We start from the raw sequence: 56878 nt of genomic DNA, 5'->3' as shown, positions 1-56878 counted from the left end.
AGCAGGCGCCCCACGCAATGAGGATTCCCGGCATGAAGAAGTTTCGCAGCAACTGGTTCCGCGTCGCTGTCGAGGGCGCAACCTCGGACAAGCGCACCATCAAGCGCAACTGGCTGGAACAGGCCACGACGAACTTCAACCCGTCCACCTACGGCGCCCGCATCTGGCTGGAGCACTACCGCAGCGTGCTACCCGATGGCCCGGTCAAGGCCTATGGCGACGTGCTGGCGGTGAAGACCGAAGAAGTGGGCATCGGTGGCCAGAAGAAACTGGCCCTGTTCGCCCAGGTCGAGCCGGCCGCCGAACTGATCGCCCTGAACAAGGCCAAGCAGAAGGTCTACACCTCCATAGAGATCGACGACAGCTTCGCCGACACCGGCGAGGCCTACATCGTCGGCCTTGGCATCACCGATTCCCCGGCCAGCCTCGGCACCGACGTGCTGTCGTTCTCAGCCCAGAAACCTGACGCCAGCCCGTTCAAGGATCGCCACTACTCCGCGACCTCGATGTTCACTGAGGCACTGGAGACCGTGCTGACATTCGAGGCAATCGAAGACAAGCCCAGCCTCGGCGCCCAACTGTTCAGCAAGGTGCAAACCCTGCTCAAGGGCAAACAAGCCAAGGACGACAACGAATTCACCCAGATCAGCCAAGCCGTCGAAACCGTCGCCGAGCACGTCAAAGACCTGCCCGAACAACTGGTTGCCGGGAAGAAGTTTTCCGCTGGGCTAAAGACGCAAATCGAACAGGTCAGCACCGACCTGAAAGAGCTGAAAAACAGGCTCTCCACCACCCAGGACCACAACCAAACGAAGCGCCCTCCGGTCACCGGTGGCGACAACCAGGTCATGACCGACTGCTGACAGCCGGCCCACCCACAGCCCCGAATACCGAAGGACGACACCATGCGCAACGATACCCGCACCCACTTCAACGCCTACCTCGGTCAGTTGGCCAAGCTGCACGGCGTGCCGAACGTGGCCACCAAATTCGCAACCGCGCCAAGCGTCACCCAGACCCTGGAAACCCGCATGCAGGAACCCAGTCAATTCCTCAGCGCGATCAACATCTACGGCGTGACCGAACAGATGGGCGAAAAGATCGGCATGGGCATCGGCGGCCCGAACGCCGGCACCACTGACACCACCCTGAAAGACCGCGAAACCACCGACATCACCACCCTCGACCGGATGCGTAAGGGGATGAAAGTTACGCCTACGAAGTGATCAGCGGCAACGAGTTGCGGAGCAGAGGCTGGTTTTTGCGGAGCAAAGAAATAAGGGCCTGCATGAGGTATCTCACGCAAGCCCTTGATATATATGGTCGGAGTCGGAATCGAACCTTTCTCTTTGTTATTGAAAATAAAGGGAATTTTTGAGTTAAAAAATTTTCTACCTCTATGTGTACCCTCAGTCTGCGAGTAGCCTAGGTATTGAGCGTTGCTACCGGTTTCCACCGACAAGTAAAAACAACGAAGGTGCAAACGCTGACCGTCCAAGATCTGGCCAAGGCGTGGCTGTTGGATGGCGTGGCGCGCAAAGACGGTAATGCTGAATTGCAGCGCCGTTTTACCAAGGATCTCTTTCCGGCACTCGGCAAGACAGCGGTGAGCAATGTGTCCGAACACGATGTTCGGGCGCTGATCCGGGCCGTGGTCAACCGCGGCGCTCACCGGCAAGCCATCAGCTTCTTCGCCGACCTCACTCAGATGTTCAGCTGGGCCAGAAAGCGCCAACCTTGGCGGGCGTTACTGGTTGAGGGTGATCCGACTGAACTGGTTGACATCTCCCCCCTAACCCCTGGCGACTACGAGGCCCTCCCTGCCGGGCAAAAGTACGAGGGCATTCGACCACTGAAGAAGGAGACCCAACTCGCGCTCTGGATCAGCCTCGGCACCTTGTGCCGGATTGGCAAGTTACTGCAGGCCGAATGGAAGAACGTCGATCTGGACCAGCAGACCTGGTTACTTCCCTGTGAAAATGTCAAAGGCACTCGCGGCAAAAAACAGGACCACCATGTCTTCCTCTCCCCTTTCGCCCTGCATTTTTTCAGGAACTCAAGACCCTGACGGGACATTCCCAGTGGTGTTTCCCCAACAAGCAGGATGATGGGCATGTGGATGTGAAAGTGGTGAGTAAACAGGTCGGCGATCGTCAGGCCCGGTTCAAAAACCGCAAGGTCCTCTCACGACGGCGCCACGACGACACCCTGGTCCTGGCCGACGGCCAAAACGGCGACTGGACGCCGCATGACCTGCGCCGCACGACAGCGACCATGATGCAGGCGTCGGGGGTCGGCCTGGACGTTATCGACCGCTGTCAGAACCATGTGCTGGCCGGCTCCCAGGTGAGACGCCACTACCTGCATCACGATTATGCCGAAGAGAAGAAGAGTGCCTGGAACCTGCTAGGCGATCGGCTCGGTACGGTGTTGTCCTCAACTTGTGAGCATTCACCGGCCGAGTCGATGATGTTTTTTCCAGCGTACGCCGCGACAGGATCCCTACCGCTGTTGGCGCCGACGCCGAATTAACCCCATTGCCGAGATGTCACTTACACAGTCTAATCCTCGCGAACCGTTGCCTGTGCTGGATTTTTTCCGTTTTGGAGGTAGGTCAGTCTTGCGTCGGCACGTGGGTCAATTCGGCATCGGCGTCAACAAGCCTGGACGTCATCGATCGCTGTCAGAACCATGTGCTGGCCGGCTCCCAGGTGAGACGTCACTACCTGCATTACGACTATGCCGAAGAGAAGAAGAGTCCCTGGAACCTGCTAGGCCGATCGGCTCGGTGCGGTGTTGTCCTCAACTTATGAGCATTCACCGGCCGAGTCGATGATGTTTTTTCCAGCGTACGCCGCGACAGGATCCCTACCGCCTTCATAAGTCGGCGTCTTTAGTGCTGCGTCCTCATAGTTTCGCGGACATCGTCGAGCGCTTTCTTCAGATCGATTCCGGCCTGTTGACGCCGATGCCAAATTGACCCACGTGCCGACGCAAGACTAACCCATCTCAAAATCGGAACTAATCTAGAACAGGCATTGGTGCGAGGAATCAGGCTGGGTCTATATCGGCGTTGATTGAAAACCAACTCCCTTCTCACGAACCGCTCCCATACCGCCCCGCCAGCCTTCCGACAGAAACAGCAAAGATACTAACTTCAGAATAACCCACACGAGCAGTTAGCTTGCTATAACGAGCAAAACGCTCTATGCAACAAGCTATTTGCCAACTGGCACCTGTGTATTGGCAGTGTAGCATTGAGTGAACAACACGACACCAACTACCGCTACAAAAAATAACTCAAAGGATGAAATAATGAAAATAATATCCTCTCACTTTGTTGCTGTTGGCTTATTGACACTCGGCACTCAGGCTGTCGCTGCACCGCTGTTACAGGAATACAACTTCAAGCAGGATGTAAATGCAACAATAGCCCAAACAAACGCCTGGTTAGAGATCAGTAAATCTGCTTTCAAGCAAAATATAGAATTCGTAAAAAGCGGATTATCGAAAGGCAGTAGCTTGTGCGCCGTGATGAAAGCAGATGCTTATGGCCACGGTATCGCATTATTGATTCCGACGATCATGGAATCGGGCATTAATTGCATCGGCATTGCGAGTAATGAAGAAGCGCGAATTGCCAGAAAAGAGGGCTACACAGGAAAAATTATTCGCGTTCGGCAAGCCACGGAGGGAGAAATCGTCAGCGCATTGCCTTATGACATTGAAGAGCTTATCGGCAATGCACAGGTAGCCCGAGCCATCAGCACGCTGGCAGAACACCATGGCAAGCCGATCAAAATTCATCTCGTTACCAATGCGGGCGCCATGAGTAGGAATGGCTTGGAGCTTGCCACCGAGCAGGGCAAAAAAGACGTACTGGAAATCACCTCAATGAAGGGACTGAAGGTCACCGGGATCATGACGCACTTCGCCGTCGAGGATAAGGCCTTCGTCATGGAGGCCTATGACAAGTTCATGTCGGAGCAGGACTGGATCATCAAGACGGCCCACTTGAACCGTGACGAAATCACCGTTCATTGTGCCAACTCGTTCGCAACGCTTGACGTCCCGGCAACCCACTTGGACATGGTGCGCGTAGGCGGAGCACTTTACGGCGATTTGATCGGCCGCGCCGAGCTGAAACGCGTCATGTCACTCAAAAGCAAGGTTGCTGCAGTCAACACTTATCCTGCCGGAAACACGGTGGGATATGACCGCACCCTCACTCTGACTCGAGACTCCAGGCTCGCCAACATCCCAGTAGGTTACTCAGATGGCTACCGCCGAGTGTTTACCAACAAGTCTTTTGTCGTCATCAATGGCGTGAAAGTGCCCACAGTCGGAAAAATTTCGATGAACACAGTTATGGTAGATGTGACCGACGTAAAAAACGTCAAGCCCGGCGATACCGTAACGCTCTATGGCAAACAAGGCGATGCCGAGATTACACAGACTGAATTGGAAGACATCAATAACGGTGCACTGCTCGCCGATGTTTACACCATGTGGGGCACCTCAAACATTCGAATACTGGTCGACTAAAGCAAGAGGCCCGTAGCATGTGATGAAAAGCCACCTCATCCAGGGTGGCTTTTCATTGCGCAGTTGCACTGATCCGCCAGTTGGCTAAAAACCGCACCAGAGTTCAGTTGGCAACGGAGCTTCGGCCTGGGCAGCGGTCATGGTTTTTTCAGGACGTATGTTCCGTCTTTCTGCTGGCGGCATTTTTATCCGATGCACGCTGCCGCGTTACGGCATAAGCACCATCGCCACACAGCGCGATAGCAATCAGCACCGCCGTCCAGAATGCCGGGTACTCCCAGCCCCCGCCGGTACTGCTGAACAGCCACCCATTACCCGAGTGCGCCCAAGTGGCACCCAACAAAACAGGAATGGCCGCCAAGGCCGCATACCGAGTTTTAAAGCCCAGCACCAGCATTGCACCCGTGGTGACCTCAACTCCGAGAACCAGCCACGCCAACATACCCGGCAAGCCAATCGACTCAAAAAAACTTGAAGTACCTGACATTGTAAAAACGAAAACCTTTAAATACAGAGAGTGCGCCAGCAACGCAATACCAGCTGTCAGGCGAAGGAATAAAACACCATAGGAGACACCTTTATAATCGTCCATACAACTTCCAAAATAACACTGACAGCGCACAGTGCGCTGCCTTCCGAATATATTGTTGCGAGTAATCAGCAACCCTACAATCTGCAATTTAGCTATTACGGACTGCATATATGCACACTTGGGACTGGGACGATCTGCGCCTGATACTTGCCGTTGCCGAACACAAGTCTTTTGCCGCTGCCGGACGCGCACTTCATCTTAATCACACCACCGTGCTGCGGCGTATCAATGCGTTCGAAAAACTTCATGCATTTCGACTATTTGATCGCCTCTCGACCGGCTACACAATGACTGACGCAGGAGAAGAATTACTGCAGACAGCACAAACCATGAATATCGCCGTCAGCGAACTGTCCCGCAAACTCGAAGGCAAGGATCTGCGATTGGAGGGCATACTCCGCATTACCACCTGCGATACCTTAATGGCATCCATTTTACCGGGGGCACTTGGAGGATTCAGTGAACTCCATCCCGAGATATCACTTGAAGTCACCACCGGGAATTTCATCAGCGATCTGGCCCAACGTCATGCAGATGTAGCAATACGAACCAGTGACAGTCCTCCCGACGCATTGATCGGTAGGCGAATCGCCGATGTCGGGTTTGCCGTTTACGCTGCCAGGGGATTTTCTGAGCGTCATGGGAGCGTTGATCCAGCGCATTTCAATCGATGGCTGGCCCCGGATCTCGCGCTTGGTCAAATGGATATTGCAAAATGGCTGCGTGCCAGCGTTCCTGCAACGTCCATTGTTTTCAAGGCCGACTCTTTGGTCACCCTTAGGCAAGCAGCGCTGGGGGGCTTGGGAATAGCCGCACTTCCCTGCTATTTGGGAGATTCAACCCCCGGGCTAGAGCGGGTCCCGTTCGTAGGACTCGACGCCCTCAAAACGGGACTTTGGGTCCTCACTCATCAGGACCTGAGACATACCGCTCGGGTGCAGGCCTTCACCCGCTTTTTGAATGAAGCACTTCAACGTTCCTGGCCTGGACCGACAACCACATGACCTGAGCAGAGTGACGTACTTCAGATGGAACGTAACCTTGCGTACCATTCAATTGAGATTTTTTCCGGACAGTTACTTTCTTTTTTCATGGGGGTCTTGCCGGGGAGGCAATCCCTGGTTTTCACCAGTGCCGCAATCATTGCGCTGGTGACTGTGCTGCTCCTGTCTCTCACTCACAAATGGTACTGGATCGGGTAAGTACTGCACCTGATCTCAACCAGCTCAAACCAGAAACTGTTCAACTAACCGAACCCAGTAACTAGCCCCCGTCCCCAGGCAGTCATCGTTGAAGTCGTACCCAGGGTTATGCACCATGCACCCCCCCTCCCCATCACCATTACCGATAAAGAGATAGCTGCCAGGACAATGCTCAAGCATCACTGCAAAATCTTCACTGGCAGCAATAGGTGCCATGTCTTGAATCACCCCCTCTTCACCCAACCAATCAACAGCGACCTGTCGGGCAAACGCAGTAAGCTGAGGATCATTGATCAAGGGTGGCAATGATTCTTCCCTATCAACCTCCACACTGACACTGGCGCCGAAGCTAAGCGCCTGAGCTTGGGCGACCTGGACAATCCGCTTGAGAAGGTCGGCACGAACGTTAGGCTTCAAGGCGCGAACACATAGTTGGAGTACTGCATGCCCCGGAATGACATTGGGCGCCTCACCAGAATGAAAGGAGCCCACAGTGATCACCGCCGTCTCCAGAGGATCCGTATTACGCGACACAATACTCTGCAGCGCCATGACAATTGCCCCTCCAGTAAGTATGGGGTCAATGGCTTTATGTGGCATTCCGCCATGCCCGCCCGTACCATCAATTCGAATTTCAACAGTATCGGTGGAGGCCATGAACGGCCCGGCCCGAAAACCCAACTTCCCTACTGGCAACCCAGGCATGTTGTGCATACCGAACAACGCATTACAGGGAAATCGCTCCAGGAGACCATCATCCAGCATTTTCTGCGCCCCCCCATCGCTTTCTTCGGCAGGCTGAAAGATGACCACCAGCGTACCGTCGAACTGCCGGCTGTTGGCTAGGTGCTGCGCGGCAGCCAGCAGCATTGCAGTATGGCCGTCATGACCACAGGCATGCATGGCGCCTGGATGCTGGCTCGCATACGGCAATCCGGTCTGCTCCTGAATCGGCAGCGCATCCATATCTGCCCGAATACCAATGACCTTACTTCCACAACCCTGCTGCAAACGCCCTACAACACCAGTCCCCCCAAAGCCACGATGCACCTCAAATCCCCACGACTCGAGCTTGGCAGCAACCAGATCTGAGGTTTTGAACTCCTTAAGGCTGAGCTCCGGGTAAGCATGAAGCTGGCGGCGCAACTCAATCATTTCAGCTTCAATGGCACGGATACCCGGCAGCATGGGTCGAACGGTCATGGACTTCACCTGTTTCATGTAAGGGAGGCTCGCCTGCAAAGTGCGAGGATATAAAGCTCATCAACGCTAAGTGCTGCAAGCTCTGCTCAATCACAGGCAGGCAGCTGTATTGTCTAGGGAGTCGTGAACGCATCATGACGCGCCCACCTCGAGCGAGTTTGTAGCGCGCAATGGCAAATACCCACGCCGTCGCTGGTTGATCTGGGAGGTACGTTTCGCGCCTGCTATACACGGCCAACAATATTTCTTGCAGCAAGTCCTCGATTTCACTTGGTTGACGCCGAAGTCTATTACGCAGAAATCCACGCGCATGAACACTTAGCTCCGACAATAACGTGAGATAGGCTTTTACGTTTCCGCCCAGGCCTGCCAACGACAGGCGTTCAGGCCTTCACCGGCTCATCTCAGGCATAGCCTGCATCTTTTGATACTCTGCACCGCTAGTCGCAGTGTGTGGATGAATGCTTAACTACCGCCAGCTCAGGATAGGCAACCAGTTTGTCGATATACAGCTCCTCATTCTCCAACCAAACTTCCGTAAGTGCACGATAGTGCTTCATGTCTTTGCAGCGCATGCGTAGGCTATAGTCGAACGGGTCACCAATAAGCCGGCACTCCAGGACCTGAGGACAGTTTTCTACACATGCTTCGAAGGCTTTCTGCGCAGTGCGCCGGTTCTGGTTGGATATAGCGACCAATACCTGTAGGGACAATCCCGGTGAGACCTTTTGCACATCAATGAACGCACCATAACCGCGAATCACCCCCAGTCTCTCCAACTTTCGTACGCGTTGCTGGCAAGGGCTTGCGGTCAGGTGCACAAGCGTTGCTAGTTTTTGGTACGTGATGCGCCCGTTATGGCGCAATACGTCAATGATTGCCTCATCAATACGCCCCAATGTTCGTGAAGAATCGGGTGTTTTTTCCTTCCTGTTCATTGTGAGTTCTATTCACTTCAGCCCATTAGACAGAAACTGTTGAAGGCGCTCGCTGCGCGGATTATCCAGAATCTCTGCCCCACCCTGCTCCTCGACTCGGCCTTGATGCAGAAACAGTAACTGGCTCGACACCTTGCGGGCAAAGCTCATTTCGTGGGTCACCATGATCATGGTCCGGCCTTCTTCGGCCAGGCCCTGAATCACCTTTAGTACTTCGCCCACCAGTTCCGGATCCAGCGCCGACGTCGGTTCGTCGAACAGCAGAACCTCCGGCTCCATCGCTAATGCTCGTGCAATCGCCACTCGCTGTTGCTGACCGCCAGAGAGAAATGCTGGAAACTGCTCCGCAACACGCGCTGGCAGCCCCACCTTGTCCAGATAACGTCGGGCACGATCTTCAGCATCTTTTTTGCTGACACCCAGCACCCGGCGCGGGGCCATCGTGATGTTTTCCAGAACGGTCATGTGACCCCACAGATTGAAGTGCTGGAAGACCATGGCTAGACGGGTGCGCAGCCTTTGCAACTCAGCGGCATCGGCCACCTGCATGCCATGATGGTTTTTGACCATGCGAATCTGCTTGCCGTCCAGGCTCATGGCTCCGTCATTGGGTGTTTCGAGAAAGTTGATGCAGCGCAGGAAGGTACTTTTGCCTGACCCACTGGCGCCGATCAAACTGATCACATCACCAGTTTTGGCTTTCAGAGATACGCCCTTGAGTACTTCGTGGTTACCATAACTCTTGTGCAGCTCTTCAACAGTCAATTTGTACATGTGCGCAATCATCCTCTAAGGGAAAATGTGGCGTCGCTTTGCAGCTGTGACAGCCGGCGACAAAGCCCGAGGCCTAATGAGCGGCCATATGGAGTACCAAGCCCTAATGAGCCGGACCAAGGAAAGCCAACCAACGGCGCTCGGCGATGCGGAATAGTCCGACAAGCGCGAAGGTAACCATCAGGTAAATCAGCGCAGTAATACCGAACGATTGAAAGGTCAGAAAGGTCGCCGAGTTGGCATCGCGAGCAACTTTCAGAATGTCCGGGACGGTTGCAGTGAAGGCCACGGTGGTCGAATGCAGCATCAGAATTACTTCGTTGCTGTAGTACGGCAACGAGCGGCGTAGCGCCGATGGCATGATCACGTAGGCATAGAGCTTCCAACCCGTCAGGCCATAGGCCTTCGCAGCTTCGACTTCGCCATGGGCCATGTTGCGAATTGCTCCGGCGAAAATCTCCGTGGTGTAAGCGCAGGTGTTCAGCGCAAACGCAAGGATGGTGCAGTTCATCGCGTCGCGAAAGAATGCATCGAGCACCGGTTGTGCACGAACTGCAGCCAGGCTGTAGATCCCGGTGTAGCAGATCAGCAACTGGATATAGAGCGGCGTTCCCCGAAACAGGTAGGTGTAGAACTGTACGGGCCAGCGTAGGTAACACTTGGATGAAACCCGGGCAATGGACAACGGGATCGACACCAAAAAGCCGATGAAGATTGAGGCACTGAGCAACCACAAGGTCATGGCCAGCCCCGTGATCTGGTGGCCGTCACTATAGAGAAAAGGCTTCCAGTAATCTTGCAAGAGTTCGATCATCGTACAGCCTCCCGGGAACCTGCCGCATAACGCCGTTCCAACCAACGCAGGACATAGTTTGAAGTACTGGTAATCACCAAATAAATAAGCGCTGCCAAGACCAGAAAATAGAACAATTGATAGGTGCTTTTACCAGCGTCCTGGGCTGCCTTTACCAAGTCAGCAAGGCCTATGATCGACACCAGGGCAGTGGCTTTGAGGATGACCATCCAGTTATTGCCAATACCCGGTAAAGCAAAACGCATCATTTGCGGGAAGACCACAAAGCGAAAGCGCTGAGTGCGACTTAAGCCATAGGCGGTGGCCGCTTCCACCTGTCCACGGGGCACAGCTAGCATCGCCCCGCGAAAGGTCTCAGTGAAATAGGCCCCGTAGATAAACCCCAGCGTGATGATCCCGGCAACAAACGGATTGAGCTCTATGTATTCCCAATCCAGTGCCTGCGTGATCCCGGTCAACCAGGTTTGCAGGCTGTAAAAGATCAGTAGCATCAGCACTAGGTCCGGCACCCCGCGAATCAGGGTAGTGTAGAGCTGTGCTGGGATTCGCAGGAGTTTGACACTGGAAAGTTTGGCACTGGCCCCGATAAGACCAAGCAGTACGCTCAACAGCAGCGAGAGAATTGACAACTTGACGGTCATCCAGGCGCCCTCCAGCAACAGAGGACCGAACCCTTTCATGCTGTATGTGGAGAGCCCGAGGGCCTGCAACAGTATTTCGAACATAATTCAGGAACCTATCGCGATAATAAAGCGCCCGCCCCGGGGACGGGCACCGGGGCCTTACTTGCCGCTATAGAGATTCAGATCACCGAAGTGTTTTTTCTGGATTAAGTCATAGGTACCGTCATCGTGTAACGCTTGGATGCCCTTATCCAAAAAAGCCTTGAGGTCTTTGTTACCTTTAGAGATACCAATAGCTGTTTTGGCTGGCAGTAACTCGCTGTCAACGGGTTTGCTGACTTCATAACCAGTGCCTTGAGGGGAATTCAAAAAACCCAGCTGTGCTTGCAGCATGTCCTGGATCGCCGCATCGAGGCGACCGGAAACCAGGTCGTAATAAACCTGATCCTGGTTCTGATAGGCCTGAGTTTTGACACCAGCCTTATCCAGAACCGCTTTCGCATATGCTTCCTGGATACTTCCTTGCAAATAACCTACGGTCTTGCCCTTAAGGGAAGTAACCTCTTCGCTCAGACCAGAATTGTTCTTGAACACGTAAGAGGTTGCGCCGGAGAACAGCTCATTTGAGAAGTCGATGACTTTCTCGCGGGCTGGGGTCACCGTCATGGAAGAGAGAATGCCATCGAACTTGTTGGCCTTTAGGCCTGGAATCGTGCCGTCGAAATCGCTCTCGACCCATGTACACTTGACCTTCAATTTGGCACAGATTGCATTACCCAGATCGATATCAAACCCCGTAAGACTACCATCTGCGGCTTTAGACTCGAATGGTGCGTAAGAAGCATCCACGCCAAAACGCAGTTCTTTGTATTCCTTGGCCAGCGCGACATTCGCGCAAAGTGGGAAAAGTGCTAACACGAAAAGCTTACGAAGCGAAATCATATGAGAATCCCTAGATGTTGTAGTTTGATTAAGGGCAGTTAACGATTTGACGACTTTAACAATTTTTCTTTTGGCAACTACATTTCGGATATAAGCCCCGTAATAGTTGCATTGCTGCACGCCCATTTAAGAGCTGTGACAAGCGTTACTCAAACAACGGAAATAGAAATTTAGCTATACACCTCCATTTCTTAAAAAATCAAGCGAAGCAATTTTATACTCAGTCATAATCAAGACCTCATGTCCTTGTACTGGACACTGATAGTACGCCGATGGCTCGTTCATCCAAATATGGCAAACAGATCAATATTATGAGCAAACCGCTCGCAACAGAGAGCAATCTGCTTGACTGACAACCTGTTTTGCAAAGGTAAACAAAAAAGCAGCGCATGAAATTCCTCAGGAAATGCTGAGGCGTCACTCAAACTCTTATAATTTATTTTCTAACCGAAACAGAAAAAATCAAGCTGAAGCCAGCTTCATCATTACAAGACCGCTGACAATTAAGACAGCTGCGACAACTCGCATAAGGCTCGCAGGTTCGCCTAGAAGGATGATACCCACTGCAAACGCGCCAACAGCACCAATGCCAGTCCAAATTGTATAGGCAGTACCAAGTGGTAGACTTTTCATGGAAAATGATAGGAGAGCAAAACTTGCCATTACCATTACCAAGGTAACAACAGTCGGCCCAAGCTTGGTCATACCTTCAGATTGTTTCATGGAGAAAGCCCAAACAACTTCAAGTATCCCTGCAAAAATTAAACATATCCAAGCCATGATTCGCCTCCATTGAAAGATCCGTCACAACTCCGACGGACAAAACCTAATATGATTGGGAGATTTGGCCCTTGTAAAACTGGAACCATTGATAGGACCCAGTAAAAAAGCCCCCGCTGGTACGAGGGCAAAGGAGGGTTACCAACCAAACCATATATTTAGCAATATCGTACATCCAAAGCTAAAGTTGGCACGAGCCTTTAAGTTCTCAAATCACTTGAATGTCTCGTCCAACGCAGAGGAAATATCTTTGATCAAATCGTCGGGATCTTCGAGTCCAACCGAAAGACGGAGATGACCGTATGTACGGAACTCTTCAGGATACTTGTCAAAACCACCCCGGCCTTCTGCACCCACGTGAACAATAAGGGTCTCATCGTGACCTAGGGAAACTGCAGAAGTGATGATGCGCAGATTCGAAACAAACCGATTTTGAGTGTCCGGATTCCCTTTTACTGCAAAAGCCATCATCGCCCCATAGCCGCGCCCTGCGAACTGCCGACGAGCGAGTTCATGTTGTGGGTGGGATGGAAGCCCTGGGTAGTAGATGAAAGCTACACGATCATCTGCTTCGAGAAATGCAGCCAATTTTTCAGCAGATCTAAGATGCTGTTGCAGACGCAGAGGCAACGTTACAGAACCACGCATTATCAGCCAGGCATTGAACGGAGAGATGGTCGCGCCGAGATCAACAAGAGCATCGTGCTTGATTGTAGTGATCATCTGAGTGGAACCCAGAACCACCCCACCCATCGAATCGCCATGGCCATTGATGTACTTGGTCAGGGAGTGGACAACAAGGTCCACCCCATGTTGGCTGGCATGGAAGAACGGAGGTGGGGTGAAGGTTGCATCAACAGAAATCAGTGCCCCGTGCGCATGAGCAATCTCGGCCAACGCTGCAATATCCGCAACTTTGGTAGTTGGGTTGGCAATTGTCTCAGTATGAAAAAGTTTGGTATTAGGGCGGATTGCGCTCCGAACAGCCTCCAAATCGCCCATATCCACAAACGAGGCTTCAATGCCATAGCGCTCCGGCAGAAGCTCCGCGAACAGTCGCCATACGGCCTCGTAGGTGACGTCACTGACAATGACATGGTCGCCACTTTTCAAGAAGGCGAAAAATATCGAATGCAAAGCGGCTACACCGGTAGCAAATACAGCTGCTGCCTCACAACCTTCAAGCGCAGCAAGTTTCTTCTCCAGGCATACCTGGTTATGACCCTGGTTTCGTGTGTACACGAGGCCATCAGGGCTGGACCAGTCCATCGTCGACGGATCATCTGGCAGCAGATAAGAGTTGGCCATCACCAGCGGCGTGCGAATAGCACCAGTAGTGGTGTCGATGACATTCCCACCATGAACTGCCAGCGTAGCCGCCGAAAGTGTGGACAGATTCTTTTTGTCAGGACGCATGTCTATTTCCTCCAAAGTTTCTTTTTTCGTTTGGTGTCATTGATTCTGAAGGTGAATGAAAGAAGGATGATTGGTCTGATCTGCTCGGACCAATTCTTGATTTTCGTCAAAGACTAATTCACCAGTCTCAATTGCACGAACACGGCCACGAACCATGTACCAACCAACAACAAGAGCGGCGGCATAAAACGGCAGCGAAGCAATCGAGTACGTACCTACGGGATAATCGAATGCGATAAGAACCAGAACCAAACCGAAGAACACCAAAGTCGCGTAACCACTGTAAGGCGCAAACGGCATTCGAAACCCCGGGCGCTCCAGATCACCTTGCTGGGAGTATTTGAAGAGTTTGATCTGACACAGAACGATTGTTGACCACGAACCGATTAACATAACGGCAGTGAGTGTCAGCGCGATTTCAAAGGCTTCACCCGGAACAATTGCGTTAAGTACGACACCAATTAGTGAAGCAACGGTCGTCAGCATGATGCCAGCGAACGGGACACCTTGACGGTTCATCTTGGCCAGGAAGCTAGGGGCTGATCCGTTGATTGCCAGCGAGCGAAGCACCCGGCCAGTGGAGTAAATGCCAGCGTTCAGAGAAGACACGGCCGCGGTAATCAAGACCATGTTCATAATCGCGTCTGCACCCTTGATCCCCAGCGAGCCGAAGAAAGTCACAAACGGGCTTACCCCCGCCGAGTACGCGGTGTGGGGGAGCAGCATTGCCAACAGCAATACAGAACCAACGTAAAAAACAATAATGCGGAAAACAACTGCCCGAATTGCTTTCGGCATGACTGTAGCGACGTCTTGGGCTTCGCCAGCTGCAGTACCAACCAACTCCACACTGCCATACGCAAATATCACCCCCTGGATCATGATTACGGCGGGCAAAAGGCCTGATGGGAACCAACCGCCATTGTCAGAAATCAGTTTGAATCCGATCTCATGGCCTGGCAGCGGAGTGCCGAACAACACCATGTAAATGCCGATCCCAAGGAAAGTAGTTAATGCAGCCACCTTGATCAGGGCAAACCAGAATTCAAGCTCACCAAAAATCTTTACCGAGACAAGGTTAATCGCAGTAACAAAACCCAATGCTCCCAGTGCCAACGACCATTGAGGGATGTCACCCATGAACGGGACATAGGCTTTGAAGAAATTCAGGTAGAGCGCTGTAGCTGTGAGATCTGCAATGGCAACCATTACCCAATCAGTCCAGTACATCCATCCCACGGCAAAAGCCCATTTCTCACCGTAGAACTCTCGAGCATAGGAGACGAACGAGCCCGAGGATGGGCGATACATCACCAGTTCGCCCATAGCCCGAATGATGAACCACGCAAAAAAGCCACAGATTGCATAGACAAACACAAGCGAGGGTCCGGCTTCAGCGAGTCGTGCCCCTGCGCCCATGAATAGACCACTTCCGATTGCCCCCCCTATAGCAATCATCTGAACCTGGCGAGGCTTGAGCACCTTTTGATAGCCTGCATCTTCTGCGCTGAAGTCTCTTTTTCGAGTTGCACCAGACGATGGCACGCGTGTGGGATTAAGATCATTCACACTCATTTTGTTACCTTTTATTGTTGTATTGGGCAAGGCTCTACCGACCAGAAGAGCCTTGCCGAGGACCCGATTTAATCCTAGGGATTCACATCGACCCTTTAATCAACTTCCGCCAACATCGTTTAAGCAAATCACTTTTGGTTGCGTCATATCTTCATACGCAAAACGCACACCTTCACGCCCCATGCTGCCGTATTTGGAACCACCAAATGGCATTGCATCAAAACGATAGTCAGATGAGTCATTAATCATGACGCCGCCGGCTTCGAGTCGTTTAGCTGCTTTCATGGCGACATTCAAATTGCTAGTAAAAATACCCGCATGCAAACTGTACTCTGGCTCATTAGCCAGCGTCAGCGCCTCATCAAGCGAGGCCACGCTTTGAAGAATGACAACCGGACTGAATACTTCCTCACACCAAACTTTACAGCTTTGGCTAACATTCTCCAGGACCGTCGGTGAGTAAAGCGAACCTTGGCGTACATTACCAAATAACAGGTTAGCCCCTTTATCGACTGCCTCGACGACTACTTCTTCAGTGCGTTTTGCAGCAGCTTCGGTAATCATTGGCCCAACATCCGTGCTTTCGTCAGCAGGATTTCCCACGACTAAAGCACTTGTCTTCACAACGAATTTCTTTTTGAACTCTTCATATATTGTCGCTTCAACAAGAATTCGTTGGGTACCGATACAATTTTGCCCGGCAGCCCAAAAAGCGCCTGATACACAGGACTCAACGGCTTCATTCAGATCACAATCGCCCATGACGATAACCGGGGCATTGCCCCCCAAATCCATCGCCAGTTTTTTAAGGCCTGCATTGCGAGAGATCTGCTCACCGGTAACAAAACCACCCGTGAAGGAAACCATACGTACCGCTCGATGAGCGACCAGTGCCTTGCCCAGCGCGGCCCCTCCAGTTGCAATGGACACGACCGCAGGAGGGAGACCCGCAGCGTTCAGGCAGGCCACCAGCTTAATGGCAGATAACGGAGAGAGCTCAGAAGGTTTGAGTACAACAGCATTACCGCCAGCGATCGCAGGCCCCAACTTGTGAGCGACCAAGTTGAGTGGATCGTTGTATGGGGTAATTGCAACAATTACACCCAAAGGCTCCCGAGTAAACCATCCCTGACGAGACTCGGATCCGACATAGGAGTCAAACGGGATGACTTCACCTGCATTACGCTTGGCCTCCTCGGCGGACAGCTTCAACGTATTGACGCAGCGTAAAACCTCCTTCCTCGCCTGCTTGATCGTTTTTCCCGACTCGGCAACAATCAGACTGGCAAACGCCTCCTTGTCGCTCTCGACCAAAGCAGCGGTTTTTTCCAGTATGCGAGCACGCTCGTGTCGTGGGAGCTCTTTGGCGATCTGCGCACCAAGCTTCGCCGTATCAATGATTGCAGTAGCAAATGAAGCAGGTACGTCCGCCACCTCTCCAACTGAAGCGCCATCATACGGGCTCAAAACTGTTATGGTTTTATAATCAACAGCGAGCGAAAGACTCAAGCTATTCATGATCATTTACCTATCTTAGTTTTGTTCTTGTGAATGCTGACGATATCCGAGAGCAAGGCGAATGCTGTTTCAAACCGACCTGCACCCGCTCCGACAACCGTTACCGGACCAAGAATTTTTGTATTAAAGGTAATTGCATTTGTTGCGCCACTGACACCAGCCAGTGCGTCACCCAGAGGCAACAATTGAGGACTAACAGAGGCGGCGATGGAGCCATTGCTCAATTTTTCCGCGCTTCCAATCAGTTTCCACCGAGCATTGGCCTTCGTTGCTTTGGTGATGTCTTTTGACGTGATCTCCGAGATGCCTTTGCAAAGGACATCGCTCGGAGTCAACTTCGCCCCCAGAAGCTCATTCGCCAAAATGACTACTTTAAGACGAACATCATGCCCTTCCACATCCGTGGTGGGGTCAGCTTCTGCGTAACCGAGTTCCTGAGCCTTGGCGACTGCATCAGAGAAGTCGAGACCTTCTTCCATACTAGAAAGTACGAAATTGGACGTACCATTCAAGATGCCCTTAAACCCGCTGATTTCCGAGCCGGCCAGCGACTCTTTAGCCAGACGAATGACGGGGGTGCCGCTCATTACCGAGCCTTCAAACTCGAATTGGGCACCGGTGCTTCTGGCCAATGCTTTCAGGCTTTCAGCGTGCAACGCCACCGGCCCTTTGTTGGTGGTGACCACACTGATACCTTTTTCCAGAGCCCAGCGACAGAAAGTCGTAGCTGGCTCTCCATCTACAGGGTTGGTGAACGTCGCCTCGGCGATAAGATCGGCCCCCGAGAAACGGATAACCGTCTCATTGGCAGGCTCAGCACTGCCCGCTGGCAATGTTCTAAACCCCCCTTTTACAGCAGGAACTGCGGCCAATTCCTGGGCATCCAACCCGTTCTTGTTGATAATGGAGCCAAAGTAAAGATCACTGACACCAACAATTTTTAGCTTAAAACCAAATTCATTAGCCCAGTGCTCGTTCTTATCTGCAATGAGCTGCGTCAACGCACGGTTTACACCACCAAAACCAAGCAAAGCAATTTTATATTCAGTCACGACATGGGCCTCATTGTTATGTTTTCGGTACTGAAATATTAAACTGCAGCAGTGCTCATACGAATATGGCAAACCGATCATTGTTGCGAGCAAAATGCTCGCAGGAGAGAGCATTTTGATTTCCTAGCAACCTACTTCGTGCAAGACAATACAAATGACGTAACTGTATTCAGAACTCCTGGCAACGTGGATATCTCGCTCCAGACCCTATGAATACAATCCGAACTTGTCGCTTCAACTGTCACTACAATATCCAGGTCACCACTCATCACATTGCAGGACACGACCTCAGGCATTGAGACAATTGAACGCACCACATCAGCACCGCGCATTCGGTCTTTTCGATACACAAAAATAAGGGCATTAATTGGCGCAACCTCGGAAGGCGGCCCACCTTTGATGATGGTATAACCCCTGATATATCCGTCCCGCTCCAACCGTTCAATCCTGAGCCTGACAGCATTCCTAGATAAATTAACTTTCATGGCAATGTCGTTATGCGCAAGTCGAGCATTACGAGTAAGCTCTTCCAGTATTTTTTCATCCGTCTTATCTAAAACGCGTTTCATCTCTAACTCCAGGATTATAGCGAGCGAGACTTCGTGTCTTGGGATATCGCCTTGATGAGTTCCGTAAGGATGCCAACATCATTGGAAATTGAAATGCATTCGTCATTAGAGAAGGGGTGAGCACTCACCACACTCATTGGAGATTGAACATCGGCTTCAGCCAGAACTGAGGCAGAGCTTGAAGGATGCGTCGTGGCCAAGCAGATCATTGGTGTCAGTAAGCTACGCCTGTTAATTCGCGCAGCTCGTAATCCAATCGCGGTATTAGGACTGATCAAGTAACCACTTTTAACAAAGACTTCATGAATACAGGAAAATGCCTCTGCATCCTCTACCGCCAAAGAATCAAATAGCTTTCGCGCCTCTAACCACTCATCCTGTTCCAGTTGAATTTGGCCATCCGTCTCTAGTAGCTCCATATTTCTAGCCACTTTATCACTGCACCTATTGAGAATACTCCATTGCAGCCGCTCGAAATTAGAGGCTAACGACACATTCATGCAAGGCGTGTTGGTAGTACGAATCTCATTACGCCTATAGAGGTTAGACTGAAGAAAGTTATGCAACCCCGCGTTGGTATTCGTTGCTACAATTAGCTGCCTGATGGGCAACCCCATTTCCCTTGCAATATAGCCTGCATAGAGAGCACCAAAATTTCCGGTAGGCACACTGAACGCCACATCTCTTTTAGGCGCACCTAATTGAAGCGACGAGTAGAAGTAGAAGGACAGATGCGCGAGCACCCTCACCCAATTCACCGAATTGAAAGATATTAATTGTTGACCTGTTTCGTTAATGCCTCTGTGAAAGTTTTCGCACAGCTGATGACAATCGGCGTAATCACCCTCAACCAAAATATTTACAACATTTTCTTCGGCAGCGCCTAATAAGCGACGCCGATGCTCATCTGTTATTCCTCTGGAAGGATGCAGAACAATCACCGTCACACCTTCCATGCCATTGAAGGCTTTGATAGCCGCGACACCGGTGTCTCCACCAGTGCAGCCAACGACAAGCGCTTTCTTTCCGGACTTTAGTAAGGAGCACTCAACCAAACGAGACATCAATTGGAGACCGAAGTCTTGATAGACCCCTGCCGGACCATGGAATAGTTCTAATACCCACTCATTGGTAGCCGTCTGGTAGAGCGGCGCAACAGCGTTACTTTTAAAACGGTCAAATGTCTCCTCAAGAATTCGAGACAGTTCATCTTGAGGGATATAGCCACCTAGGAACGGCTCGATTACATGACGTGCCAGTTCGTGAAATGGTAGCCATTCAAGCTTCAGGAGATCTTCGCTTTTGAAGCGAGGAACGTTGCGAGGAACGAAAAGCCCACCATCCGGTGCGTACGCCCCCATGAGGACCTCGCTGAACTCGAATTCTTTACCAGGCGTCCGTGTGCTGACGTACTTCATGATTTGAGACACCCTCTCGCCATCTCTGAGCCTGCCACCCGTAAGGCGGCGCCCTGCTGAAATTCAGTGCTGCAGTGACCCTTTCCTGTGCAATGCAGGCCTTCTTCTGAGGCGTTGAGCGAGATCATCGTCATCTGCAAACGCAGATGGTGAGGGATCGCAAATCGCCCGCACCAGGCCAATCACCCTTCACTCGGCTACCACATGGCCACTTTCGTCGCTTGCCATTCAAACTATCAGCTATTGACTAAAAAAGTCAATATACTGACCATTCCACCTATCCGACCATGCATGGCTATCCCCCTGCGGGAAGGAGCCCTATCCGCACTCCCATCAGAAGGTCCAGGGCAGCCAGAAAATTAGAAAACCAGGAGAACACCATGAGTGCCACGAACCTTCTTCATTCGCTTTACAAATACAAGGCATGGTCTGAGGAGGAGCTGTTCAAGTGCTTGAAAGCCCCCGCGGCAAAAAAATTTCCAACGGAAATGGAGGAAGCACTCTACTGGCTCGCCCATATCAATATTGTTGACCAGCTGTTCATTGCCAGACTGCAGGGAAAACCGGATGAATTTGACTCCATCCTGACCGAACAGAAACAAGACCTAGGTCGACTGGAAGAGTACTTTTCTTCAGCGAATCAATGGTTTGTGAACTACACCCAGTCGATAACAGCAATCGAACTGTCTGATCCGGTTGCGTTTATTTTCAAGGATGGAAAACCAGGTAACATGACGAAAGAGCAAGTTCTTGCACACGTGCTATCACACGGATTGCAGCATCGAGGAAGTGTGGCGACTCTCTTGCCTCGTGAGATCCTGCTGGATCACAAGGACCATTTCACAACGTTTTTGAAGCTCTAGGCACTGATTGGCGGGCCCATGTATGGCGCGCGCTGGATGCACAAAAGGAACGTGAGAGAATTCTGCTCAGATGTCGTGCGAGGCTTCGGTGTGATTCAAACTGAGTAAGCCGAGCCCGCCGGCCCGAAGCAGCGATCTCAAAAAACGCCTCAGCAAACCACCTTCTGCTGAGGCGTCCTCACTGCAAAGACAATTCATAAGTGCCGATGATTTTTATGAGGCACTAATAGAGGCGCTCCTTTATTTCGGGAGGCACCTTTTTGTACGTGGGAAGGAAGATGCTAAATGTCTTTATTATCAGCGCACTCAAGCATGGCTAATCCAATTCCTCGCTCATTACGTGAGACCAAAGCATCGCCAGCACCTCGGATATCACGGGCTTCCTCATCCTGACCGAGCTTGAATTTCCCCACTAGCCTCGTGATTTCGATCTCGACCCCTACAATTTTTCTCAGCATGGCATCTATGTACTCCTTGGGACTATCGGCCATTTTCCAAGGTGCTGGCTGAGATGCTTCATTAGACTTGGTCAGCTTTGCCACGACACGACGCACATACTGAGCATCATCGTGAAACGTCACACGACCAAATGCGTGCACGACCCGGTAGTTCCAAGTGGGGACTTGCTGATGGAAATCCTGTTTGCTCGGATACCATTGCGGCGATATATACGCATCTTGAGCTCGAAATATCACCAACACCTCGCTGCCTTGGGCGACTTCATGCCATAGGGGATTATTGCGCGCCACATGCGCCTGCAGCACCCCAAGCGCCCCGTTGCGGAGCACAAGTTCAAAAGGGAGGTGATTGGCGTCAATCCCATCATCCGAACAAGTGACAAGTGACCCAAGCGGATTTCGCATTATGACTTCTTGCAAAACGCCAACACGAGACTCTTCAAACTGAGGGGGGATGTACATTCACTTTGCTCCTATAACTGATCTGCTCGCTCAACATTAGGGCCACAGCGCCGGTCAAAGCCGACTAAACATCGGCCCTACCGCGCCTGCTGAGCTGTATCATTGTAAAGATGCAGCTTGGCGTTTCGGATGCGTTCGCAGCACTTACTGCTCAGCTCAGTTCGAGTTCGTCGATCACCGCAGCAATTTGCTGACGCCCTGCTCCACTTATGGTTCTGAGTGGCAATGGCAAGCTCGGAGAGTGGGTGAATCCACGAAGCTCGGCCGCCGTTGCAACAACGCGGAAGCTTCCCCCAAATTGTGTGAAGAGGGCCCATAGGGGCTTCAAAGATTCGGAAAGGCGAGTCGCTTCTTCGGCGTTACCCGACAACGCAGCACGCGTGATTGCCAGGGCTGTTTTCGGGAACAAGCCCCCAATGACGGAGTACCAGACCTCACAGCCTGCGTTCAATCCAGTAACAGCAAATACATCCCCGCTTACCCCAATCGTTACGTGCTCCGGAATCAGTGCCCGAAGGCGATCGACTCGTGCCCTGGCCTGATCTGGTGCTTCGGGAACGCCAGGGATCTTGATCGAGTGCACATTCGGCAGGCGGGCAATTCGCCCGTGAAGCTCATCAGTAAATTCGAAATGGGTGGTGCCGGGGTTGTCATAGACGCATAGCGGGACGGAGATATTGGCGGTGACCGTTTCGTACAGCGAAAAAACATCTTCAGCTGATAGCTTCTGATAGGAAACGGGCGGCAGCAACAATGCTTTGACTCCCGCCTTTTGCGCATCTTCTGCCAACAACAGCACATCACGTGTACGCAGCGATCCTATGCTTACCATGACGGGAACATTCCCGGCTGCCTCTACTGCCAACTGCGTAACTCGTGAGCGTTCAGTCCGAGAAAGGTACGCATAGCTTCCTGTAGACCCGAGCGCACCGATAGAATCTACTTTCGCAGCCACCAGTTGCTCCACAAGGCGAGTAAATGCTCCTTCATCCACACCCTGCTCATTCATTGGCGTCAAAGGAAATGCGCTAAGACCGGTAAACATAGTTCATGACTCCATTGTGTGATTCTGCAATTAGATCACCACAGGACGGACTGACTCCGAAGCATACATCGCTCAATAATCGACACCATGCGCTATGGAGATTTCTTCGATTCAGCTGCAGGCTTTTCCAACGTGATGTGGTTGGGCATGATTGCCACCGATCAAAAAGGCTGCGTGCGAGGCAAGATTGGACATAACCCCGTATGCATCCCCACAAGCAGCCCGTGCCGTCTCGCTTATTTACTAATTGGCACCTGGACCGATAAGTACACTCTCAATCTGAGCGCCTGGCATCATCAGTTGCAGGCCTTCTATCAGCTTGTCACCCGCTTCAGTCAATGCCTCGAGCGGCATTGTCGGCAGACTTTCCAGAATGAACCACATGTGCTTCGCATCTGCACTGAGCCGTGTTCTGACGCCCTGGCGCCAATTCCAACGACGGCAAGTCACCCCCTTATCGTCCCGCCAAACAACCTCGCCAGAATCAGGATATTCGTGGGCTGGAGCACCTTCTTTCATGGTGTCGAAAGGTTCCGACCCATCAGCTACAGCGAGTCGCGGCGAGCCCACATAGGCTTCGACGTTCTCACCGCCGACAGGAACTGCGTACTCAATGCTGATGGCGTTATAGAGATCAACCACTGGATCGATACTCGGCAGACTACCGTCACGCAGGACTCGTTTGCGAAGAGCTTCAGCTGAGCAAGGGGTGCGCTGCGGCTTGGCACCGAATTTTCGGAAGAGATCCGCCCAAGCGGTCAGGTGAGCTTCCGCCCATAGAGCACCACCCGCCGTGACTGATTGACAGGCTCGAGACAAAGCGTCCTTGCCAATATCTGGATTGGCGATTGGTGCAGCTTCGACCACAATGCTGAGCGCTCTGAACTCAGGTGCCAAATTGATTACGTCTTGGTCGATTGACGGCAGTACGGACAGCATCAGAGAATCCCTTTAATCCTAAAATTCATTTCATACTAGCGACCAATGACCAAAATAGTCAATATACCGACCAACACCGGGGCCGACGTTCAAACCGTTAGCGAGGCAGTTTCCCGTAGGCTCAAAGAGGAACGAAAGAAGCGGAAAATCACTCTCGACGAGCTTTCCCGTCGCTCCGGTGTCAGCAAGGGCATGGTGGTCGAGATAGAGAAATGCACGGCTAACCCAAGCATCGCGATCCTTTGCAAAATCGCTGCTGCTTTGGGTCTTTCAGTTGCTGATGTCGTGAACGTGTCCGACGCCCCATCTGCCCACCTCATCGAAAGTAAGGATATCCCCACACTCTGGACAGGAAACTTGGGGGGGACGGCTCGGCTCCTGGCTGGAACCAGTGGTCCGAACATGATTGAGCTTTGGCGCTGGGAAATGTTTCCCGGCGAAACTTTTGCCTCCTCAGGGCATCCTCACGGCACTACTGAGCTATTTCACGTGGAGAAAGGGACACTTCACTTCACAGTAGGTGATACCGAGCTGAGCATTTCTGCGGGTTGCTCAGCCGTAGCAAAAACAGACGTACCTCATGCCTACTCAAATAACGGCAAATCAAAACTGATATTCACCATGTCTGTAACGGAGATCCACCAATCCGGGCGTGAAATATAGCGTTCAGACAGCATCGCACTGAAGCTTACAGAGGAGTCCGCGCGGGTCGGCTCTTGTGGTCGTCCATCATCGCCCCGTCATAGGGCTGCTAGCAACAGAGCCGCTGACTGGCATAGAACTTCGTTAAGGGGCTTTTAATGTCATTTGATTACCACCATCTCCTCCTCGTATTCACGGCCTATATTGTTGGAGCAGCGAGCCCTGGACCGAGCAACATGCGGATAATGGGCGTCGCGATGAACCAAGGCAGGCAGCCTGCGCTCCTGCTAGCAGCGGGTGTCATCAGTGGTTCGATTTTCTGGGGATCGATGGCAGCCACGGGCGTCTCAGCGATCCTGGCACAATATGCGCAAGCGCTGGGCGCCTTAAAAACGGTTGGCGGTGCTTACCTGCTCTTCCTTGCCATCAAAGCAGGCCGCTCTGCTCTAACGTCCAATGAGCGGCTCGAGAAAGAGATAGCGGCCGCGCCAAAAGTCTCGGGGTTCAGCCTGTATCAGCGCGGCTTGCTCATGCATCTCACAAACCCCAAGGCACTACTCGGTTGGATCGCTACCATGACCCTTGGCTTGGGGCCGCAAGCTTCGCCAAAAACAGTCGCGATTATTCTGGCCGGTTGCGCCGTGCTTAGCGTCACTATCTTCTGTGGCTATGCGATCGTCTTCTCCACCGCGCCTATGATTCGGGGATACCGCCGAGCGCGCCGATGGATCGAAGGCACCCTTGCGCTAGTTTTCGGAGCGGCTGGAGTAAAGCTGATGTTCTCCCACTCTTAGCCTTGGTCTCGGCTAGCTGTTGACGCTCGTCAATAAATAACGGAAGCACATTGGACGATCGCACCTTCTGCTGATTTTCCCCAATGAATCACGCGAATTACTTCTGGTTGACTGGACCGTCTTCGCCCCTCCATACAACGCTCCCAAGACCTCACAGATCGACGCCAACGGCTCACTTGGTGATTTACTCCGAACTCACCCGATTATTGGTCCTTTGCTGCGGCGGAACAGAAGAGCAAGGATGCAATTGTTCCCTCCCCCATGCAGACCTGCCACCGGACGACTGAAAGTCATGCTGTCAACGAAAATTTGGACATTCTGGACTCAGCATCACTTGCGGGACCGGCTTTACACGCATGACCGCAGAAGTCGCGCCCGGTCGCATCGGCATTGTTCTTAGACTCGAGATCTCTCGCCTGGCGTGTAATAACGCTAACGGCGGCCAACTGTTCGACCATGGCCACGCATGCCCACGCCGCCGAAGGCGATTACCGCCTGGGCACTCAGGGCGAAGTGCTCGATGGCCGAGTGATGTACACCATCGGTGGTGACTCCGCAGTGGGTAGGCGTACGCCAATCAGGGCGTGACCTTTTTCAAGTGTCGCCGAGATTTCCCAATCGATGTAATTCCGCTTTGAGCTTTCCGCGCCAACAAATACGATCGTACAAGACGTGCCGGTGATGTGATTTTCCCGAATACGGCGCATCACGTAATTGACGTCATCGCTATCGATGCTGCGCTCAAGGGAGTTGTCGTAGATCACATCGCAGGTAACATGAAATGCGTTTGAAAAAGCGTTGTAGCAAGCCTGGTCACTGTGGTGATGGTAGCTCACGAATACTTTGTGTTTCACCGGCGCCCGGGGGCGGTAAGCGCCACCGAAAATTCCATAACTCATCAGTGCTCCTTGGCATTTACCGTCGATGGTGAAATGCAATTTCGCACGTTATTCCCCCATGCCCATTCTAGAAGCAGCATTCGCAAAGTACCCCTACCGGCGGCAGACATCCTGTCCGCCGCCTGGCCCATGCTAGTGATCAGCTCCGCTTAATCACGAAGCTGCTCAGCATTGGCTGCCAGATATCCGAACCAATAGCGTGGCTTAGCGGGAATTGCAGCGCAGCTGATGGACGATGCCGATCAGTGCGACGAGGATCCCTGCACCACCTGTAGACACAACCAGGACTTGGTATTCAGGCATGCAAGCCATGATCACGATGCACGCCAGAATGAACACAATCACTGCCCAGGTAAGCCAAGGATAGAGCCACATTTTGAGCGGGATATCTTGGCTTTGGTCCTTGAGCTTGCGACGCATTTTAAGCTGCGAATACGCAATCACCAGATAAACCAGCAAAGCAATCATGCCGGTAGTGTTCATCAGCGTATCGAGCACATCTTTGGGGCGCAGAGTTTCGCTGAAGTTAATGAGCGCTAGAACCACGGAAATCGCGCAAGAACCGATGACGGCATAGATAGGCACACCGGTTTTTTGCCAGGTAATTTTGAAAATAGCCGGTGCGTCACCACGACTCGCGAGCGAAAACAGCATACGGGACGCCGTGTAGTGGGCAGAGATCATGCAACTGCTCACAGATGTCAGCACCACAACATTCATGATCAGCTCAGCCCCAGGGATGCCAAGCAGTTCGAGAGTACGGCGGTACGAGCCGTAGCCGGATTCGCCCAGCATCGGGTCATTCCACGGCACCAGGCATACGATCAGGAAGATGGAGCCGACATAGAACAGTGCGACACGCCAAATCACCGATTTAGTGGTCTTAACAATTTGACGCGACGGGTTGTCAGACTCCGATGCTGCGATAGTCGCGATTTCCGCACCAAGGAAGCCGAACATAACCCCGAGCATGGCACCTACTACGGGATCAAAGCCATTCGGCATAAACCCGTGTTCGGTTAAATTGCTGATTCCGCTAACAGGGCCGAAACTCCAGATATTGAGCACTGCAAGGCTGCCAATTGCCAGGAAGCTGAAGATGGCCACTACCTTGATCAGGGCAAACCAGAACTCAAATTCTCCGTAGTTTTTGACATTGAAGAAGTTGATGCTGATAAGCACCAGAGTCGTGGCCAGCACGAAGACGTTAACGCTTATGCCGGGTGCCCAGTTGTGCAGGATCTTTCCGGCCACGTAGGATTCCCAGGCCATGAGGATTACCCAGTAACCCCAATACAGCCAACCGATGGTGAATCCCGCCCAGCGCCCGATAGCGCGGTCGGCGTAGGTAGAGAACGATCCAGTATCGGGGGAAGAGGTTGCCATCTCACCGAGCATCCTCATGATGAGCATCATGAGAATCCCGCCAGCAAGATACGCTAGAACTGCCGCGGGGCCGGCACTATGAATGACGCTACCAGAACCCACGAACAGAGAACCGCCAATAACACCCGCGATAGACATCATCGTCAAATGTCGGGGTTTTAATCCCGCCTTCAGGCTGGTCTCCTGGCCCTGATCTTTACTTACAGCAAAACTTGTATCCATCGTACTACTACCTCTGATTGTTGTATTGGTAGGAGGTCAAGCCCATACATGTTTGGCACCGTTACCAAATTGAGTCAGGCAACTTTTAACCTCTACAAGGAATAACTAATACCCCTTGGAGAGACCGACTTGATTTGTAAGCGCTCGACCTTCAAGAGCAAGTTTTATGTTCTTTGCCATTTGCTGGGAGACACTGCTGGGCGTTGAAAGTCCGGCGACGTGCGGAGTGATCAAAATGTCGGATCCCAAAGGGGGCTTTCTATGGGTAAGGGTTCGACAGAAGCTAAGTCCAACATCGCCCCGGCAATCAGTCCTGCGTGCAGGTCAGACAGCAGGTCAGCTTCGACCAGGTGCGCACCACGCCCAATATTTATGAGCTGTACCGGACGTTTGAAGCACTCGAACAATCTGAAATTAAGAACTCCGTGTGTGGCTGGAGTCAGCGGCAGCACGTTGATCAGCATGTCAACATTTGCAGCCAACTCTTCGAGGTCGTTCACTCCAGATATAGGACGTGATATTTGGAAGAGATTTTGACGTAATGCTCCAACCCAGTACTTGGAATCCATCTCCGGCCAGGGCTTCGGCAATAGCCTTCCCGAGATTTACCAGGCCAAGGACTCCGATAGTGCGCTCGCGCGCACGAATCGGCGGCCTGAACTGCCAACGATGGAGCCGACTGTTTTTTTCCAAGAGATGGAGCTCACGGTGACTCGGTGCCACTGGTTACTTGCTGGCCCAGGACATGAAGCGTTGCTCCAGGGATTCGCCGTTATCGGTCCAGAATTCGACGTCCATTTGCAACGCGTTCTTCATGTTTTCCGGATGCGTCGGCAGCTCACTGGCGAGCTTCTTATCGAGCAGTGCCGCAACTGCAGTGTTGGTCGGGCCGTACGCCATTTTTTCGGTGTACAGCTTCTGTTGTTCCGGCCGCATGGCAAACGAAATGAATTTGTAAGCCGCGTCCAGATTGGGAGTCCCTTTCGGAATGGCCCATTCATCGAACTGGTAGAGGTTGCCGTCCCAGACGATCTTCAGATTGGCCCCGTTCTGCTGAGCGACGTGGATGCGGCCGTTATAGGACGAGCTCATCACTACGTCACCGGACATGAGGTACTGCGGCGGCTGAGCGCCAGCTTCCCACCACTGAATGTTCGGCTTGATCTCATCCAGCTTCTTGAAGGCACGATCGACGCCCACCGGCGTGGAGAGCACCTTGTAAATATCAGCCGGAGCTACGCCATCCGCCATGAGGGCGAATTCAAGGGCGCCGCGCGCAGACTTGCGCAAACTGCGCTTGCCAGGAAACTTCTTCAGGTCCCAGAAATCTTTCCACCCAGTGGGCGCGACCTTGAGCTTGTCAGCGTTGTACGCGAGCACATTCGACCAAACGAAAATACCTACGCCGCATTCGGTCTGCGCGCCGTTGACCAGAGGCTCCTTGATCCCTAGACGCTTGTAGTCGAGCTGCTCGAACAGCCCATCGCCACAACCCCGCGCGAGATCGTTGTCCTCCACGTCTAGGATGTCCCAGTTCACGCTCTTGGTGTCTACCATGGCTTTCACCTTGGCCATCTCACCGTTCCACTCACCGGCGATCACTTCCGTACTGGCTTCCTTCTCGAACGGCTTGTAGAAAGCCGTGATCTGAGCATCCTTACTCGCCCCGCCGTACGAGATAACGGTGACGCTCTCTGCCATCGCATTCCCCGCGATTGCCAACCCACTCAGTGCCACAAGACCCAGTACTTTTGCGTTCATTGCTGCGCTCCTATAAAGCTGCATGTAATTGTTTTAATTAGCAAAAAGTAGATTTGGAAGACAGGAAGATCTCTTGTTGTGAGTTGAAAACCTATTTTTCTCACGGCAGCTACGACAGAGATCTGGGTGGCACTGAAGCGAATAAAATTGCTTGCAGAAACCTAACTGTCCCGGTTGATCGTATTCAAATTATCTGGGGAGCAACCACGTACCTCCGTTACTAGACAGTGACCAAAATTTCCTAGGCGAAGTGGGAACATCTCGCGCCCCCACTCCGGCCTTGGCAGCGCTTACTTGAGATCGCCAAGTACGCTGTCGAGGGTTTCGATGAAGATGTCCGCCTGCGCTCGCTGGAAGATCAGCTGAGGACGAACCTTCAGAATGTTTTCCATCGGACCGGCAGAACTGATCAGCACGCCGCGCTCACGCAGCCCGTTGACCACCTGGCGCGTGGCGTCGGCATCGGGGGTTTTGGTGGAGCGATCGCTAACCAGCTCAACCCCTAGGAACAGGCCTGCGCCGCGAACGTCGCCGATGACTTCGTAACGCTTGGCAAGCTCCTCGATTCCAGCCTTCAGGTAAGCACCGACCGACGCGCAGTTGCGCAGCAGTCCTTCGTTCTGGATGACGTCCAACACGGCATTAGCCGCAGCACAGGACACCGGGTTGCCACCGAAGGTGTTGAAGTAGCGAGCGGTACGGCCGAACTCTTCGACGACATCAGAGCGCATGACCGCGGCGGCGATCGGCTGACCATTGCCCATGGGTTTACCCATGGTCACGATATCGGGCTCGACGCCGTGGCGCTGGAAGCCCCAGAGATGGGAGCCAGTGCGCCCGAAGCCGGATTGGACTTCGTCGGCGATGTACAGCAGGCCTTCCTGCTTCGCCAGGGCGATTGCATCCTTCGCAAAGCCGGCAGGGTCGGACAGTACGCCATCGCTGGCAAAAATGCCGTCGAAGAGAATGGCCGCAGGCTTGATGCCATTGGCGCGCATGTCATCGATGGCCGCGCGGACATCCTCCACGAAGACCCGCGCAACATTTTCGACGCCTAGGCGGTAGGCATCAGGTGCGCGGACTTTGCGGACGAACGTGCCCAGCTCGACGCCTGCTCCCAACGAGGGAGAGACAGCAGACACCAGGTCAGTGATGCCGTGGTAGGCGAGTTCGGTGACGATCACGCCAGTACCGCCGGTGTACTGCTTGGCGATTCGCAAGGCCAGGTCGTTCGCTTCGCTGCCGGTACAGGTGAACATCACGTGATTCAAGTACGAAGGGAACGTCGCCAGCAGTTTGTCTGCATAGTTCAGGATGCCCTCGTGCAGATAGCGCGTATGCGTGTTCAGCACCTTCACCTGCTCGCAGATCGCGTTGACCACGTGCGGGTTGCAGTGACCGATCGATGCGACGTTGTTGTAGGCGTCCAGGTAGCGCTTGCCGTCGGCGTCGTAGAGCCACACGCCCTCCCCCTTCACGATGTGCAGGGGACGCTCGTAGAAGAGGCGATATGCCGGGCCGAGGGTCTGGTCGCGGCGCGCGATGAGCCCGCGCTCTTCCTGGGAGAGATGTTCGGCGTCGGTCGCCGTGAAGCCATTAACCATTGTCATGCCACTGCCTCCTTCGAGCAGATGCGAGCGATTTGTTCTTGAGCGAGTCCACGGGGAATGTTTGAGAATCCACGGAGGCCGACCCACGCGGATGGGGCATTGCGCAGGATGTACGCTCGGTTTTCCGGATACATCGTCGCGCGCCAGTTCGTGATGGCGACGGTCATCACCATGCGTGCAGCAATGAGATCGAAGAGGATCTCCTGCTCAACCTCTTCCAGCGGGCATACGCTGTTGTACGCACCGATGAAGGGCAGCGCCTGGGATAGAACGTGCTCGCCAGCGCCCAACTGGTAGGAGGCGCCCACGGCCAGATCGTTTATCAGCGGCGCATGCACCATGTCGCCGAAGTCAAGGATATTGCGGATGTTCTCCGGACGATCACGTTCAACGATCACGTTGTGGAAGTTGAGGTCGTTGTGAATGACCTGACCACGGAGACCTTGAAGACGTGGGAGCGCGTAGGTTTCGAAGTTCTCGAGGAACCGGGCTACCAGGCTCCGGCCTTCGAGATCGGGAATCAGATCCAGCAAACTGCCCATGCGCGAACAGTGCTTGATGTCCCACAGAAGCTCATGGCCGGCAGCCGGATGGAAGAAGCCGCGCAGGGCAATGCCCAAGCGAGCCAGGTGTACGCCCAGGTTCTCACTCAGCACTTGGCTGGGAGCTTCGATCCTGTTGAGCGGTACACCCTCGACGAAGGAGAGCAGGCGCACCAAGACCTGTTGTCCACCCAGTTCGACCGGAATCTGATAGGTGCCGGACTGGTTCGGATAAACACGCGATACGGGCAGGGTGGGATCCGTGCGCTCGACGTGAAGAAGCGCCTTGTTCTGGAAGTCGGCTACGTTGACGTCCTCTGCTGAGTTGGAAACCTTCAGCAGGAACTGACGGCCATCCTGGCAGCGAAGATGGAAGTTCAGGTCACGTTCGCCGGCGAGCAGTTGTGCCTGGCAGTGCAGACCGAACTGCTCCAACGCCACGGCCTGCGCCTGCTCGTCAGAGGCCTGCGGAACAGCAGCGGTGAGGACATGATCATTCGGCGCATTGGTTTGAGTTTTCACGGATCGTCACTCTGAATAAACATCGGAATCAGCGGCTGCTCTGCGCAGCGGAAGTGACGATAATGCAGATTGGACAGAACGATTAGAGCCAGAGTTATCTAGTTTATAAGTCCACTTTTAGACCCCCTTCGAAAAGCGCCAGCACAGCCTCAAGACAGTTCAGGCTGAGGTCCGGCTACCGGGGCCAGGATGCGCATGAGCGTGGGTTCCGGGTCGATTTTGAAATACGGGCTGACATCGCTCGCTATTGGACTTATCTTTTACGCGCAAATACTTGCTGAGCTTGGGTCCAGTTTATGAGCGCGCGAATCCACGACTTTTTGGTTGGGAAGCTTGATAGGGAAGGCAGTGAAACGCTGCAGAGGCAGATCTATCAAATCATCCAAGACTCCATCCTTCGGGGGAGGTTGCCCGTGGATTTCAAAATGCCGTCCACGCGATCTCTGGCCGACCAATTACAAATTTCCCGTATCACCGTGTCACTGGCGTACGAGCGGCTCACCGAGGAGGGCTATCTGTATTCACGCCCCGGCAGCGGTACGTACGTAGCGGACACTCTTCCGCAAACCTATCTACCGAAGAAGGTTGAGGAAGCCGAGTACACAGCAGCTCTGCTTTCACGCCGCGGCTTGGCGATAACGTCCAGGGTCACTGGCCTCGCCAACGCCGGTGGCGCCTTCGTGCCTGGTGTAGCCGATGCAGACCTTTTCCCCTTCCACATCTGGAAGCGGCTGCAGAACAGGTACTTCCGGAAAAACCATATGGAGCTCACCGGGTACGTTGAGCACGGGGGATACCGCCGGCTTCGTGAGGCGCTCGCCTCCTACCTGTATGCATCCAGGGCGGTAAAGTGCAGATCCGAGCAGATCATCATCACGATGGGCACGCACCAGTCGTTGGATCTGGTGGCAAAATTGTTGAGTGATCCGGGTGACAGCGTATTGATCGAGACGCCTTGCCACTGGGGAGCTCCAGTCGTCTTTTCAGCCGCCGGCCTCGCTGCTCAACCCATTGCAATCGACTCGGATGGGGCCTGCCTTCCTGAGTTGGCCAACGAGGCTAATCCCCGCTTCGCGTTCATCACGCCATCGCATCAATACCCCACTGGCAACATCATGTCGCTGCAGCGCCGCCGGGAGTGGCTTGCGTTCAGCGATGCGCGGAACATCTGGATCCTCGAGGACGACTACGACAGCGAGTTTCGCTACGACACCGAGCCTCTGCCATCCCTGCAGGGGCTCGATACCAAGCACCGAGTTATCTATCTCGGGACCTTCAGCAAGGTGGCTTTCCCTGGTCTGCGCTTGAGCTACCTGGTGGTACCTGAGCCCCTGGCTGACGCCTTCAGCAAAGGGATGACCCAGCTGTATCGCCCAGGCCTCCTCCCCGTCCAGGCAGCTATGGCGGACTTCATCCAGGAGGGGCACTTCGCGAGCCACATTCGGAAGATGCGGACCGTGTACGCTGGAAGAAGAAATCTCTTGCAGAGAAGTCTGCTCCAGCAGTTTGGCTCTAAGATTCAGTTCTCCGCAGGCGCTGCGGGAATCCACCTCGCAGTCACCGTTACCCCCAAAGGCATTGCCCGGGAAATGATTCGTCGTGCACCGGAGTTTGGCCTGACCCTGAGGGGCTCCTACCAGCTTGATGCAACCGTCGATGATGATCTTCTGGTTCTGGGGTACGGAGGCATCAAGGAGCCGGATATCGCCCCGGCGGTTCAGCGCCTGAGGCAGCTCTACGACTCGATAACAGCAGGATAAGGTCATGGATTCAATCTTTAGTCGGCTTCGAACGGAGCGCAAACGCATAGGCGCCAGCCAGCAAACGCTAGCGGTGCTTCTGGACGTATCGAGACGAACCCAATGCAGTTACGAGTCCGATGCCAGCGACCTGACTTCAGCGAAGCCGGAATCGAACCGGCACGCCCTTACGAGCGGGGGATTTTAAGTCCAGGAATAATTATTTATAAATCAGCTGGTTATATAAAGACCCTCACCTCAAAATCACCTTACTGCTTGTCTTGCAGCCCAATAAATACTTGAGTTAAAAAACTTTGCGGCAAGAAATTCTCCCGCTGTTTTCCTAAATAACATCCCTTCGGCGAGAAGCCGCTACCGGCCGATTCTGTTGAAAAAGTCAGCCATGGTTTGCGCATCAGAAAAGTACGCGTCCGAGATTGAAATTTTTACATTTGGCAGAGGCATCCGGACTCGGATTTCACGTAGCAGCGTGCAAAAAAGGCATTTTAACCAGTCAATGATCAGGCAGTTTGGGCAGAGCGACTTTTTCAAAAGAATCGGCCATAAACGGTCATTCACGCTGGTGTACCCCCGAATGTCGAGGCCAATCACTGCGAAAGGGGCAAATCCTGAGGGTCCTTGCGCGAGTCGAGTCTATAATTTTCCAGATATCGACCCCATTGGTCAGTGAATGCAAATGCCCTCAGATGACGAGTCGCAACCCGGTTCTGACGTTCTCTCCGACGAAGCTGACGGAGGCTTACTGCTGACCGCAGAAAATGGCGAGATCGCACAGGTCAACCTCACGTTCTGCCGCTGGTTAGGCTACCGGCGAAAAGAGCTGCTCGGTCGTCACATCCAGGACTTGATGAAACACGAGGGAAGGACGTTCCACAAGATGTACTGGGCGCCCCTCATGCAGATACAGGGCGTCGTGGCTGATGTGAAGTTCGACCTCGTTCACTACAACGGACATTCCATTCCAATGATGCTCAGCGCCATCAGCTGTGAGCATTCTGCTGGCATTTTTCATGAAATGACCCTGTTCAAAGCCGCGGATAGCCAAAGGTACGAGCGCGAACTGCTCAATGCCCGAATGCTTGCCGAAAGGCATTTGGCGAAACACCTCAAGGACCAACGCGTACTGGATATGACCCAAGACAAGTTGCGTATCACGTACGCTGCGGCTGAAGACAGAGCCCTGTTCGCCGAGCAGCTTATCGGGATTGTCAGTCATGACCTGCGTAACCCATTGTCGGCGATAAAAATGGCGGCGGAACTGCTGGGCCGCAGGGAGATGGATGCTAAACAAGCACAAATACTTGGCCACATCACCCACTCGGTAGAGCGCGCACAGCGTCTGGTGGCCGATCTGCTGGATTTCACCTTGACGCAAGTCGGGCGAGGTATCTCGGTCCTGCCCAAACCCGTTGATCTACACGAACTGGTGGCCGATTGCCTGGACGAGTTGAGCCTGGCTTTTCCCGGGCATAAGTTGACCCATCTGCGGTATGGGCAAGGTGATTTTTCTGCAGACAGTGATCGGCTCTATCAGCTCATCGGCAACCTGGTCGCCAATGCAGTCGCCTACGGCGCCGCCGATAGAGAAGTCACCGTTTCTACACACGTTGAAGATCAAGCGGTCATTATTACTGTGCACAATTTTGGCACCCCAATACCTGAGGTGTTGCTTGGGGATTTGTTCGAACCGATGATCCGTGGCAGTCATGACAATGCCGAACTCAGAAGTGTCGGGTTGGGTCTGTTCATCGTTCGGGAGATTGTAAGGGCGCACTACGGCGAAGTGGCTGTAACGTCTACTCTCACCACCGGTACAACATTCACTGCAACCTTTCCTCGCACCTTAAATCAGCTTGGATTGCCCCCTCACTCAGCCCCATCGCCCGTCCATTACTAGCCGACGATAGCCTGGCGTGACTGGCCGCTGTAGTTCGGTTGCTGCCTGTTGCGAAGGGCAGCAACCGACCCAGGCTCGCCGTTCTGATGTTGAGCATGCATTCGGTCGAGGCCAATGCGTTACGCGCAATCAAGCACGGCGCAGCGGGATACCTCACCAAGGATATTTCCGCCGCCACCCCGGTGGCGGCAGTCCGCAAGGTGGCCTCAGGCGGCAAGCACGTCAGTCCTGAGCTGGCAGAAAAACTGGTCAGCGCTATCGGCAGAGGCGACGGGGCACCCCACGAAGCGCTATCCGACCGGTAACTTGAAGTGCTAAAGCTCCTTGCTTCAGGCGAGAGAATTGTCCGCATCGCGCAGATATTGCACTTGAGCCCGAGTACCGTCACGACGTACCGGGCACGTATCCTGGAAAAAACCGGGATGGACAGCAACGCGAAACTGACCCGCTATGCACTTGAAAACGGCCTGTTGACTTAGAACACCCTGCCATCCGACGCAGCCGAGTCACTCAATCGTTCTCAGCATCCTCCACGCTCTGCGGTAAACGCCCGGGCATCATTGAATCGTCCTGATTGAACGTCAGGTACGGTTTGACGAACTGTGCAGGAATGATGCGCAGCACATGCCCGGCTTCGCCGAAGCGTCGCCCGATCCAGCCTGCTTGTAGTGGAATCACTACAAGCGCTTGGCCGATATCGCCACAAAGAACTCCGGCTAACGCCGATGGTGGGGTCCGTTCCAATCAGGCACATTTACCTCTCGGAAAATTTCCGTCCGCTGAATGGAGTTGTCTTCGTCAGCGTCTTGTAACGCCATGTCAAAAGTCAGGTGAAATCATGCAGGTCACCCACACCGAACCATTGACTGCACTGATGCCAGCCAGAGATACAGGCCCGTTGCGCCTGTTTGTCGTTGAGGATTCGAACGTTGTGCCAGCGCTGCGGCGCACGGTGTTGCCGCAGATCGCGGGCCTGTCACTTGCCGGGGTGTTCCACCGCGCATCGACCGCCATCGCTGCCATCCGGCGTGAACCGCCCGATGTCGTCTTGCTGGACGTCAACCTCGGCGACGGTCAGGGCATGGAAGTATTGCGTGTGGTCGCGGCCGAGTATCCGCGGACAAAAGTCATCGTGGTCAGCAATTGCGCAGCTCCGACAGATTGGAGGTACTTCACAAAAGCGGGAGCCTACGCCTTCTACGACAAGAACCATGAACTGGCCATCATGCGCCGCATGTTGGAGCGTTTAGCCCAGTCCTTGTTATCAGAAGATTTTTTCTGCTGGCAATCATTCCCAAATGGGAGCGGTACCCCATGGAACCAATCAGCAAAGAACACGACTTTCTCGCCGTGCTGCGGCACGTCATGTCGCATGGCGTCATCACCTTGCTGGCAGTGGCCATAGCGTTTGCCACGCCGGATGCCGCACGGTTCATTCTCTATGTATGGTGGCCTCGCGTGGAGTTGGACGCCAATCAGCTGCTTGCGACAGAAATCGTGCTGGCCTCAACCTTGATAGTTCTGTTCCATCTGTGCAAACGCGCATGGGACACCGCTGGGAGTATGACTTCGACGCCGCCGACCTGGTCCAGCGGGATGCGACCACTGGCAACGAGACCGGGCGTGCTCCGCTCGGACTCCCCGTCCATGGCAGCCGCTTGAACCTTCTCGTCTGCTTCAGGATATGGATATGCATGTGAGCAAATTGCACGAGTCAGAAAAGACTCTGGAATCGATATTCGTAAGTTGAGCGCGGAGTGCGCGCTGCATTCATGTTGAACCAATGTTCTAACTGGAGGACATTATGATGATAGGTTATTGGTTGTGTGCGTTGCTGTGGGGTGTGGTGTTGCTGGAGGAGATCCAACTCATGCCCCTTCAAGAATGGAAAGACGAGGGTCTGAAAAAGGTTCTGTTGCTGCGCCGGACTAGAACCCGGACCGGCTACTTTATTGCGTTGATCGCGGGCGCCATGTGCCTTTATAGCGAAATACTGGTGGGGCCGGTCGATCAGGGCATTTTCAATCCGGAGCTCATACTTGCCCTGTGTGGTGTTCTTTGGGGTGCTTATCTTTCCGTAGTCTGTATGAAGGGGAAGCGATAAATGCCTGGCTCCATGACGACTGCCGGCCAGTGATATTTCACTATCGTCGGCCGGCTGGGAAACTCCGCCGGTCAGGCGCTCAACTCAGCATTTGAACAGCCGCAGACACGTAGGCAGCCACAGCATCCTTCACCCACACGCTGTTCGGGTTGTCGTGGGACACGTCCAACGTGAGCCGTTGGGCCGCCGGTTTGCCCTTGTTGAAGCGCTCACCGGTCCAGAACGTGTAGGCCTCGTGGGCCATGCTCGACGGCGTCGAAAAATAGGTGCGCAGGTATTGCTTCTGCATCGCCATGCCGCTGGCAACTTTGTTCAGTTCGTTGAACTTGAACGTCCAGAAGAATTCGTCGAAGTAGAAATTGCCGTGGTAGCCCTCGGCGGTGCGAGCGTTCGTGCCCAGAAAGTGCAGCCCGGCGTTAACCGGCAACATTCGAGAGGCGATAGACCAACTAGATCACACCACCGTCGTGATGACCAAGCATTACATCCGTAACCGAAAAGGTAAGAAAGTGACGTCAACAAAGTAGGAATTGCGGCAAGATTCAAAAATTGCGGCAATAAAAAACTAAGGGCCTGCATGAGGTATCTCACGCAAGCCCTTGATATTCATGGTGCCCGAAGCCGGAATCGAACCGGCACGCCCTTACGAGCGGGGGATTTTAAGTCCCAAGGGAAAATCAATCAAGCCGCACCTTTCAATAGTTTTTCCGGGTCGCAATCACGCCTTTTTAGCTGCCATCCGGGCCAATGTTTCCGCATACCTTTCAGAGATTGCGGACCGGAAAAATCACCCATTTCAGAGTCAAAGTATGTTCTCGCTCCGAAGCGACCTACACCACAGATATGCCGATCACGCATACCATAGCGTCTCGCTGTGAGGTTCTCGGCCCCTAGCACCCCATGCTTGAAAATGGGCGCATTCCCCACCGTTTGTTGAGTCTTCTACTGACGCTCGCTGCAAACAGTGCCCTACAGAGCTCAACCAAAAATAGCGAATCCCCGAAAAAGTCCCCAAACCTTTTCGGCTTTTCCCCACGTTTGACGACTGCTACGCTGAAATCTCCACGGAGGATTCGCGATGCCAAACTCTGACCTGCTCCCTTCCCTGCTGTTCAAGCTCAACGAAAACCAACTTGCCCTTGAAGCCGCAATCCTGGAACTTTCGAACTGGGTCGAGCAGCGAGGATCAGCCGATGTCGCCGACAACGTGCGCAGCGCCCTTGAAGCTATCGACAAGAACGAAGAGTTCATCAAAATGACGCTCGCGGTGATGATGGCGCCGGAGTGAAGGCAAACGACCAGATATAGATAGTCCGTCCCAGCAGGAAAAACTGCGCCGGAGCGTGGACATTAATCAGCTTAGTCCGTGGTTCCAATGCGCCGTCCCAATATGCTAAGAAACTGTCCCGCCGCGCCCATAGTCTCGTGCCCGAGATATCTACTATAGGACCAGTACCTCTGCCATCAGCGGTGGCCTGTTACCTATACCGGATGCACATCTTGCGCATCGCCGTACAAGCACGGATTGGAGACAACAATGACAAAAATCGCCGACATCCAAAACACTCCTTCACCAGCATCGCCCTCGGCACCGGCCATCATCCGGTCGTCGGTGCGCCAGCATTCGATCAAGGTAGAGCTTTGCACACCCGCCATCGGCGCCGAGCTCAGCAACGTCAGCCTTGTCGACGCTGCCCAAGATCCAGAACTGATCGCGCAAATCCGGGAGCTGTGGCTCAAGCACAAAGTGCTGTTCTTCCGCGATCAAGACATCACCCCGCTGGAGCAACAGCACTTCGCCATGCAATTCGCGGAACTGGAAAGCCATCCCCTGGCGCCCAGCCATCCGGAGGCGGACAAGCTGCTGACGCTGTATCGCAATCTCGAGCCGGGCAAGCCCAAGAGCTACGTCGAAAAGGCCAGCCGCGAAAACCTCTGGCATGCCGATGTCACCTTCAAGCAAGCTCCGCCGCGCGGCGCGGTGTTGCGTTGCGAACTGGGCCCGGAGACTGGCGGAGACACGCTGTTTTCCAACATGGTGATGGCCTACGACAATCTACCCGACACCATCAAGCAACGGATCGAGGGCTTGTATGCCAAGCACGGCGCCGAACAATCCTTTGGTGCCCAGTTGCCGCGTGAAGAACGTCTCGCGATGGCCGTGAAGACCCCCAGCGCTGAACACCCGGTGGTGCTTATCCATCCTGAGACGGGTGAAAAGGTGTTGTTCGTCAACTCGGCGTTCACCACCCATTTCTCGAATTTCTTCAACTTCGAGGACGTCCGTTACGGTCAGGACTTCATGCCGGAGGCTCATCATCTGATGAACTACCTGATCTCCCAGGCCGCCATTCCGGAATATCAGGTACGCCTGAAGTGGCGGACCAACACGGTTGCCATGTGGGACAACCTGCAAGTTCAGCACTACGCAGTGGCTGACTACGGCAATGCGCCAAGAAAGATGCTGCGTGCCACCCTCGTGGGTACCCCGCTCGTCTGATCCAAACGGTTCCCTCCGGGAAAATTCAGGACACCCGACCGACCATCTGAGTCAGTCGGGTAACCCTGGCCGCTCACAATTGTTCGATCTCAAACAAAACAATGGAGATACCTATGCTCTACGAACACGTCGACACCGCAGTCATCGATGGCGAATCCCTGCCGTGGATTCCCTTTACGCCTTATGCGGAAAACGTCCTGCTGAAGTACTTCAAGCTCGACCCGATCCGTGGTGAATGGATCGTCATGATGAAGGCGCCGCTGGACATGCAACTGCCCAAGCACCACCACACCGGGACGGTGATGGTCTACACGATCGAAGGCCAGTGGAAATACAAGGAGCATGACTGGATCGCCGGCCCCGGCAGCATCGTCTACGAGACGGCCGCGTCGACTCACACCCCTGAAGTCGTCAGCACAGGAAGCGCAGACGGGTATTCGCTCATGCTGGTTCAAGTCACTGGCGATCTGGCGTTCCTGGACGGCAACGACAACATTGTCGCGCTGGAAAACTGGAAGACGGGGTTGCAACGTTATCTAGCTTATTGCGAGCAGCATGACATCGCACCGAAAGACCTCACGGCATTCAACTGATCCGAGTTCCAGGAAAACGCCCGGCATCCCTCGATTCATAGGGGAGCCGGGACAGTAACCTGATCGCAAAAATCCAGGGGAGGAAAACAGGCTGTCCCGGTTCGCGGTTTTGACGCGGAGTCTGACAGAGGGCCTTGGCCGCCTGTCCGCTCCCCGATCAAAGACGTACGAACGGAGTGATGTCATGCATGGTTTGATGATGCACAAGCAGCTGTTGATCTCCTCGCTCATAGAGCACGCCGACCGCCATCATGGCGATACGCAGATCGTGTCCCACAGGGTGGAGGGCGATATCCATCGCTACACCTTTCGTGACTGCCACCGTCGCGCGCGCCAGATGGCCAGCGCGCTGACCAGCCTGGGTGTCCAGCCCGCCGACCGGATCGGTACGCTGGCCTGGAATGGCTATCGTCACCTGGAGTTGTACTATGGCGTGTCCGGTATGGGTGCCATTGTGCATACCATCAACCCTCGCCTGCATGAAGACCAGGTTGCCTACATCGCCAATCATGCCGAAGACCAGTACATTTTCTTCGACATGACCTTCCTGCCGTTGGTCAAGGCCATTGCTGGCCGCTGCAAGACGGTCAAGGCGTTCATCGCCATGACCGATCAGGCGCACATGCCCAAAGACGCCGGTATCGACAACCTGCTGTGCTATGAAGATCTGCTTCAACAGGGTTCCTCCGACTACGCCTGGCCGGATCTCGACGAGGATGCCGCGTGTACGCTCTGCTATACCTCCGGCACGACGGGCAACCCGAAAGGGGTCTTGTACAGTCATCGCTCATCGCTGCTGCACACTTATGCGGCTGCGCTGCCGGATGCCCTGAATTGTTCGGCGCGCGACGTCATCCTTCCGGTTGTGCCCATGTTCCATGTCAACGCCTGGGGACTTCCGTATATCGCTTGCATGGTCGGAGCCAAGCTTGTATTTCCGGGCCCTGCGCTGGACGGCAAATCGCTGTTTGAACTGCTCGAAGCGGAGCAGGTGACGCTGTCCGCCGGCGTACCGACGGTCTGGCAAGGGCTTCTTGGGCATCTGGAGGAAACAGGCCAGCGTTTCTCCAGCATGAAGCGCACCATCATTGGGGGCGCAGCCTGTCCAACGGCGATGCTGCACAAGTTTCAGGAAATCTACGGCGTAGCGGTGTTGCACGTGTGGGGCATGACTGAATTGAGCCCGATCGGAACCATTGGCACCCTGAAGGCCAGGCACCTTGAGATGTCCCCGGCAGAGCGTAATGCCGTGCAATCCAAACAAGGCCGGGCAGTGTTTGGCGTCGACATGAAGGTCGTCGGCGCGGATGGCATGGAGTTGCCTTGGGACGGTGCGACGTCGGGTGACCTGATGGTGCGTGGACCTTGGGTGGTGCGCGACTATTTCAGAAATGAAAGCGACTGTTCGCCGCTGCTCGAACACGCCGGCCAGACCTGGTTCCCCACCGGCGATGTGGCGACCATCGATGGCGATGGCTTCATGCAGATCACCGATCGCAGCAAGGATGTGATCAAGTCGGGTGGCGAGTGGATCGGCTCGATCGATCTGGAGAACATTGCCCTGAGCCATCCCTCAGTCGCCCAGGCGGCCTGCATCGCCGCGAAACACGCGAAGTGGGATGAACGGCCCTTGCTGATCATCGTCAGGAATGCACAGGCAACCCTGACCCGGGAAGATCTGCTGGCCTTTTATGACGGCAAGATTGCCAAGTGGTGGACGCCGGATGATGTGGTCTTCGTCGACACGATTCCACTGGGTGCTACGGGCAAGGTGTTGAAGAACCGCCTGCGCGAGCAGTTCGGCGATCATCTGCTGGTCAAGGCTGCCAGCTGAGTAGCAAGGAAAAAATCCAGCCCTGTCCATGTGCAAAGGCAGGGCGGACGTTACGGCAGATGCCGGTAGCGTTCGCCCTGCCTTTGCATTACCGCTATCAAGGGGTTTAGCCAGCCGCTGGCTCAGAGGCCGGGTCGCCGGACATCAACTGCTCGAGAAACTCCAGCAGCAATTCGTTGACCTGAGCCGGGCTTTCCTCTGCGGCGCTATGGCCTACACCGGGTAGCAGGACCTTTTTGCGCAGAGCGGGCAGGTAGGCGTCCATCTGATCGTAGAGGCTGCGGATTTCCACCGGCTCCAGGGAAGGGTCGGCAGCACCACCGATGAACAGGCTTGGCTGGCTGACCTTCGCGCCGTCGAGAAACGCGGTGATTTCCCAGTTGCGGTCGCGACAGCGGTAGTAGTTCAGGGCACCGGTAAACCCCGTGCGCGCGTACTCGGCGACGTAGTAGTCGAGCGACCGCGGGCTCAGCCAGGACGGGAACGCTCCCTTTGGCTCGGTAAAGGCATTGAGAATGGGTTCACCGGCCTCGACGAACAGACGCCAGCGTTCGGCACCGACGGCGCTACCGGAGATCGAGTAAAAGACGCTGCTCAAGGTCTTGCGCGGATCATTGGCCAACTCGCGATCCGGCTTGTCGAGTTGCTGGAAATACAGGTGGTGGTAGACCCTTCCTTTCGCCATGGCCTGCAGACCCACGGTTGGTTTGACCTTGCCGCGCGGCGGTACCGGGGTATTGAGCATCACCAGACCGTGGAACAAATCCGGTCGCAGCATGGCCGCCGCCTGGGCCACCCAGGCGCCCAGGTCATGTCCAATGATTACCGCGGACGTTTCGCCCAGGGCCGCCATCAAACCCACCATGTCGCCGACGGCCTGGCTCATGTCATAGGCTTCGATGGCATCGGGTCGGTCCGATTGCCCAAAGCCCCTTTGATCCGGGACGACGACTCGATAGCCGGCCTCGGCCAATACCACGATCTGGCGGCGCCACATGTACCAAAGGTAAGGGAAACCGTGCAGAAGGATGACGAGCGGGCCCTCTCCCTCGTCGATGTAATGCATGCGGATGCCGTTGAGTTCGGCAAAGCAGTGGTTGAATACATCAGGATCGTCGGCATCCACCTGCGCCATTGCAGCGAGCGGCTGACCGATACGCATTGAAGTGCGCGTATCCATTATCTACCTCCATCTTATCAGTTGTGGGCCTGAAGGTAGCTCTGACAGGGTGCTCCGCACTAAGCTTCACAGGACACAATCTTGTGAAATTGGGACATATCAAAAGCCAGTAGCGCTGTTTCTGCCGCCGCCAGTCGTGGCCCGCCGGCAGCGTCCCAATATGCTAAGAAATTATCCCACCATGCCCATGCCGCCGCGCTGGTGCTCCCTAAGATGGGACCGAGCTTCCTGCTCTGCAATGCGCCAGACCAGGTTGAAGATCGCTAGCGTTATCAGTACTTCCACACGCGCCGTCTTCTCGCTCAATACATCTTCGATGAAAAAAGAAACGCCGCCATCGGCCGAGGGAGATCCTACGCATGCCCAAGCTTGTTCGCGCCGCCGTTTTGACCAAATACCTGGAAGTCACCCAGGACTTGGGATTCAACCCGCGCGACGTCCTGGCAGTTGCCGGCCTGAGCAAGGCTCAGCTGCAAGCCTCCGAATACCGCATTCCGATCGACGCCGCCGTGCGCCTGCTGGAAGATTCGGCCGCCGCCAGCGGTTGCCAGACCTTCGGCTTGAGCATGGCAGAGTCGCGCCAGCTTTCGGACTTCGGCGTGGTCAGCCTGTTGCTCAGCCAACAACGCACCCTGCGCGACGCCTTGCAGGTGATGGAGCGCTACCGTCATCTGATGAACGATTCCCTGGGAATCTTCGTTGAAGAGGCCGGCAGGATGGTGATCATTCGTGCAGAGATGGTTACCGAATCCCTGCTGCCCATTCGTCAGGCCACGGAGTTGGTCATTGGCGTGCTGTTTCGCCTGTGCTCGACACTGCTCGGCTCCCAGTGGCGCCCCTACAGCGTCAACTTCATGCACCAGCCACCTGACAGTCTGAACCTGCATCGGCGCCTGTTCGGCTGCAATCTGGAGTTCGGCAGCGAGTTCAACGGCATCGTTTGCTCCGACGCCAGTCTCGACATGATCAACCCCAATGCCGATCCGGGCATGGCCCGTTATGCCCAAGACTACATCGACTCTCTACAGGGTGATGAAAGCACTTCGATGCTGTTCGAGGTGCGCAAGGCCATCTACCTGTTGTTGCCTATGGGGCGCGCCACCATCGAGCAGATCGCCCTGTCACAGGGCATGAACGTGCGCACCTTTCAGCGTCGTCTGCAGGACGACGGCTGTGCCTTCAACGACCTGATCAACGATGTGCGCCGTGACCTGGCGCTGCGTTATCTGGAAAACCCGAACCACTCGTTGAGCCGCATCGCCGACATGTTCGGTTTCTCCATGGCCAGCTCCTTTACCCGCTGGTTCATCAACCAGTTCGGCATGCCACCGGCGGCGTGGCGTAGCGCGCAGAAACAGTCTGGTCTTTGCGCAGTGAGTGCCGCCGCCCCCAAACTTTTCTGAGCCCACGGTTACAAAGGGTTTTCACGCGATCCCTGGAAACACAGAAACACCAACGCCGATTTGCCTGATGATGTTCGTGCGAACAAACACATCTGACAAATCGGCGTTCTTTTGCGTGGTCTGCGAATTGTTTTTCATGAAAACGAGGGCGTCTTTCCCGGTCATTTTTGTGATGTACAAAAAAAACGGCGACTGCTGGTACAGTCGCCGCAAAAACCGGTGCTTGTGACACCGGTGGTGAGCTTCACTGTAACGAGGAGCCAGCCCAGTGAAGCCCTGCCATAAACCTGTGTGAGGCCTGTTTTCAGAGGCCCCAACGCAATAACAACAGCACCAGCACGACCAGGAACACCGTCTCACCGACCATCAGCAGGATCGGTTTGATGCCGACCGCCGCCAACTCCTTGAGTCGGGTCTTCATGCCCAGGGCACTGATGGAAATCACCAGGCACCAGCGCGACAACTCATTGACCCCGCCTTGCACCGCCGGCGCGATCCAGCCTGTGCTGTTGATGCAGGCAAGGATCAGAAAGCCCACGGCGAACCATGGCAGCAGTGGCGGGCGCTTGCCGGTCGGGTCGGCACCTTGCATGCGGGTGATCATGGCCGCGGTGACGATCACTGGCAGCAACATGGCAACCCGCATCAGCTTGACCACGGTGGCGGTGTCACCGGTCTCGGTCGACATGCCGTAGCCGGCGCCGACCACTTGGGCGACGTCGTGGATGGTGGCCCCGAGGAATACCCCGGCCACTTGCGGTGAAAGCGATAACCAGTTGGCAATCATTGGATAGACGATCATTGCCAGAGTCGACAACGCTGAAACGCCGATCACCGTGAACAAGATCGCGCGCTCTTTCTGGGGATGGTTCGGCAACGCCGCCGCCAGCGCCAAGGCTGCCGAAGCGCCGCAGATCGCCGTGGCACCACCGGTGAGCATGCCGAACAGCCGCGAGAAACCCAGAAACTTCGCGGCGATCACCGAGACAGCGATGGTCACAACCACCAGGATCACCACCAGCGCGATCGGCTTCCAGCCCAGCGCCGCCATTTGTTCCAGGGTAATGCGCATGCCCAACAGGGCTACGCCGATGCGTAGTACCGTGCGGGCGGTGAACTCGACGCCGACTTTGCAGGGGCCGTCGTCGGCCAGAAAATTCAAGGCCATGCCCAGCAACAAAGCGAACAACATGACCGGTGCGCCGTAGTGCTCGGACAAAAACGACGCGGCGGCGGCCACGATCAGGCTGACAATAAAGCCCGGAGCCAATTCGCGCGTGCGGGTCTGGATACGGGTGAGAGCAATGGCGCTCATGGCGCGGACTCCTCGGAAAGGGTGGCAATGAACGCCTGGCCGTCGATGATCTCGACCGGGTAGTTATTGACTTTGAGTTGAGTGGAAGTGAGCAGATTGCCGCTCGATAAATCGCTCCCGGCCTGCGGTTTTTTTGCCGGCAGGCACAGGAATGTGTCGGGTTATGCCGGTTGCCGCTCGCGATCACTTTCGCGCAGTGCTTCGCTCATGGCGGCCAGCGGCGCTTCGGCGGACGTGAGCCCACCACCATCATCCTTCGGTCGAACTGCACACGCGGCACGTCGAAACTGTCCCTGCGCTTGTTCCCGTTGGCGCTTGCCGATCAGGCACCAGGGGCAAATGAAATCGAAAAACACATCTATACGTAAACAACGACTCACAACTTCACCTCTAATACAGCGCCGCTGACGGAGTTAGTGACCCTCTCACCGTGTAGCCGGGCAATATCTTTGTGGTAATGACACTTGGCATAAAAGAACACCGCCGCCGCCGCGAGGCTGACCAGTGGCACCAATTGAAACGCGGCATGCAGACCGATCAGGTCCGACACCCGGCCAGTGATGAACGGCCCCGGCGCCAACCCCAGCAGGTTGTTGGCCAGGGTCAGCGTGGCGAACGCCGTACCGTGCACCGAGTAATGGGTTAGGTTGGCCACCATTGCGCCGGCGGGGCCAGTGGTACCCGTGGCAATCAGCATGCCCAGGCAGATCAGCAGCAGTTGCACTGGCCCTGCCTGCAAGGCAAAGGCCGCCGACAGCAACAGGCAACTGCCCAGGCAAAAACCGATGGCCAGGCTGACTTTGCGCTCCGGTGAGTGGCGACACAGCCGATCGCTGAGCATGCCGCACAGAATCATCCCCACACCGCTGCACAACACGATGAGCGCCGCCATGCCGCCGGCCTTGTCCGTCGGCATGTCGTAGTAACGATTGAGGTAGCTGGGAATCCACACCATCACCGTGCCGCCGACAAACAGCTGCAATCCACTGCCGACATAGGTAGCCACCACCGAACGGCTGGACCAGAGCGTGCGCAACGGACGCTTGACCGCCGCAGCCGTCTTGTTCGCAATCTGCGCGGCACGTTGTGGCGCAATCCGTGCTTCCTTGACAATGAGCGGATACAACGCGGCAAGCACCAGACCAAACAATGCCATGCCGGCGAACGACCAGCGCCAGCCCAGCTTGGCGGCAATCGCGCCGCCCAGGGCCATGCCCAGTACAGCGCCGAACAAGCCGCCGGCCATGAAAGCACTGGCCAGGGTGGCGCGCATGTGTTTGGGGAACACCGAAATCACCACCGCAATGCCCACGCTGCCGTAGGCCGCTTCGCCGACGCCGACCATGAACCGGGCGATGAACATCTGCTGGTAGTCCTGCGCCAGGGCACAGCCCAGGGTGGCCACGCTCCACAGCAGCGCCATCAATGCCAGGCTCTTGACCCGGCCGAAGCGGTCAGCCATCAACGACAGGGGAAACGTCAGCAAACCGACCATCAGGGCGACGATGCCACTGAGCAGGCCGAGCTGGCCGTCGCTCAGTGTCCACTCGCTCTTGAGCAGCGGGAACACTGCGTTGAGCACTTGGCGTGACATGTAATCGGAAATCAACAGGCCGAACGTCAGCGCGAAGACAATCCAGGCATATTGGCGCGCAACGCCGACTCCACCGGAGTCGTCATCGTCTGCGGCGATTGGGTGAAAGGCCATGCAGCCTCCTCAATGTCTTAGTTTTATTGTTGTTATCAAGCGTGTAGCCGCTACGGCTTACGAAAGTGACTTCAATGCCCACACGCGTGAGCATCCCCATGACCAAGGGCCGTGCTGTTGAACCGCGGTAGGTTCTAGCGCGTATCCATTACCTTCCGCTCTCTATTTTTTTCGGAAGCCTGAAGGTAGCTCTGATGGGGCATCCTGCACTAAGCTTCGCAGGACTCAATCTTGCGAAATTGGGACACGAGGGAAATCATGTATACCCTGACGCGGAGTGCCAGCCTTACCAACTATGAACAGGTTGCCCGTTCAGAGGGGCTCGATCCTTTTCGTATACTGCGGATGGCCAAGCTGCCGGCCAGTGCCCTCGACGATCCGAACATCATGATCAGTAGCGATTCGGTCGGGTGGCTGCTGGAGGAGTCAGCCCGATTGTCCGGTCAGGAGGCTTTCGGTCTGCTGCTCGCCGAAAAGAGGCACCTTTCCAACTTTGGCATGCTGGCGCTGCTTATCCGTGAAGAGCCAACACTGCGCGCCGCCTTGCAATCTTGCTTTCGCTATACACGACTGCATAACGCCGGTGTGCAATTGTGGCTTGAGGATGTGGGCGATCTGACCCTGTTGCATGTGGGGGTGAACATGCAGGGCCATCATGGCGTCTGGCGCCAGGCGATTGAACAAGCAACCGGAATTATCCTGCGCACGTTGTGCATTCTGAGCGGCTATACCTTCCGGCCGGTAAGGGTCAGTTTTACTCACGCCCCCCCCTCCAGCCTTGAAGTACACCACCGTGTGTTGGGAACCGCGATCGAGTTCTCTCAGGAATTCAATGCCATCGTTTGCCGCGGGTGCGATTTGGATATGGCCATACCTGAGGCGGACCCGGCGCTGCATCGCGAAGTGAAGCGATTGCTGGACATGCAGTTGGCTAACCTGCGCGACGAGCCGACGCAGCGGGTACGTCAGATCGTCAAGATGCTGCTGCCAAGCGGACTGTGTTCTGTCGATGCGGTTGCCCAGCATCTTGGCATGCATCGACGCACCCTTAACCGCCACCTGGCAACTGAGGGTGAGAGTGTCACAACGATCATCAACGCTGTACGGTCTGAACTCGCCGAAGAGTATTTGGCCAACACCAAACGCCGATTATATGAGGTGGCCGAACTGCTCGGCTTTTCCACGGCCGGTGATTTTTCACGCTGGTTCCGCAGCCAGTTTGGCAAGACACCTTCGGATTGGGTCGCTTCCTATCGAGAGAGCAAGGCGCCCCCCGAGTCCCGCCGCCTGAAAAAATAGAAGGAGAAATTCAAGGACGACTCTCAAACCTGTTGGTCGACCGGTTGAATCCACAGTCGATAGCTGTCACGTCAAAACAGTCCTCCCAACGCCTCTGGCTCCCAGTTCATGATCACCAGTTCGCCACTGACCTCGGCCTTGCCCTGCCGCTGGTTGGTCGAGGTGTAGCGGATGTCCAGCCTCTCAAAGTGAAAGCCTTCGAACACCCGGCGAATGTCCGGGTGGTCGTTGATGCTGACCATCACCCTGCCCTTACAGCGGCGCATAAAATCGGCCATGCGTTCGTAATTTTCAAACGGAAAATCCACCCCATACCCTGCGGTCTGCCAGTACGGCGGGTCCATGTAGTGGAAGGTATGGGCGCGGTCATAGCGTTCGGCGCATTCAAGCCAGGGCAGGTTTTCCACGTAGGTGCCAGACAGACGCTGCCACGCGGCTGAGAGGTTTTCCTCGATACGGAGCAGGTTGATTGACGGGGTGGTGGTGGCGGTGCCAAAGGTCTGCCCGGACACCTTGCCGGCGAAGGCATGGTGCTGCAGGTAGAAGAATCGCGCGGCGCGCTGGATGTCGGTGAGGGTTTCGACGCGGGTCATCTTCTGCCACTCGAACACCTGGCGCGAGCTGAGCGCCCATTTGAACTGGCGCACGAATTCTTCGAGGTGGTTCTGTACCACGCGGTACAGCGTCACCAGGTCACCATTGATGTCGTTGAGCACTTCAACCGGCGCTGCCTGGGGTCGCATAAAGTACAACGCAGCGCCGCCGGCAAAAACTTCGACGTAGCATTCGTGGGGTGGAAACAGCGGGATAAGACGATCGGCCAGACGGCGTTTGCCGCCCATCCAAGGGATGATGGGTGAAGACATAGAGAGCAAGACCTTTACTGTATAAATAAACAGGTGCTAGGCTCGCTCTGCTTTGTGCACAGAGCAGGAGCCTCGGCGGGACTTGCAGGGACAATCTGCGGGGACGGTGACCAGGCTGAATGTTGACGCATCCAGACTGGCCGCTCCTTTTACGTTGATTTTTGAAACTTCTGACTCGGGCCGACTCATGCGCCCGGGCGATCAATCCGGCACTTCAAGCACGACTTTCTCAGGCTTGCCGGAGGCCTTGGCCTTGCCCTCCTTGCCGCCGTTGCATTCCACCGACACCGTCCAACCGGACGGGGTGAAGGTGTGATCCACCGACTCCACCAGGTATTCGCCATCGAGGCCACGCTTGAAGCCTCGCGCCTTGATCATGATTTCGGCAAACAGGTCGGTCCGGCCTGGCAGGTCGAGACGCACCGAGGCGGTCGAGCGATTGAACGCCGCCAGTCGCGCCTTGGCCGCCTCGTCGGCCGCCGTGCGGTCTGGGTAGAGGTGCCGATCGGTATGCACTGGCGGTAGGCCCTCGGGCACATTGGGGTTGTCCAGGTGCGAGACCAATAATTCCCCGCTGGCCTTGTCCTGGTACTGGGTGCTGACACCCTGATGAGCACTGCGGTCGCTCAAGCGAAATTGCCAGCGGGTCACGTCACTGCGCTGCAGGGTGATGATCGCCAAGGTCTTACCACTGGCGCTCTGTCCGCCCTGTCGCGGCAAGACCAGCAGCTTGCCGTCGGCCACCTTGGCGGTGCAGTCGTGCTTCTTGGCCACCCGGGTGATGAAATTGAAGTCCGACTCATTGAGCTGATCCATGCGCGGCACCCGGGTATCAACCGAGCACGACGGCTGCCAGCCATTGCGCGCGGCGACGTCGCCCACAATCTGCGCCAGGCTGACATCCTCCCAACTGCCACTGCGGGTGGTTTTACCGCTGCCGCGCATGTCGCTGGCCTTGCCGCTGATCACCAGGGTGTCCGGCGGGCCGGAGACGGCCACTTCGTCCACGGTGTAGCGGCCCATGCGCGTCAGATCGGCGCCGGCATAACCCAGGTAGACTTCGATACTTACGCCACGGACGGGCAGCGACACCGCGCCGTCACGGTCATCAATGCGCAGTTCGAACGAATCCGAGGCCATGCCGGGCCGATCGGATAGCTGCAGCGAGACCAGTCGATCATTGATCAAGGCCGTGATGTCGGCGCCGTCGGCGACGATGCGAAAAAGTGGTTGCATGTCGGCACCTCAGACAAAAAAAGGCCCGCACTCGGCGGGCTGGGTAACAGGATCAATCCCACAACGAAATGACGCTGTCAGTCTCGACCACCAGGTCCGGCAGCCTGATCAGCACACCGGCCCGGAACGGTTGTGGCTCATCGGCCAGGCCCTGATTGGCTGCCAGCACCGCCTCGACGCTGCGGTTCAGGTGGCCGTAATAGTGGTGACACAGGGTGTCGAGCAGATCCCCGTCAGCTGTTCTGCAGGTCATCGCCATAGCGGACAAACTCCAATGAAAAGCCCTGCTTGCGCGGGATCGCCCCGGGCAACAAAGCGCTTTGCTCTTCGTCAATATTGGTCAGGCACCAATTGCCCAACACCTCGCCATAACCCGTGGTCAGGTTCAGTGGCAGCAACTTTGAACCGATGCTGCGCAGCCTATCCAACTGCTTCAGCCCACCTTTGAAACTCGGGTAGATCGCGCCCTTGATGGTGATTTTTTCCTCACCCAGACCCACCGCCTGCTGTGCCGGGCGTCGGGTCAGGCGCTCCTGCGCGGCCCAGCGAAACGACGTCTGCCGCCGGAGTTCGTCAAACGCGGCGGTGTCCAGGTTGAAGTAATACGGCCGTTCATTGGCTTTCAGCGGGTAGAGGATCAGCAGGTGTGGGAACGGCTTCACCGCGTCGGGAATCGGCGACATGTCGCCGGCAAACCATTCGGTGGGGAAGATGTTGCCCAATGCGGCATTGGCCTTGCCGGCGACCTTGTTGAACGCCGCGCCAAAGCGGCCGATCTGTACGGCCAGCGCGGAAAAGTGCTCATCAAACTGTGACAGCGCGCGCTGGGTCTGGTTGTAGAAGCTGGCGACCTTGCCGATCTTGGCCTGGGCCGAGTTGATTGCACTTTGCAAACGCCGGGTCTTGTCGCTCAGGTCCTCGCTGATAAAGGGCAAACCTTCCAGCGCATCGGCCGCCCCGCTGATTTCGTTGAGCGCGCCATTCATAGGCCCGGTCATCGACTCCAGGTCAGTGCGGCCGGCTTCACCGGCATCGACCATGTACTTCAGCCCGCCCTGCAGGTGCTGCAGGTAAGTTTTTTCATCCGCCATTTCACGTCCTCAACCCACGTGGGGTGCATCAAACAACTGCCGGGCGCGCGCCTCCCGGGCGAAGTCTTCAAACTGACGGCGCAGGTACGGCATCAATTCTTGGACCAACTGTGCCGGGTCTTTCACATCGCCGTGCACCTGAAACACCGGGGCCGGGGCGAAGGTGAATTGCTGATCGACCTTCGGCCATTCGGGTGTCTTAGCCGCGGTGCTCGACATCAGTGCCGCCGCCGTGACCGGCGCGGTGGGGGCGTTGTCCATCGAGCGAACGACCGCGCCAACCCCCTGGCCGGCGGGCATGGGAAAGATGCCGAGCGCTGCTTTGGGTACGATTGGCGTGTCCGGCCCACCAAATAAAGCCTTGCCCATGGTCGCGCCGACGTCGCCGCCGCCCCACGCCCCGAGCCAGGCACCGATCATTCCGCCCACTGCGGTGCCCAACAACGGGATGACCGAACCGATGGCGGCACCGGCGGCGGCGCCAGCCAAGCCACCGGCAAGCCCACCCGCCGCCTCGCCGTAGCCTTCGGCCTTTTCATCGCGAGTGGTGGCGTTCTGGTAAGTGTCCAACACCTGAACGCCGGCACCGAGCGCCGCCAGCGCCCCGCCCACTTTCATGCCACGGGACGGCCGACTTGCGGGACCCTTTCCCTTTCGACCTGGATCGTGATCCAGCCCGTCATCATCGCCGTCATTCGCGTTGGTCACGAATACCCGCTGCACGATGTTGGACCGGTCGCCGGCCGAGCCGCGCGCGATGTTCACCAACCCCCGACCGATCTTCAGCGCGGCCCAGGCCTTGCCCGCCAGCAAGGCTCCGGCACTCAACGCCGCCAGGCCCAGCACCACCTTGGGCGTCTCCTCAGACAAGGCGGTCAAGCCACGCGCTGCTGCACCGATACCGCTGGCCAGCGCATCCGTCGCCGGCCGCAGGGCATCACCGATGGCCCGCAGCGAATCGTTGAACGCCTGACCGGTTTCGGCCCAACGTTGCGATGAGCTCTCGCGACGTTCGCTCAGGTTTTTGTCGAGAATGTCCTTGCGCGGGCCGTTGGGGTCCGAGGCGCTTTTTTTCAGCTCCGCGTAGAATTTTTTGTTCTGGGTGTACGCCATCAGGGCCGTCTTGACCTGCATGTCGGCAAACAGATCGCCGGTACGCAACGTGGCGGCCAAGGCATCGGCCATCGCTTGCGCCTTGGCCGGGTCCGTCTCTTGGCTGATCTGGGTCAGCCCCTGATTCAGCTGCTTGGCCTTTTTCGGGTCGGTCTTTTCCACATACCGGCGAGCCAGTTCAAAACTGGCTTCAAAGGTCGACAAGCCCTTGCCAATGGCGGCGTTCATCGAGCCCTGATAGTCGATCCCGGCATCGGCATAACCTTTGACGGTTTCCCCTGAACCGATTTTCGCGATCCAGTTTTTCAGGTTATTCGCCGCCTCATCGGCGCTGCCGGCGCTCTTGACCTGCACCTGCAGCATGGCGCCCAGCTGGGTCACCGCGTCCTGACCGGTGATGCCGCTGCTGGCCATCTGCGCCAACAATTCCGGAAACCACTTGGCCATGTCGGCCGCCTCGAAGCTGCCTTGCTGGCCCAGCAGGGCAACCGACGCCAGTGCCTGTTCCATTTTCTTCGGGTCGGTGATCTTGGCGTTGTTCTGCATCGCCAGAATCATTTTCGCCGTGTCGGTGCCTGACGCGCCCTGCCCGACCGCAAACTTGGCGGCCACCGGGGCGTACTTCAGCGCCTCAGCCAACTCCATGCCACCACCGACCAGCTGGTTCACCAGGTCGGCCACCTGAGTGTTGGCCATGCCGGTGTCTTTTGAGGTCTGGACGATGTCGCGGGCGGTGTCCACTTCCTGTTGGGTGTTGGCGGTACCGGACTTGATCGCGATGTCGCGGACGATCGCTTGAAAATCCGCGCTGACCTTGGTCGGTACCGCGGCCAACGTGGTACCGGCCACTGCCGTACCGAAACCGCTGCGCAGACTCTCCCGCCCCTCTTCGACCTGTCCCATACCCTTGGCTTTGAACTCGGCGCTGCGCACCACCTTGCCCAGCGCCAGGTACTCCTGACGCAGGCGCCCGACTTCGACACCCTGCTTGCGCAAGCTGTTGGTGTTGATTTCCAATTTACGCAGCAAGGCGTCGGCATTGGCCGCCCCGCTGTCGTGAGCTTTTTTCCACTCATCGCGCAGACGCATGGTCTCGCCGATGACTTTCTGCAAACCTTTGGCGCGGGTGGTTTGCGCCTCAAGCTTTTTCATTTCGCCGCTGACATTCTTGAAGGCGGCGCCCAAGGAGGAATCGACGGCGCCGCCAATCACCAGCCCGAGCGAGAGTTTGTTCGCCATGCGGAGTACCTATATACAACGGGGATGGGCTCAGTCCGTGAGCCACCAAACCATCTCGGAAAACGACAGGCCCTGAATCTCGGCCGCCGAAAAATTCAACTCGACGGCCAAGCGCTTGGCCAGGGCCTTTTGCAGCCGGGGGTTAAACCCCGTCGTCTGCTCCCAGACGAAAATAGGCGGTCTGCAAACGACGGTAATCGCGCATCAGCAGCCCCTCCAGATCGCCGCGACCGATGCTTGCCAGGCTGCAGAACAGGACCATCTCCTGCTCTTCTTCGTTGCTCCCGCCCTGCAAGGTGGCGGCGCGCATCTCACGCACCGTCGGTTCGCGCAGGGTCAGCTTGTCGACCTTGACGCCGTTGGCCTCGCTCGGTCGGGACAGGGCGACGGTGGCAATGCCATCGCCCAGTTGCAGCCACTTGGGCAGGACGTTGTCTTTCACGTTGCTCATGGTGTGGCTCCTTACATGCCCAGGGCAGACCGCACAGCGGCCAATTGGTCGACGCCGTCAATGACGCGAATCGAGTTGAGGGGATCGAGTTCAAACATCACACTGCCGTCGATTTCCAGCTTGTAGTAGGTCACCGCAACGGCGTACTTGAACTCGCCTTTTTCACCCGGTTTCCAGTCCCCCGGATCGACTTCCTTGAGGCTGCCACGCAGGGTGGCGACCACCGACTTGACCGACCCTTTCTGGCCTTTGAAGGCACCCCGAAACGAGGCGTTGAACGCGGTCAGGTCGGCCTGCCCAAAAAACTTCAGCACCTCGCGGCGCACGCCGTTGGTGATAAAGCTGGCTTCGAGTTTTTCGGTGCCCATGTCGATCTCGACCGGCGCGTCCATGCCGCCGGCACGATACTCGTCGGTCTTGAGGGTCAACTTGGGCAGGGTCAGGCTCGGCACGTCGCCTTGCAGGCTGATACCGTCCACGAACAGGTTGGTGTTGTAGAGCACTTCCGGAATCATAAAGCGGCCTCCTTAGGCGGCGGTGTCCAGCACTTCAGTGATCCACTGATCGGTCACCTCCACGCGAAAGTTCGGGTTTTCGGCCGGCGGTACGTCAGTGAACCGAATGTTCCAGTACACCTTGCCGTCGCTGAGTTCGCTGGAGGTGTTCAACTCTTCGTCGGCATAGACCTCAAAGTTGATGATCGCGCCCTGATTTTTCAGGTCGCGCATGAACGCCTGCAGGCCTTCGGTCACATCCTTGACGTAGGTCGCGGTGATCGAGCGGTCGACGGCCCACTTGTGCGCGTAGAGGATGGCGTCCATGACGATGTCCAGCGTGCGCACACGGGTGACGAACTTCCATTTCGGGTCACTGGACAGCGTGCGGTTGCCCCACAGGCGGTAGCCGTCATCACGGATGATCGTGGTGATGTTGGCGTTGTTCAGCAGGTTGGCCCGGCAGGAGGCATCGCCGTCGAGAAACTCGATCGGTCGCGTGGTGCCGGTGACGCCGACAAACTCCTTGTTCGACGGCGAGGCCCAGAAGCCGTAGGTGGCATCGGTCCAGGCAAACAGGCCAGCGGTCCAAGCCGAAGCCGGTGCATTGACCGTGGCACTGGTCCCGGTGTCCCAGAACTGCACGCCAGGGTCGACCATGTAGGCGTGTTTGCTGCCGAAATTTTCGG

At 55.5% G+C, this 56878-nt stretch carries 55 protein-coding genes, 1 tRNA gene and 6 pseudogenes (1 of these 62 only partly in view); 21 read left to right on the top strand and 41 right to left on the bottom strand.

All coding sequences use genetic code 11. From position 1 onward, the window contains the following. Positions 1-32: 32 nt before the first annotated feature. From C8K63_RS14915 to alr, 5 genes and pseudogenes are all read left to right on the top strand, one after another. A complete protein-coding gene (locus tag C8K63_RS14915) occupies positions 33-863 on the top strand; it encodes a GPO family capsid scaffolding protein (RefSeq protein WP_108217399.1) in 831 nt (276 codons plus the stop codon). 42 nt (positions 864-905) lie between these two features. Continuing rightward, on the top strand, positions 906-1226 hold the full coding sequence (locus C8K63_RS14910) for a P2 family phage major capsid protein (RefSeq protein WP_108217398.1): 321 nt from the start codon (positions 906-908) through the stop codon (positions 1224-1226). A 233-nt stretch (positions 1227-1459) separates the two neighbouring features. Continuing rightward, positions 1460-2532: pseudogene (locus C8K63_RS30845) on the top strand (tyrosine-type recombinase/integrase); the annotation flags it as partial. A 125-nt stretch (positions 2533-2657) separates the two neighbouring features. After that, positions 2658-2883, top strand: a pseudogene (locus C8K63_RS30840) (site-specific integrase); the annotation flags it as partial. A 432-nt stretch (positions 2884-3315) separates the two neighbouring features. After that, complete coding sequence (gene alr / locus C8K63_RS14890) at positions 3316-4545, top strand: alanine racemase (protein WP_108217395.1); 1230 nt, start codon at positions 3316-3318, stop codon at positions 4543-4545. A 148-nt stretch (positions 4546-4693) separates the two neighbouring features. On the opposite strand, the gene C8K63_RS14885 is transcribed toward alr, so the two are convergent. After that, complete coding sequence (locus C8K63_RS14885; RefSeq protein ID WP_108217394.1) at positions 4694-5137, bottom strand: DoxX family protein; 444 nt, start codon at positions 5135-5137, stop codon at positions 4694-4696. 110 nt (positions 5138-5247) lie between these two features. Between C8K63_RS14885 and C8K63_RS14880 the strand changes: the two genes are divergently transcribed. Further along, positions 5248-6141 (top strand): LysR family transcriptional regulator, encoded by an 894-nt coding sequence (locus C8K63_RS14880; RefSeq protein WP_108217393.1) that lies wholly within the window; start codon positions 5248-5250, stop codon positions 6139-6141. Between the two features lie 222 nt (positions 6142-6363). Here the strand turns inward: C8K63_RS14880 and C8K63_RS14875 are convergent, their stop codons facing one another. The 14 genes from C8K63_RS14875 to thrC all read right to left on the bottom strand — a co-directional run bounded on the left by C8K63_RS14875 (position 6364) and on the right by thrC (position 19961). Further along, positions 6364-7542 carry a M20 aminoacylase family protein gene (locus C8K63_RS14875; protein ID WP_024777153.1) on the bottom strand — a complete coding sequence of 393 codons (1179 nt, stop codon included), beginning with the start codon at positions 7540-7542 and terminating at the stop codon, positions 6364-6366. Further along, positions 7502-7798, bottom strand: coding sequence for a hypothetical protein (locus C8K63_RS14870; protein WP_371920762.1), 297 nt, complete (start codon positions 7796-7798; stop codon positions 7502-7504). Before C8K63_RS14870 ends, C8K63_RS14875 begins: the two co-directional genes overlap by 41 nt. 184 nt (positions 7799-7982) lie before the next feature. Continuing rightward, positions 7983-8480, bottom strand: coding sequence for an Lrp/AsnC family transcriptional regulator (locus C8K63_RS14865; RefSeq protein WP_108217391.1), 498 nt, complete (start codon positions 8478-8480; stop codon positions 7983-7985). A 12-nt stretch (positions 8481-8492) separates the two neighbouring features. Beyond that, positions 8493-9254 (bottom strand): ABC transporter ATP-binding protein, encoded by a 762-nt coding sequence (locus C8K63_RS14860; protein WP_024777150.1) that lies wholly within the window; start codon positions 9252-9254, stop codon positions 8493-8495. 103 nt (positions 9255-9357) lie between these two features. Next, complete coding sequence (locus C8K63_RS14855) at positions 9358-10068, bottom strand: ABC transporter permease (RefSeq protein WP_108217390.1); 711 nt, start codon at positions 10066-10068, stop codon at positions 9358-9360. Then, positions 10065-10793, bottom strand: coding sequence for an ABC transporter permease (locus C8K63_RS14850; RefSeq protein WP_108217389.1), 729 nt, complete (start codon positions 10791-10793; stop codon positions 10065-10067). Before C8K63_RS14850 ends, C8K63_RS14855 begins: the two co-directional genes overlap by 4 nt. Positions 10794-10850: 57 nt before the next feature. Then, positions 10851-11633 (bottom strand): transporter substrate-binding domain-containing protein, encoded by a 783-nt coding sequence (locus C8K63_RS14845; protein ID WP_108217388.1) that lies wholly within the window; start codon positions 11631-11633, stop codon positions 10851-10853. 462 nt (positions 11634-12095) lie between these two features. After that, positions 12096-12413: a multidrug efflux SMR transporter gene (locus tag C8K63_RS14840; protein ID WP_108217387.1), complete on the bottom strand. Its 318-nt coding sequence runs from the start codon at positions 12411-12413 to the stop codon at positions 12096-12098. Between the two features lie 213 nt (positions 12414-12626). Then, positions 12627-13829, bottom strand: coding sequence for a PLP-dependent aspartate aminotransferase family protein (locus C8K63_RS14835; RefSeq protein ID WP_178086787.1), 1203 nt, complete (start codon positions 13827-13829; stop codon positions 12627-12629). 36 nt (positions 13830-13865) lie between these two features. Beyond that, positions 13866-15404, bottom strand: a complete 1539-nt coding sequence (locus C8K63_RS14830; RefSeq protein WP_108217386.1) for an amino acid permease — start codon at positions 15402-15404, stop codon at positions 13866-13868. Positions 15405-15503: 99 nt separating this feature from the next. Continuing rightward, entirely contained in the window at positions 15504-16922 is a 1419-nt protein-coding gene (locus C8K63_RS14825) for an aldehyde dehydrogenase family protein (RefSeq protein WP_108217583.1), read from the bottom strand. A gap of 2 nt (positions 16923-16924) precedes the next feature. After that, a complete protein-coding gene (locus C8K63_RS14820; protein WP_108217582.1) occupies positions 16925-17974 on the bottom strand; it encodes a homoserine dehydrogenase in 1050 nt (349 codons plus the stop codon). A gap of 131 nt (positions 17975-18105) precedes the next feature. After that, a complete protein-coding gene (locus tag C8K63_RS14815) occupies positions 18106-18543 on the bottom strand; it encodes an Lrp/AsnC family transcriptional regulator (protein ID WP_108217385.1) in 438 nt (145 codons plus the stop codon). A 14-nt stretch (positions 18544-18557) separates the two neighbouring features. Beyond that, complete coding sequence (gene thrC, locus C8K63_RS14810) at positions 18558-19961, bottom strand: threonine synthase (protein ID WP_108217384.1); 1404 nt, start codon at positions 19959-19961, stop codon at positions 18558-18560. A gap of 380 nt (positions 19962-20341) precedes the next feature. Between thrC and C8K63_RS14805 the strand changes: the two genes are divergently transcribed. Continuing rightward, entirely contained in the window at positions 20342-20824 is a 483-nt protein-coding gene (locus tag C8K63_RS14805) for a DinB family protein (RefSeq protein WP_108217383.1), read from the top strand. Between the two features lie 281 nt (positions 20825-21105). On the opposite strand, the gene C8K63_RS14800 is transcribed toward C8K63_RS14805, so the two are convergent. The 3 genes from C8K63_RS14800 to C8K63_RS14790 form a co-directional block, all read right to left on the bottom strand. Further along, a complete protein-coding gene (locus tag C8K63_RS14800) occupies positions 21106-21744 on the bottom strand; it encodes an FMN-binding negative transcriptional regulator (RefSeq protein ID WP_108217382.1) in 639 nt (212 codons plus the stop codon). Positions 21745-21895: 151 nt separating this feature from the next. Next, the gene (locus C8K63_RS14795; protein WP_108217381.1) at positions 21896-22789 is read right to left on the bottom strand and encodes a dihydrodipicolinate synthase family protein; all 894 of its coding nucleotides are present in this window, start codon (positions 22787-22789) and stop codon (positions 21896-21898) included. A 243-nt stretch (positions 22790-23032) separates the two neighbouring features. After that, positions 23033-23728 (bottom strand): B3/4 domain-containing protein, encoded by a 696-nt coding sequence (locus tag C8K63_RS14790; RefSeq protein WP_108217380.1) that lies wholly within the window; start codon positions 23726-23728, stop codon positions 23033-23035. A 45-nt stretch (positions 23729-23773) separates the two neighbouring features. Here C8K63_RS14790 and C8K63_RS14785 point away from each other — a divergent pair, with 45 nt between their 5' ends. Continuing rightward, positions 23774-24391: a helix-turn-helix domain-containing protein gene (locus C8K63_RS14785; protein ID WP_108217379.1), complete on the top strand. Its 618-nt coding sequence runs from the start codon at positions 23774-23776 to the stop codon at positions 24389-24391. A 137-nt stretch (positions 24392-24528) separates the two neighbouring features. Next, on the top strand, positions 24529-25164 hold the full coding sequence (locus C8K63_RS14780) for a LysE family translocator (protein ID WP_108217378.1): 636 nt from the start codon (positions 24529-24531) through the stop codon (positions 25162-25164). Positions 25165-25775: 611 nt separating this feature from the next. Here the strand turns inward: C8K63_RS14780 and C8K63_RS14770 are convergent. The 7 genes and pseudogenes from C8K63_RS14770 to C8K63_RS14740 all read right to left on the bottom strand — a co-directional run. Continuing rightward, positions 25776-26063 (bottom strand): annotated as a pseudogene (locus tag C8K63_RS14770) (TIR domain-containing protein); the annotation flags it as partial. Between the two features lie 204 nt (positions 26064-26267). Then, positions 26268-27671 carry an amino acid permease gene (locus tag C8K63_RS14765; RefSeq protein WP_108217375.1) on the bottom strand — a complete coding sequence of 468 codons (1404 nt, stop codon included), beginning with the start codon at positions 27669-27671 and terminating at the stop codon, positions 26268-26270. A gap of 230 nt (positions 27672-27901) precedes the next feature. Continuing rightward, positions 27902-28240, bottom strand: a complete 339-nt coding sequence (locus C8K63_RS14760; protein ID WP_108217374.1) for an NAD(P)-dependent oxidoreductase — start codon at positions 28238-28240, stop codon at positions 27902-27904. Then, positions 28137-28394 (bottom strand): NAD(P)-dependent oxidoreductase, encoded by a 258-nt coding sequence (locus C8K63_RS31245; RefSeq protein ID WP_108217581.1) that lies wholly within the window; start codon positions 28392-28394, stop codon positions 28137-28139. The genes C8K63_RS14760 and C8K63_RS31245 overlap by 104 nt, the downstream gene beginning before the upstream one ends. Positions 28395-28397: 3 nt before the next feature. Next, positions 28398-29432, bottom strand: a complete 1035-nt coding sequence (locus C8K63_RS14750; RefSeq protein WP_108217373.1) for an ABC transporter substrate-binding protein — start codon at positions 29430-29432, stop codon at positions 28398-28400. A 290-nt stretch (positions 29433-29722) separates the two neighbouring features. Next, a complete protein-coding gene (locus tag C8K63_RS14745; protein WP_108217372.1) occupies positions 29723-31042 on the bottom strand; it encodes an aspartate aminotransferase family protein in 1320 nt (439 codons plus the stop codon). Continuing rightward, positions 31039-32106 carry a phosphotransferase gene (locus C8K63_RS14740; protein ID WP_108217371.1) on the bottom strand — a complete coding sequence of 356 codons (1068 nt, stop codon included), beginning with the start codon at positions 32104-32106 and terminating at the stop codon, positions 31039-31041. Before C8K63_RS14740 ends, C8K63_RS14745 begins: the two co-directional genes overlap by 4 nt. Positions 32107-32402: 296 nt before the next feature. Here C8K63_RS14740 and C8K63_RS14735 point away from each other — a divergent pair, with 296 nt between their 5' ends. From C8K63_RS14735 to C8K63_RS30825, 4 genes are all read left to right on the top strand, one after another. Continuing rightward, positions 32403-33866: a PLP-dependent aminotransferase family protein gene (locus C8K63_RS14735; protein ID WP_108217370.1), complete on the top strand. Its 1464-nt coding sequence runs from the start codon at positions 32403-32405 to the stop codon at positions 33864-33866. A 676-nt stretch (positions 33867-34542) separates the two neighbouring features. Continuing rightward, complete coding sequence (locus tag C8K63_RS14725) at positions 34543-35763, top strand: PAS domain-containing sensor histidine kinase (protein ID WP_108217368.1); 1221 nt, start codon at positions 34543-34545, stop codon at positions 35761-35763. A gap of 86 nt (positions 35764-35849) precedes the next feature. Then, the gene (locus tag C8K63_RS30830; protein ID WP_223531109.1) at positions 35850-36068 is read left to right on the top strand and encodes a hypothetical protein; all 219 of its coding nucleotides are present in this window, start codon (positions 35850-35852) and stop codon (positions 36066-36068) included. A gap of 6 nt (positions 36069-36074) precedes the next feature. Beyond that, a complete protein-coding gene (locus C8K63_RS30825; protein WP_223531110.1) occupies positions 36075-36242 on the top strand; it encodes a response regulator transcription factor in 168 nt (55 codons plus the stop codon). Between the two features lie 31 nt (positions 36243-36273). Here C8K63_RS30825 and C8K63_RS30350 read toward each other — a convergent pair whose 3' ends face one another. Next, complete coding sequence (locus C8K63_RS30350; RefSeq protein ID WP_158273943.1) at positions 36274-36441, bottom strand: hypothetical protein; 168 nt, start codon at positions 36439-36441, stop codon at positions 36274-36276. Between the two features lie 160 nt (positions 36442-36601). Here C8K63_RS30350 and C8K63_RS14715 point away from each other — a divergent pair, with 160 nt between their 5' ends. After that, complete coding sequence (locus tag C8K63_RS14715; protein WP_108217367.1) at positions 36602-37168, top strand: response regulator; 567 nt, start codon at positions 36602-36604, stop codon at positions 37166-37168. 399 nt (positions 37169-37567) lie between these two features. After that, positions 37568-37867, top strand: a complete 300-nt coding sequence (locus C8K63_RS14710) for a hypothetical protein (protein WP_108217366.1) — start codon at positions 37568-37570, stop codon at positions 37865-37867. A gap of 151 nt (positions 37868-38018) precedes the next feature. Here the strand turns inward: C8K63_RS14710 and C8K63_RS14705 are convergent. Together C8K63_RS14705 and C8K63_RS30345 are read right to left on the bottom strand one after the other, a co-directional pair. Then, positions 38019-38282: pseudogene (locus C8K63_RS14705) on the bottom strand (terminase large subunit domain-containing protein); the annotation flags it as partial. 194 nt (positions 38283-38476) lie between these two features. After that, a tRNA-Leu gene (locus C8K63_RS30345) sits at positions 38477-38612 on the bottom strand. 333 nt (positions 38613-38945) lie between these two features. Here C8K63_RS30345 and C8K63_RS14695 point away from each other — a divergent pair. From C8K63_RS14695 to C8K63_RS14680, 4 genes are all read left to right on the top strand, one after another. Next, entirely contained in the window at positions 38946-39155 is a 210-nt protein-coding gene (locus tag C8K63_RS14695; RefSeq protein ID WP_108217365.1) for a hypothetical protein, read from the top strand. A 339-nt stretch (positions 39156-39494) separates the two neighbouring features. Then, the gene (locus C8K63_RS14690) at positions 39495-40367 is read left to right on the top strand and encodes a TauD/TfdA family dioxygenase (protein WP_218279798.1); all 873 of its coding nucleotides are present in this window, start codon (positions 39495-39497) and stop codon (positions 40365-40367) included. A 113-nt stretch (positions 40368-40480) separates the two neighbouring features. Then, on the top strand, positions 40481-40960 hold the full coding sequence (locus C8K63_RS14685) for a 2,4'-dihydroxyacetophenone dioxygenase family protein (protein WP_108217363.1): 480 nt from the start codon (positions 40481-40483) through the stop codon (positions 40958-40960). A gap of 184 nt (positions 40961-41144) precedes the next feature. Continuing rightward, positions 41145-42794, top strand: a complete 1650-nt coding sequence (locus tag C8K63_RS14680) for a 3-(methylthio)propionyl-CoA ligase (RefSeq protein ID WP_108217362.1) — start codon at positions 41145-41147, stop codon at positions 42792-42794. 106 nt (positions 42795-42900) lie between these two features. Here C8K63_RS14680 and C8K63_RS14675 read toward each other — a convergent pair whose 3' ends face one another. Beyond that, complete coding sequence (locus tag C8K63_RS14675; protein ID WP_218279797.1) at positions 42901-43974, bottom strand: alpha/beta fold hydrolase; 1074 nt, start codon at positions 43972-43974, stop codon at positions 42901-42903. A 359-nt stretch (positions 43975-44333) separates the two neighbouring features. On the opposite strand from C8K63_RS14675, the gene C8K63_RS14670 reads away from it, so the two are divergent. Continuing rightward, a complete protein-coding gene (locus tag C8K63_RS14670) occupies positions 44334-45377 on the top strand; it encodes an AraC family transcriptional regulator (RefSeq protein WP_108217361.1) in 1044 nt (347 codons plus the stop codon). A 304-nt stretch (positions 45378-45681) separates the two neighbouring features. Here the strand turns inward: C8K63_RS14670 and C8K63_RS14660 are convergent, their stop codons facing one another. The 4 genes and pseudogenes from C8K63_RS14660 to C8K63_RS14650 form a co-directional block, all read right to left on the bottom strand. Continuing rightward, on the bottom strand, positions 45682-46692 hold the full coding sequence (locus tag C8K63_RS14660) for a YeiH family protein (protein WP_108217359.1): 1011 nt from the start codon (positions 46690-46692) through the stop codon (positions 45682-45684). After that, positions 46689-46805: pseudogene (locus C8K63_RS30820) on the bottom strand ((2Fe-2S)-binding protein); the annotation flags it as partial. The gene C8K63_RS14660 and the pseudogene C8K63_RS30820, both read right to left, overlap by 4 nt. Before the next feature lie 168 nt (positions 46806-46973). Beyond that, positions 46974-47072: pseudogene (locus C8K63_RS14655) on the bottom strand (DsbA family protein); the annotation flags it as partial. After that, a complete protein-coding gene (locus C8K63_RS14650; RefSeq protein ID WP_108217358.1) occupies positions 47069-48400 on the bottom strand; it encodes an MFS transporter in 1332 nt (443 codons plus the stop codon). The pseudogene C8K63_RS14655 and the gene C8K63_RS14650, both read right to left, overlap by 4 nt. A gap of 258 nt (positions 48401-48658) precedes the next feature. On the opposite strand from C8K63_RS14650, the gene C8K63_RS14645 reads away from it, so the two are divergent. Next, a complete protein-coding gene (locus C8K63_RS14645; protein ID WP_108217357.1) occupies positions 48659-49699 on the top strand; it encodes an AraC family transcriptional regulator in 1041 nt (346 codons plus the stop codon). Positions 49700-49770: 71 nt separating this feature from the next. On the opposite strand, the gene C8K63_RS14640 is transcribed toward C8K63_RS14645, so the two are convergent. The 8 genes from C8K63_RS14640 to C8K63_RS14605 all read right to left on the bottom strand — a co-directional run. Further along, positions 49771-50565: a DNA adenine methylase gene (locus C8K63_RS14640; protein WP_108217356.1), complete on the bottom strand. Its 795-nt coding sequence runs from the start codon at positions 50563-50565 to the stop codon at positions 49771-49773. A gap of 201 nt (positions 50566-50766) precedes the next feature. Continuing rightward, positions 50767-51801 carry a phage late control D family protein gene (locus C8K63_RS14635; RefSeq protein ID WP_108217355.1) on the bottom strand — a complete coding sequence of 345 codons (1035 nt, stop codon included), beginning with the start codon at positions 51799-51801 and terminating at the stop codon, positions 50767-50769. Positions 51802-51853: 52 nt separating this feature from the next. Beyond that, the gene (locus tag C8K63_RS14630) at positions 51854-52060 is read right to left on the bottom strand and encodes a tail protein X (protein WP_108217354.1); all 207 of its coding nucleotides are present in this window, start codon (positions 52058-52060) and stop codon (positions 51854-51856) included. Beyond that, positions 52035-52892: a phage tail protein gene (locus tag C8K63_RS14625; protein WP_108217353.1), complete on the bottom strand. Its 858-nt coding sequence runs from the start codon at positions 52890-52892 to the stop codon at positions 52035-52037. The genes C8K63_RS14630 and C8K63_RS14625 overlap by 26 nt, the downstream gene beginning before the upstream one ends. Before the next feature lie 9 nt (positions 52893-52901). Then, on the bottom strand, positions 52902-55244 hold the full coding sequence (locus C8K63_RS14620; protein WP_108217352.1) for a phage tail tape measure protein: 2343 nt from the start codon (positions 55242-55244) through the stop codon (positions 52902-52904). Between the two features lie 142 nt (positions 55245-55386). Next, positions 55387-55695 carry a phage tail assembly protein gene (locus tag C8K63_RS14615; protein WP_108217351.1) on the bottom strand — a complete coding sequence of 103 codons (309 nt, stop codon included), beginning with the start codon at positions 55693-55695 and terminating at the stop codon, positions 55387-55389. An 11-nt stretch (positions 55696-55706) separates the two neighbouring features. Next, positions 55707-56210 (bottom strand): phage major tail tube protein, encoded by a 504-nt coding sequence (locus C8K63_RS14610; RefSeq protein WP_108217350.1) that lies wholly within the window; start codon positions 56208-56210, stop codon positions 55707-55709. Between the two features lie 12 nt (positions 56211-56222). Then, positions 56223-56878, bottom strand: the 3' portion of a protein-coding gene (locus tag C8K63_RS14605; protein WP_108217349.1) for a phage tail sheath family protein. The gene runs 508 nt beyond the window's last position; the window shows 656 of its 1164 coding nt (coding positions 509-1164); its start codon lies beyond the right edge, outside the window; the stop codon is at positions 56223-56225.

It is taken from the genome of Pseudomonas sp. GV085, from assembly GCF_003050925.1.
GTDB lineage: Bacteria > Pseudomonadota > Gammaproteobacteria > Pseudomonadales > Pseudomonadaceae > Aquipseudomonas.
This window is presented reverse-complemented; position numbering and strand designations above follow the sequence as displayed.

Excerpts from the sequence above, each read along its gene's own strand:
- C8K63_RS14915 (WP_108217399.1), top strand. The coding sequence starts at position 33 with ATGAAGAAGTTTCGCAGCAACTGGTTCCGCGTCGCTGTCGAGGGCGCA.
- C8K63_RS14910 (WP_108217398.1), top strand. The coding sequence starts at position 906 with ATGCGCAACGATACCCGCACCCACTTCAACGCCTACCTCGGTCAGTTG.
- alr (WP_108217395.1), top strand. The coding sequence starts at position 3,316 with ATGAAAATAATATCCTCTCACTTTGTTGCTGTTGGCTTATTGACACTC.
- C8K63_RS14885 (WP_108217394.1), bottom strand. The coding sequence starts at position 5,137 with ATGGACGATTATAAAGGTGTCTCCTATGGTGTTTTATTCCTTCGCCTG.
- C8K63_RS14880 (WP_108217393.1), top strand. The coding sequence starts at position 5,248 with ATGCACACTTGGGACTGGGACGATCTGCGCCTGATACTTGCCGTTGCC.
- C8K63_RS14875 (WP_024777153.1), bottom strand. The coding sequence starts at position 7,542 with ATGACCGTTCGACCCATGCTGCCGGGTATCCGTGCCATTGAAGCTGAA.
- C8K63_RS14865 (WP_108217391.1), bottom strand. The coding sequence starts at position 8,480 with ATGAACAGGAAGGAAAAAACACCCGATTCTTCACGAACATTGGGGCGT.
- C8K63_RS14860 (WP_024777150.1), bottom strand. The coding sequence starts at position 9,254 with ATGTACAAATTGACTGTTGAAGAGCTGCACAAGAGTTATGGTAACCAC.
- C8K63_RS14855 (WP_108217390.1), bottom strand. The coding sequence starts at position 10,068 with ATGATCGAACTCTTGCAAGATTACTGGAAGCCTTTTCTCTATAGTGAC.
- C8K63_RS14850 (WP_108217389.1), bottom strand. The coding sequence starts at position 10,793 with ATGTTCGAAATACTGTTGCAGGCCCTCGGGCTCTCCACATACAGCATG.
- C8K63_RS14845 (WP_108217388.1), bottom strand. The coding sequence starts at position 11,633 with ATGATTTCGCTTCGTAAGCTTTTCGTGTTAGCACTTTTCCCACTTTGC.
- C8K63_RS14840 (WP_108217387.1), bottom strand. The coding sequence starts at position 12,413 with ATGGCTTGGATATGTTTAATTTTTGCAGGGATACTTGAAGTTGTTTGG.
- C8K63_RS14835 (WP_178086787.1), bottom strand. The coding sequence starts at position 13,829 with ATGCGTCCTGACAAAAAGAATCTGTCCACACTTTCGGCGGCTACGCTG.
- C8K63_RS14830 (WP_108217386.1), bottom strand. The coding sequence starts at position 15,404 with ATGAGTGTGAATGATCTTAATCCCACACGCGTGCCATCGTCTGGTGCA.
- C8K63_RS14825 (WP_108217583.1), bottom strand. The coding sequence starts at position 16,922 with ATGAATAGCTTGAGTCTTTCGCTCGCTGTTGATTATAAAACCATAACA.
- C8K63_RS14815 (WP_108217385.1), bottom strand. The coding sequence starts at position 18,543 with ATGAAACGCGTTTTAGATAAGACGGATGAAAAAATACTGGAAGAGCTT.
- thrC (WP_108217384.1), bottom strand. The coding sequence starts at position 19,961 with ATGAAGTACGTCAGCACACGGACGCCTGGTAAAGAATTCGAGTTCAGC.
- C8K63_RS14805 (WP_108217383.1), top strand. The coding sequence starts at position 20,342 with ATGAGTGCCACGAACCTTCTTCATTCGCTTTACAAATACAAGGCATGG.
- C8K63_RS14800 (WP_108217382.1), bottom strand. The coding sequence starts at position 21,744 with ATGTACATCCCCCCTCAGTTTGAAGAGTCTCGTGTTGGCGTTTTGCAA.
- C8K63_RS14795 (WP_108217381.1), bottom strand. The coding sequence starts at position 22,789 with ATGTTTACCGGTCTTAGCGCATTTCCTTTGACGCCAATGAATGAGCAG.
- C8K63_RS14790 (WP_108217380.1), bottom strand. The coding sequence starts at position 23,728 with ATGCTGTCCGTACTGCCGTCAATCGACCAAGACGTAATCAATTTGGCA.
- C8K63_RS14785 (WP_108217379.1), top strand. The coding sequence starts at position 23,774 with ATGACCAAAATAGTCAATATACCGACCAACACCGGGGCCGACGTTCAA.
- C8K63_RS14780 (WP_108217378.1), top strand. The coding sequence starts at position 24,529 with ATGTCATTTGATTACCACCATCTCCTCCTCGTATTCACGGCCTATATT.
- C8K63_RS14765 (WP_108217375.1), bottom strand. The coding sequence starts at position 27,671 with ATGGATACAAGTTTTGCTGTAAGTAAAGATCAGGGCCAGGAGACCAGC.
- C8K63_RS14760 (WP_108217374.1), bottom strand. The coding sequence starts at position 28,240 with ATGGATTCCAAGTACTGGGTTGGAGCATTACGTCAAAATCTCTTCCAA.
- C8K63_RS14750 (WP_108217373.1), bottom strand. The coding sequence starts at position 29,432 with ATGAACGCAAAAGTACTGGGTCTTGTGGCACTGAGTGGGTTGGCAATC.
- C8K63_RS14745 (WP_108217372.1), bottom strand. The coding sequence starts at position 31,042 with ATGACAATGGTTAATGGCTTCACGGCGACCGACGCCGAACATCTCTCC.
- C8K63_RS14735 (WP_108217370.1), top strand. The coding sequence starts at position 32,403 with ATGAGCGCGCGAATCCACGACTTTTTGGTTGGGAAGCTTGATAGGGAA.
- C8K63_RS14725 (WP_108217368.1), top strand. The coding sequence starts at position 34,543 with ATGCCCTCAGATGACGAGTCGCAACCCGGTTCTGACGTTCTCTCCGAC.
- C8K63_RS30830 (WP_223531109.1), top strand. The coding sequence starts at position 35,850 with ATGTTGAGCATGCATTCGGTCGAGGCCAATGCGTTACGCGCAATCAAG.
- C8K63_RS14715 (WP_108217367.1), top strand. The coding sequence starts at position 36,602 with ATGCAGGTCACCCACACCGAACCATTGACTGCACTGATGCCAGCCAGA.
- C8K63_RS14710 (WP_108217366.1), top strand. The coding sequence starts at position 37,568 with ATGATGATAGGTTATTGGTTGTGTGCGTTGCTGTGGGGTGTGGTGTTG.
- C8K63_RS14695 (WP_108217365.1), top strand. The coding sequence starts at position 38,946 with ATGCCAAACTCTGACCTGCTCCCTTCCCTGCTGTTCAAGCTCAACGAA.
- C8K63_RS14685 (WP_108217363.1), top strand. The coding sequence starts at position 40,481 with ATGCTCTACGAACACGTCGACACCGCAGTCATCGATGGCGAATCCCTG.
- C8K63_RS14680 (WP_108217362.1), top strand. The coding sequence starts at position 41,145 with ATGCATGGTTTGATGATGCACAAGCAGCTGTTGATCTCCTCGCTCATA.
- C8K63_RS14675 (WP_218279797.1), bottom strand. The coding sequence starts at position 43,974 with ATGGATACGCGCACTTCAATGCGTATCGGTCAGCCGCTCGCTGCAATG.
- C8K63_RS14670 (WP_108217361.1), top strand. The coding sequence starts at position 44,334 with ATGCCCAAGCTTGTTCGCGCCGCCGTTTTGACCAAATACCTGGAAGTC.
- C8K63_RS14660 (WP_108217359.1), bottom strand. The coding sequence starts at position 46,692 with ATGAGCGCCATTGCTCTCACCCGTATCCAGACCCGCACGCGCGAATTG.
- C8K63_RS14650 (WP_108217358.1), bottom strand. The coding sequence starts at position 48,400 with ATGGCCTTTCACCCAATCGCCGCAGACGATGACGACTCCGGTGGAGTC.
- C8K63_RS14645 (WP_108217357.1), top strand. The coding sequence starts at position 48,659 with ATGTATACCCTGACGCGGAGTGCCAGCCTTACCAACTATGAACAGGTT.
- C8K63_RS14640 (WP_108217356.1), bottom strand. The coding sequence starts at position 50,565 with ATGTCTTCACCCATCATCCCTTGGATGGGCGGCAAACGCCGTCTGGCC.
- C8K63_RS14635 (WP_108217355.1), bottom strand. The coding sequence starts at position 51,801 with ATGCAACCACTTTTTCGCATCGTCGCCGACGGCGCCGACATCACGGCC.
- C8K63_RS14630 (WP_108217354.1), bottom strand. The coding sequence starts at position 52,060 with ATGGCGATGACCTGCAGAACAGCTGACGGGGATCTGCTCGACACCCTG.
- C8K63_RS14625 (WP_108217353.1), bottom strand. The coding sequence starts at position 52,892 with ATGGCGGATGAAAAAACTTACCTGCAGCACCTGCAGGGCGGGCTGAAG.
- C8K63_RS14620 (WP_108217352.1), bottom strand. The coding sequence starts at position 55,244 with ATGGCGAACAAACTCTCGCTCGGGCTGGTGATTGGCGGCGCCGTCGAT.
- C8K63_RS14615 (WP_108217351.1), bottom strand. The coding sequence starts at position 55,695 with ATGAGCAACGTGAAAGACAACGTCCTGCCCAAGTGGCTGCAACTGGGC.
- C8K63_RS14610 (WP_108217350.1), bottom strand. The coding sequence starts at position 56,210 with ATGATTCCGGAAGTGCTCTACAACACCAACCTGTTCGTGGACGGTATC.